The sequence below is a fragment of the Thermoanaerobaculia bacterium genome (assembly GCA_035593605.1).
Taxonomy (GTDB): domain Bacteria; phylum Acidobacteriota; class Thermoanaerobaculia; order UBA2201; family DAOSWS01; genus DAOSWS01.
The window spans coordinates 1-52,142 of record DAOSWS010000010.1 but is presented as its reverse complement, the minus strand read 5'-3'; the positions used below and the strand labels follow the sequence as shown (position 1 = coordinate 52,142).

Genomic DNA, 52,142 nt, shown 5'->3' with positions numbered 1-52,142 from the left:
AAGAGCCTTCGTATGAAGCCCCGGCCGAAGAAGCTGCGGAAGCTCCCTCCTGGGACGCCCCGGTTCCGGAAACACCTGTGGAAGAACCCCGGTACGACATGCCTGCGGAAGAGATCGAATCCACTCCGGAAGATGAAGTTCCTCCGGTCTCTGAACCCCGGGAAGAGCCGTTTTATGAGCAGGGTATTGAGGAAGAACATCCACCTGAAGAATCGGTGGAATCAGAGGAAGACATCCCCTACGGGAGCGATGCCGGCATTCAGCAGGAAGAAGAAGTAGAAGAAACGCCCATTGAAGAAGACGTGACGGAGGTCGAAGCACAGCCGGCCGTTCCGTCCGTTTCGGGACCCATGGATGATGCTGTCATGGAGACCATTGTTCAAAAAGTACTCGAGCGGATGACCCGGGAAGTTGTAGAAGAGATCGTATGGGAAGTTGTTCCTGACCTGGCCGAAACGCTCATTAAAAAACGCATACAAGAGATCGAGGAATCGACCGAGTCCTAGATCTTCTTTCCCGAGGAGTACCATGACAAACCCAGCTGAGCTTTCGACCAGGTTCGACCCTGGTCAGTTTGAAGAACGGTGGTATCGTTTCTGGCTTGAGAATAACTATTTCCATGCAGGAAATCATGATTCACGGTCTGTATTCTCGATCGTGATTCCACCTCCCAACGTGACCGGGAAACTCCATATGGGTCATGCTCTGGTGAACACCCTTCAGGATGTCATGATTCGCTATCGACGAATGCAGGGAAGAAATACCTTATGGCTGCCCGGAACCGATCATGCGGGGATTGCAACCCAGATGGTGGTGGAGCGTGAGTTGATCAAGGCAGGAAAGTCGCGTCACGATCTTGGCAGGGAAGACTTTCTGTCCGTCATGTGGGACTGGAAACAGAAATATAAGGATAATATCAAGAACCAGCTCATGATGCTGGGCTGTTCGTGCGATTGGGAGAGAGAACGGTTCACCCTGGATGAAGGTCTATCCAGAGCTGTACGTCACGTATTTGTCAAGCTCCATCAGGATGGGCTTCTCTACCGGGGCCGGAAAATCGTGAACTGGTGTCCACGGTGTCAGACTGCTCTCAGCGACCTGGAGGTGGAGCATCAGGAAGTAAAGGGAAAACTCTACCATATTGCCTATCCCCTTGAAGAGGGTGCCGCTTCTCTGATTCTGGCAACGACAAGACCGGAGACCTTACTGGGGGACACCGCTGTGGCCGTCCATCCGGATGACGAACGGTACGCCGGTCTCATCGGGCAAAGGGTGAAATTACCCCTGATGAATCGATCCATTCCGATTGTGGGAGATTCCATGGTGGATCGAGAGTTTGGAACCGGAGTGGTGAAGATTACTCCTTCCCACGACCCGAACGACTTTGAGGTTGCCCAGAGACACCATCTTCCAGAGTTGACCGTAATGGATGAGAGAGGTGTGATGAATGAGGAAGCGGGTCCCTATCGTGGACTGGATCGGTTTGAAGCCCGGCGTGCTGTATTGCGGGATCTTTCCTCCCAGGGACTTTTAAAGGGTGAGAAAGACCACCTTCATGCCGTAGGTCACTGTCAACGTTGCCAGACGATGGTGGAACCCTACCTGTCTCCTCAGTGGTACGTTCACATGAAACCGCTGGCTGAACCTGCCATCGATGCAGTGGAACGGGGTGATTTGAACTTTGTTCCGGAGACCTGGGTGAAGACCTATTATGAATGGATGAATAATATTCATGACTGGTGCATCTCCAGGCAGATCTGGTGGGGTCACAGAATCCCTGTTTTTACCTGCGGTCCGTGTGGACATGTCATGGTCAGCGAAACGACCCCGGACTCCTGTGAGGCCTGTGGTTCCCGGGTCCTTACCCAGGATGACGATGTCCTGGACACCTGGTTCTCCTCCGCCCTGTGGCCCTTTTCGACCATGGGCTGGCCGGAGGATACGGAGGACCTTCGGGTGTTTTACCCTACGACCTGTCTGATTACCGGTTTCGATATTCTCTTTTTCTGGGTTGCCCGGATGATCATGATGGGGCTCTACTGCACCGGAAAACTTCCCTTCCGTGAGGTTTATCTGAACGCCCTGGTTCGCGATGCCCGCGGACAGAAGATGAGCAAGACACGGGGGAACGCTCTGGAGCCTGAAACCATGTGCAGGGAGTTTGGTGCCGATGCCGTTCGGTTTACCTTGAATATCCTCGCCAGTCCCGGAAGAGATATCCCTCTGGCCCCGGAGCGGATGGAGGGATACAAAGCCTTTATTACCAAACTCTGGAATGCCGCACGGTTTGTCATGATGAAAGCTCCGGAGCGGAAACGTCTGGACGGAAAACCATCTCCTCTGCCTGCAAAATGGATTCTCTCCCGATTTCAGACTCTCACGAAGGAGGTTACGTCCGCCCTGGATTCCTATCGGTTTGACCAGGCCGCGCATGCGCTCTACCACTTTCTGTGGCACGAGTACTGCGACTGGTTTATCGAGCTGTCCAAGCCGTACCTTCAGGGAGAACTGGGCAGTGAAAAAGAACAATCGGATACGGTGGCCGTCCTCTATGACGTTCTGGATGGAACGCTTCGTCTCCTCCATCCCTTTATGCCCTTTGTTACCGAGGAAATCTGGCAGGCCATTAAAGTCAGCGGAGAGACGATCGTACTGGCACCCTTCCCCGAAGCAGATGAAACCTGCCATGACCCACAGGCTGAAGAGGCCATGAACTGGTTTATCGAGACCATTGCCAGAATTCGATCATTCCGTGCGGCGATGTCGCTTCCGACCGCCACTCCTCTGGATATGGAAGTGTCTTCTTCCGGGCAGGGTATGGTGGATGGCCTCGGGGGCCTTATCTCTCAAATGGCAGGACTGCACAGGCTCACGGTTGTTTCAGAGACTCCATCCGGCCTTACCGACCATGTGGGCGGTGTCGTAATTGGTTTGAAAATTCCGAGGGAGATCCTTACCCGAGAGCTGAAAACCAGACTTGAGAAGGATATCGTATCCATGAGAGGTCAGCTGGAGAGTCTGAATCGACGTCTTTCGGATGAATCCTTCCTTACCAGGGCACCGGCCGAAATTGTGGAAAAACAGCGTCAAAAGGTTCAGGAATTAACGGAGCGTCTGAATCTCATGGTTGAAAACCTTGGAGACGATGCCTGATTCCGTAGGCGTGGCCCTCTGGGACACTCTACCCTCCACGCAGGATGCCGCCATGTCTGTGGCGGAAAAATTGATCGACAGGGGAGCGCCCGTTTCGCCCTTGCTGATTGCCGCACACCGTCAGACCGGCGGAAGAGGACAGGATACCCGGACATGGTACTCACCGCAGGGCGGCTACTATGGCTCGGTTCTTCTCCCTGTGCAGCCGGAGAACCTGTCGGCTCTGCCTCTCAAGGTGGGACTGACCCTGACCCGGTTTCTTCAATCACTGCATCCCCTTGATTTATCACTGCGCTGGCCGAATGATCTCCTCCTTGCGGGAAAGAAAGTTGCCGGAATCCTTATCAATGTCAGAGGTGAAATTGCGGTTGTCGGATTGGGAGTGAATCTCTTTATTGCACAATCCGATCTGAATTCCGAAAAATTGCAGGACGCGGCTAATCTTTCTGACAGGGCATCACTCTTTGCCGATTTTTCATTCTTCCACAGCGCTGTGATTCACACCCTGATCCCACGGCTTCAAACGGCCATGGCCCAAACCTTTCCCAGGGAGGAGTGGGAATCCATGTCAGCCTTCCGCCCGGGGGCTCGACTTTCATGGCTTTCCCAGGGTGTGCGTCAGGAGGGCATCTACCGGGGCATCAGTGAGCAGGGGTATCTCTGTGTCACCCGGGAAGGCGTGGATCTTCAAATCGTCAGTGCCTCATTGGTGAGGGAGGAATCTTCATGACCCGATCAAATTGTTTGCTTGCCGTTGATGCAGGAAATACAAACGTTGTGTTTGGTCTCTTTCAGGGTGATGATCTCCTGAAAACGTGGAGGATGGCAACGCTGATTGCACGCACCTCGGATGAATATACTGCCTTTCTTCACGGCTGTATGGAACGCCTGGGCATTGATTCGAATCAGATTTTCAACATCATGGTGGCCAGTGTGGTTCCTCCCCTCGATCTACCCCTTACCCAGGCCTTCAAGGAATGGATCCAAGTTCACCCGGATTTTGTCCGACCGGGACTGAAAACCGGTCTCCCCATTCATTATGATCCTCCCCAGGATGTGGGAGCGGATCGGATTGTGAACGCGGTTGCCGCAAAGGAACTCTACGGATCTCCCGCTGTCGTTGTGGATTTTGGAACAGCCACAACCTTCGATGTGATTTCCTCAGCCGGGGCCTATGAAGGAGGGATGATCTGTCCCGGGGTTCAGCTTTCGGTAGAAATACTCCACTCCCGTGCCGCCAGGCTTCCCCGGGTTGATATTCGCAAACCGGAGAATCTGGTGGGGAAATCGACCCAGGAGAGCATCCGATCGGGAATCTTTTTTGGTTATCTTTCCATGGTGGACGGAATATTGAAACGACTGGTGGCTCAGCTGAGTTCGTCAACAAAGATTATTGCGACCGGAGGCTATGCTTCCCTGATCGGCTCCGAGTCTGAATATATTCAGCACGTTGACCCCGACCTGACTCTCTATGGGTTGAAAATTCTTCATGAGCGAAATCGATAAGGGATTTGGCCCCTACCTTCGGGCCATCGAACATACCTTTATCCGTCTGCGAGGCACTCCGTTTCTTCTCAGTCCTGCTGATGTTCACCTCGCCCTGGAGTGGTACGCTCAAAGGATCCCCGTGGAAGAGGTTCTCCACGCTCTGGAAGAGGTCATGGAATCTCACGGTCAGCGGAATTCTTCGGATAAGGTAGGATCCCTCTCGTACTGTCGATGGCACGTCGCCCGCCGACATATGGACTCCATGGACCGCATGAGAGGATCTTCACCGTCCGGATCCGATCCCGCCGGGTCCCTGTCACCCATTCAAAGAATCGGTCTTCAGTGGAGGGAGAGTGCGGAATCCATGGACACGGAAGATCCCATCCGACAGTGCGTGGAAACCTTTGCCCGGAAGGTAGATCGAGAACTGGAACGGGGCGCGGACCCTGAATCGATCGGAAAGAAGATTCCAGGCTGGCGAAGGCACCTCTTTTCCTGCATCTGTGAAAGGATGCCTGCTGAGGAGAGAAAAGAAGTCGAACGGCAGGTTCAACATAGGATGGATGAAGTATCCTCGACGCTTCTCCCCGGTACGGAAGCGACGATGCGCGATCTATTACTCCGAGAGGAACTGCAGAAACGATTTCACCTTCCCCGTCTCTTCGCCTGAACCGACAGACGTACGCAGGAGGACTCTGTGTTGGTCTACTTGTCTTCCGATATCTGGTGCATCATCCCTGGAATATTCCCTTTCTCTGTCTTCTTCTGATCACGCTTCTCCTCCTCTTATTAAAAAGGAAACCGTTTCTTCTTGTCTGTGTCACGCTCTGTCTCTGGAGTCAGGCATTCCTGAATCAGGGACACCTGTCCGATGGGATCTTTCGAGGGAATATTGTCTTAAAAGGCTTGTGGTGGAAGGGAGAATACGACTGGCGTATCCACGCACAAACCTCGACAGGACATCCGCTGATCCTGTCTCTACGTACTTCGGAGGACCCCTCGAGCCTGTGGGGGGCGGGGGCACGTCTGCGGGTGACGGGTGAGGTCGACACTCCACCGCCTCCATCCTTTGTCCGATGGCCCTCGACTCCCCCTCACTATCTGAGAGTGAAAAGCCGGCGTTTGATTCAGGACGAAGGCCATGTGTGGTGGCACCCGCTTGCCGCACCGCTGCGATGGAATGATTGGCTTTCCCGAAATCTTCGAAGATATGAATCCTTCTATCCGGAAGCGTGCGGACTGGTTCAGGCGCTTGCTCTGGGGCGGATCTGGGAGATGGAGGAAGCTTCGATCCGCATTTTTCGACGGTCCGGGCTGATGCATCTTCTTGCCATCTCCGGTTTCCATGTAGGCCTTCTCGCCGGGATTCTGATTCTGTTAGCCCTGCCCTTTCGGCCTCCTCCCCGAATTGCGGCAATGGGAACCATTGTGCTCTTTTTCGGGTACATCATCTTTACCGGGTTTCGACCCTCCGTAACCCGGGCGGGTTTGATGGTGATTCTCTATGCGGGATCCATTCTTTTTCGCAGGCCGTTGTCACTTCCCGGAGCCCTGGCAGGTTCCCTGATATTCTCCGCGGTGTTGTTTCCCGAAACCGTTCTTCTTCCAGGGTTTGTCTTTACCTATGTCGCAACGGGGTTCATCTTCCTTCTATGGCAGGGAGGGCCGGTCATCGTAGAGTCTCTCCGAACGGCCTTCTGCCTGCCCATCTGTCTCATGCCCCTTCAGGGTTATTACTTTACATCGATCACCCTTCTCTCCGGTCTCCTGACACCCTTCCTGGGCCTGGCTCTCTATCTCCTTCTGCCGCTGTCGCTTCTCGCCTCGCTGACCCCGGGTCTTATTCTTCCCATTCTTCAGGTTCCTGCTGTCTGGATGCATAAAATTCTGGATAACGCCGCCTCATCTTTTCTGGGAGGATATCGGATCCCCGCTCCTTCGATCCCGATTACCCTCCTTGCCATGGGAGGGATACTCCTTCTTCTTGTTCTCCGGAGAGACAGGCCTTTTCGACCCTTGGCCATAGCTGCGCTCTGGCTGATCCTTACGGGAATTCCCGTCAGTCCGAAACCCTTTGTTCTTGGTGTCGATGTTGGGGAAGGGCTTGCCATGGCTTTTTCAGACTGTGGAGAGGCCATGTTAATTGATACGGGACGTGGGCCGGTCAATCACTCCCTTCTCCCCGTTCTTCTCGAGCATGGAATTGCCGGATTGAACGTCCTGGTATTAACTCATCCCGATGTGGATCACACCGGTGCTGTTGAAGGACTCCTCCATGAAATTCCCGTGGGGTCCATCTTTCTCTCCGCAAGCCGGGATCCTGGCTGGTCTGATATCCGATCCCTTGCACTTCAGCATCAGATTCCTCTGCGGTATCTGTCCCGGGGCGACCGATTTTCATTGGGATCCTGGGAAGTGGAAGCCCTCTGGCCTCCAGGATTGGATCCAGCCCTAGTGGGAAATGAGGGAAGTCTCGTTCTTCGAGTCGCGGGATCCTTAAGCGTTCTGGTAGCCGCAGATCTTCCCGCAGATCTTGAACCCTGCATCCTTCCCGGCCTGCCCCGGACGGAACTGCTCCAGGTGGGTCACCATGGGAGCAAGACTTCCACATCCCTGGAGTGGTTAGAAGCCATCGATCCCGGAATCGCATACATTCCCGTCGGCCGGAGGAATCCATTTTCCCATCCGAATCAAAACGTTCTTTCGAGGCTCCGGCAGAGGGGAGCCCTGATCCTGCGGTCAGACTGGCATGGGACGGTTTACGTCAGCAGATCGTCGATTTTGACGATTTCTTCGAGCCGGGCCTTTCGCTCACTGACATCGTGGTAGAGAGCCTCTTTCCTTTCCGGGGTAAGATGTTGCGTCACTTCAAATAGCAGATAAGAGAGGAATGTGTTTAACGCGTCATCAAGAATGATCTTCCTCTCTTCGAAGGGAAGGTCCGCTATGTTGGAGAGAATCGTACCGACATCAAAAGATCCGCTATCATCAAAGGTGATGTCTTCAAAGACTTCAGAAGAGGAACGCTGGTTTTCCTGAACTTCCCGGAATATCGTCTGAGTCCGCTCGAGTCCAACCGTCTCTTTCAGATCCTGAAAGATACTTTCGTAAAGATCTGCATATCCGGAAATGATTTCCATCAGAACTTCGCGGTCCTCGGTTTCCGCTGCTTCTTCCTTGGCCGGCTCATGGAGAAGGATCGCCTGAGCTGTAATAAGGGTGAGCAGAACCCGGCATGCATCAAATTCACTCAATCCGCTGATGCGGATCACATCCTGGACGGATATATTGTCTTTAAGCTGGGTCAGAATTTTCTGCTCCACAGGGGAAAGCTCGAGTTCGTTCAGGATCTCCTGAGGAACTTCCATGCGTGAAATAAGAAGATTTTTATTAGGGATCTTTTCTTTTATTCGAGCCCATTCATCCAGCCGCCGGATTCCCTCCATGATAAGAGAGGTGGTCGATGTCCCGATTACGATGGACTGTTTGACCATGGAGTCGGGCATCTCATAGAAAAGGAAGGTACCGGAGTTCCAGGAAAAGGTCGAGTAAATGATATCCAGAACCTGATGCTTCACGCCCCACCAGAGATCCTTGGGGGTTAGATACCCCATTTTCACAAGAAGCTTGCCGTGTTTAAGGCCCGGTTTGAGTGCCCTGGCGGACTCATCATATTGATCCTGAGAGATCTTTCCATTCCGAAGAAGAAAGAGACCGAGAGAATCTTCACGATCAGTTGATTGCGCAAATACGACTTCTCCCCGTTTGAGATAAAACGTAATTTCCACGTCATCCCTGTGAAGCTCCAGACGGCCCGTCTTCTTTATCATGGAGACAAAGGTCAATACGTCGGGCAGAAGAATTGCGTCCAGACTGCCCTCAAGGATCAGATAGTCCTTCACACAGATATTATAAACGCATTCCGGTCTCTTCCCAAACGTTACTATGGATACCTCTGGTAGGATGGACAGCAGACTCAAATGCAGGAGGTCCTTCCATGAAAGTCAGGATTACGGAGAAACAGCCCAATTCCCGGATGTGTTATGTCTGTGGTTTACGCAATCCCCACGGACTGAAAGCAAGATTTTATGAAATGGAGACCGGAGAACTCCTGGCAATCTTTTCTCCCGGAGAAGAGCATCAGGGGTACCCGGGCAGGCTCCATGGCGGAATTGCCGCGGCACTTCTGGATGAGGCCATTGGACGGGCGATTATGGTGAAGCACGGGGAGGAGATATGGGGTGTGACTCTGGAATTTTCCATTAAATATCGACATCCTGTTCCTCTGGACAGAGAGATTCGTCTTGTAGCAAGAGTCACGGAAGAAGAACGCCGCATCTTCCGGGGGACGGGGGAAATTCTTCTTTCCGATGGAACCTCTGCCGTTGAGGGCCTGGGAACCTATCTCCGGGTCCCTCTGGAACGTCTCGGATCAATGGACAGGGAAACTCTTGAATGGAAGGTGGTATCGGAAGTCACCGATCCAGATGATTTTGAACGGTGATCCGGACGGCCGCGTGAAATAAATCAGCCCTTTAACTGTGACTTAATATAAGGAATAATTCCGCCTGCCTCAAGAATGACCTGAATCTCAGGAGGATAAGGCGGAAAGGTGAAGGTTTGATTCGCCGTCTCCACAACACCCCTTGCCAGATCCACGGACACCCGGTCTCCCGGCCGAATCGCATCGACGGCTTCCGGCAGAATCAGGGCGGGAAGACCCTGGTTGATACAGTTGCGATAATAGATCCGAGCGAAGGATCGCGCAATAATTGCTGAAATACCGGATGCCTTCAAACAAACGACAGCCTGTTCCCTTGATGATCCGCATCCAAAATTGGTGCCCGCTACAATTACATCACCGGGCTTTACCCGGGTGACAAATTCGGGGTCGAGATCTTCCAGGGCATGCTTGGCCATCTCTTCAGGACTGTTCACTGTATAGGTATATTTACCGGCAAAGATAACGTCGGTATTGACGTCGTTTCCGTAGCAGAACGCTGTTCCCTCAGATTTCATCGTCGATGACTCCCTTGATTGCTGTGATCGCGGCGGTTCTGGGGCTCGCAAGGTAGATATCTGCTGTGTTGCACCCCATCCGTCCCTTGAAATTTCTGTTGGCAGTGGAAAGGCAGACTTCCCCGGGTGCAAGGGCTCCCTCATGGGCTCCGAGGCACGGGCCGCATCCCGGGTTCATGATGACACCACCGGCTTCCAGAATGGTATCCAGGTAGCCGAGCTTCATGGCCTCCCGATAGACGCTGGAGCTTGCGGGAAAGACGAGGAGCCGGATTTGAGGATGGATTTTGCGATCTTTGAGGATGGAGCAGGCTTCAGCGATATCGTAGAGACGTCCATTGGTGCAGGTCCCGATCAGAACCTGGTGAACCTGTATACCTCGAACCTCTGAGACGGCGCAGACATTATCCACCGTGTGGGGTCGGGCAGTTCTCGGCGTCAGGGAGGAAAGATCAATTGTTAATTCTCCGGCTACGGGGGCATCCGGGTCCGAATAGACCGGGGTTGAGCCGTTGGAGGAACGGTCTTTCAACCATAAAAAGGTTTTTTCATCCGGAGGAACATAGCCGATTTTAGCGCCCATCTCCGCGGCCAGGTTTGTGAGGACCATGCGTTCATCCACAGACATGGCAGAGGCGCCTGGACCCGTAAATTCAACCGCCTGGTAGAGAGCCCCGTCGGCACCGATTCGCCCGATAATTTCCAGGGCCACATCCTTGGCGCTGACTGTCGGGGGTCGTTCTCCTTCGAGATTAATACGGAAGGTTTCGGGGCATCGCAGCCACATTTCCCCGGTCGCCCAGATGGCGGCGGCTTCGCTTCGCCCGATCCCGGCGGAAAAGCAGCCCACCGCTCCATATGTGGTCGTATGGGAGTCGGAACCCAGGATCAATCCGCCCGGCCGGGCAAAGCCTTCCTCCATGAGAACCTGATGGCATACTCCGCGCTGTATGTCATAGAAGTGTTGCAACCCCTGCCTGCGGACAAAATCGCGGATCGTTTTGTGGTTTTCCGCGTACGCTTCGGTGGCGGCTGGAACACAGTGGTCCAGAACGATGACGGGCTGGCCGGGATTAAAGACACGTTCCACGCCGATTTTCGCAAAGGTTTTGGAAATGGCGGACGAGTTGTCGTGGGAAAGTACATGGTCGGGCCGGACAGTGACAATCTCTCCGACCTCAACCGACTCCTTACCGCTGTATGCGGCAAGGATCTTCTGGGAAAAGGAACGTCCCATGAATCACCTCAATGGAAAGTTTCGAAATTGGTGAAATCTGCGTGGTGAAGGATGACAGCTTCAGGGGTCCGCTTAAACCCTTCTCCTTCTTTGGCGTGCACGGCAATGATGTGCTGGACTTCTTCCGGGAGACCATGGTGAAAAGCCAGGGCTGTCCCGGACATCGGGTGGCGTAAAAGCTTACCGTTTCGGCTCTTTACCACCTTTCCGTCCTTACGCGCGTACTCCAGGAGCTTGCCGACATCATGCAGCAGGGCCCCGGACACCAGAATGTCCCGGTTAAGAGGAATACGATCTCCGTAAATTTTTTTCATGGCGTCAAAGGCACCGAGACTGACAAGCACGTTGCCGCGCACATGCTCTGCCATCGAGGCAGGGCAGGGATCCAGGAGAAGGGTGAAGGGCATGGTCCTGAGATCGTCGGGTACCCAGCCTCCGCGTTGCAGGGCGTCTTCGAAACAGGCCAGGGTCCGTTCCCTCAGGTCGGGATCCTGAATCTCTAAAAACTCGGGAATCAGCTGAAGTAGTTGGTCACGCATATCGGCGAATGTTACACCGTTCACAAAGTTGCGTCAACAGGAAAACATACGCTGAGGCGCACATGAAGATACGTTAGAGCGGAGATTTGATCCCCCTCTTGACAATCGTTGACCTTTGTCGTAGGATTACGGCATGAAGGGGATTCCCTAATCCCGTGCCACTAAATCCGATGGAGGGTTCCATGCGTAAAAGGTGTAACATTTGGGCTGCACTCTTAGCCGTTGTTCTGTGCTTCAGCACTGCAACCTTCGCTCAGGTCGTGAAAGAGGGAACCGGTTCTCTCGATTCCAATGCGTTTCGGGATGACAGTCTCATGGTGAAGAGCTATCCGGTATCCTTCGCGCAGGTCAAGGACCAGCTTCCCAATCTTGCGGATTGGAAAGCCTTCACCCTGAACCATGGTCCGTCATGGGATGTCTACATCGATCTCTACTCCGGCCTTCCGGCCAACGTGATGGGGATCGGGATTGACTGGGTTCCCGATGGAATGGCCTTACCCATGGAAAAGCTGGATACGATTGGAAAAGAATTCATTTCGACCTATCGAAACATCTTCCAGGCCATCGATCCATCCTACCTCCAGATTAATCCGTCACGTTCAGGTTATTTTGGAGACGACAACTACCTAACCTTCATCGATTTTGATGTGGTCTACCAGGGGGTTCCCATTAAGGACGCCCACATCGTCTTTCGATGCAACCACGGACGCATGGTCCAGTTCGGCACCGAAGGAGTACTCCCTGAGAATTTCACTAAGCTCGACCCTTATCCCGCCCTCTCGGCGGAACAGGCACAATTCGTAGCCTTTGATTATGCCGGGGGTTTCGATCCCAAGACCGATACCCTTATCGAACCGGGCAACCTCTTCTTTATGCCCCGGATACTCGAACAGATCCCCAGCAAGCTGGGAGACCATATCGACTATCCCCTTGTCTGGGAAGTCAGCTTCAAGCGGGCCGGTGAGAAGGGAACATGGACGGCCCATGTGGACGCCCACTCCGGTCAGGTCCTTGAATTCTACGATTCGAACGCCTACGGATCCGTCAAGGGCGGCGTCTATGAGGTCAGCCAGTCGGAATCATCCGAGACCCTTCGTCCCATGCCCTTCGCGGATGTTCAGTCCGGTGTCTATGCCGATTCCTCCGGAAAGTATTCCATTGCGAGCGGAAGCATCCGGACTTATCTCCAGGGCAAGTACGTCAAGATCAGCGACAATTGCGGCTCCATCAACCTGACCGGGACGGCTCCCAACGATCTGAATCTGGGCACCTCCGGGGGAACGGACTGCACCACTCCGGGCGTCGGCGGATCCGGGAATACCCATGCCAGCCGTTCCTGCTACTACCATGTGAGCCGCGTTAATGAAAAGGCTCGCAGTTTTTTAAGCCGGACCTGGCTCAACGGTCAGGTTACGGCCAACATGAACATCAATGACCAATGCAACGCCTACTGGGATGGGTCGGCGATCAACTTCTTCCGTTCTGGCGGCGGATGCGGAAACACGGGAGAGATCGCGGCGATCTTCCTCCACGAATGGGGCCATGGCCTTGATTCCAATGACGGATCCGTTTCAGGTGATTATGGCACCGGAGAAACATACGGTGACACCATGGCATTCCTGCAGACTCACGACTCCTGCGTCGGACCTGGATTCCTCACGTCGAACTGTTCCGGGTACGGAGATTCCTGTACATCCTGCACGGGCGTCCGCGACGTGGACTACAATGCCCATTCGTCCCATTCTCCGCACACAATCGGTTCCTTTGTAAAGAACAGCTGTCCGACAGACTATTCCTATAAGGGGCCGTGCGGGAAGGAAGGCCATTGCGAATCCTATCCTCTTTCTGAAGCCATGTGGGACATTGCCAACCGTGACCTTGGTTTCGATATCGCCACGAACTGGTACATCCTCGACCGTCTCTACTTTCTTACCCGGCCAACATCGGGTTCAGGCTATACCTGCTCCAACTATGTGGCCTCAGGCTGCGGTTCCTCCAACTGGCACACCACCTTTCTGGTCGCCGATGATAATGATGGAAACCTGAGCAACGGTACCCCCCACTCCAAGGATATCTACGATGCCTTCAACCGGCATGGCGTGGCCTGTTCTTCCTATAATTACAATAATTCCCCCTGCTCCACCACACCGACAAAACCCTCCATTTCCGCCACGGCCGGGGACAATTCAGTATCGCTTTCCTTTTCCTCTTCCGGAGCTTCCTCCTATTACATCCTTCGGAACGACTTCGGCTGCGACAAGGGATACATCAAGGTTGGATCCACCACATCCACAACCTACACGGACACAACCGTAGCCAACGGGTTCACTTATTATTACCGGATCCTTGCCGTCGGTTCGAACGCTTCCTGCTTTTCGGAACTGTCCGACTGCAAGACTGTGACCCCCCAGAGCGGCGGCGGCGGAACAACCTACTCCATCTCCGGCACGATCAGTGCCAGCGGATCGGGCATCTCCGGTGTCGCCGTGGCCTACTCCGGCCCCTCCTCCGGCTCCGTCAGCACGGCCACCGATGGAACCTATACGATTTCCGGCCTTGCCAACGGTACCTACACCCTGACGCCCACCAAGTCCGGTTATACCTTCACGCCATCTTCCCTGCAGGTTGTGATCAGCGGGGCGAACAAGACCGGCCAGAACTTCACCGGTGCGACCCAGCAAACGGAAACAGAACTGCAGTCCGGCGTGGGTCTTGCCTCCAGCGTCGCCTACCAGTCCTGGATCTACTTCTACGTCACCGTTCCTTCCGGAGCCACCAACCTGGAAATCAAGACGACGAATGCTTCTGCGGACGTCGATCTCTACACACGCCAGGGCTCCAAGCCTACTTCTTCTACCTACACCTGCCGTCCCTATTCCTCTTCCGGGAATGAGACCTGCACGCAGGCCAACCCGACCGCGGGCACCTGGTGGGCCGGTGTGTACGGATACGCCGCGGGTTCCTTCACGATTACGGCAACCGTGACTACTCCTTCCGAAACCTATTCCATCTCCGGTACCGTTTCCGGTGCCATCACATCCGGTGTGACGATGACCCTGACCGGCGCGGCCTCGGCTACAACGACAACCGCTTCCGGCGGAACCTACACCTTCTCGTCCCTCTCTAACGGGACCTACACGGTGACACCTTCCGCTTCCGGGTACACCTTCACGCCCTCGTCCCTGTCGGTGACGATTAATGGCGCCAACCAGACAGGTAAGAACTTTACCTCGGTTTCTTCCGGTGGCGGCGGAGACCCCGTCCTGCAGAATGGAGTGGGTTACAACGATACGATGACCGCCAGTACGCGGCAGGCCGGATGGAACTACTACACCTTCACGACCGCATCCGGTGATTCCAGCCTGGGCGTCGTGCTCTCCAACCTCACCAAGGACCTTGATCTCTACGTCAAGCAGGGGGCCAAGCCGACATCATCGTCTTATGACTGTCGTCCCTATACCAGCGGAACGACGAGCGAGACCTGTAATTTTGCTTCCCCGACCGCGGGAACCTGGTACGTTGGCGTCAACAACTGGGATACCGGCACGTCGATGCCCTTCCGGGTCACGGCGACCTGGACGACTTCGGGTGGAGGAGATACAACCGCGCCCACCACATCCATAACCTCCTCCCAGTGTGGCACGACCATTACAACCTCAAGTACGACCTTCACCTGGACCGGTTCGGACAACGTGACACCTACGGGAAGCCTGGTTTACAGCTATCGAATCGATTCCGGATCTTGGTCCTCCTTCGGGAGCGCGACGTCCAAGAGCTACACCGGACTGAGCAACGCCTCCCATACCTTTGAAGTCAAGGCCAGAGATGCTGCCGGAAACGAGGACGCAACACCGGCAACCTGCACGGTGACCGTGAATGTTCCCCAGACGACCTACTCGATCTCCGGTACGGTGAGCGGGGCTGTGGCCAGCGGGGTCACGATCACCCTCAGCGGAGCCGCCTCCAATACCACCACGACGGACACCAGTGGAAATTACTCCTTCAGTGGTCTTTCCAACGGTTCCTATACCGTGACGCCGTCCCGCTCCGGTTATACCTTCTCCCCAACCTCACGAAGTGTAACCATCAGCGGTGCCAACCAGACGGGTCAGAACTTCACTTCCTCCGTTGTGTCCGGAGATACGCAACTGACCAGCGGTGTGGCAGTCGGCGGATCGGTTTCCCAGGGTGCGTACAAGTACTACTACATCACCGTCCCCAGCGGAGCCACGAGCCTCACCGTCGATCTGACCGGCCTCTCCGCCGATGTGGATCTCTACACGAAGTTCAACGCAAAACCCACAACGTCTTCTTATGATGGACGTTCCTGGAACGGCGGCACGACTTCGGAACAGATTGTCCAAACCTCTCCGACGGCGGGTACGTGGTGGATCGGTGTCTACGGCTACGCCGCAGGTTCTTACACCGTGAAGGCAACGGTCGTCGAGGGTGGAGGCGGAGGCGGATCGTGCAGCGATCTCACAGCCTCCTTCAATAGTTCCCTTGGTGCTCCGGCCTGCACGACGGCGGGTGCTTCCTGTAACGCTCCTGCGACTCTCCTGCAATGTGCCGGGAACGATGAACCGGGAGACCAGAACAACACCCTCGGTACCTGCACAGACGGTACGTCGGGATCCTGCCATAGCGACGAATCGGTCGAATCCATCAAGGTCGCCACGACGGGCGGTGGATGCCTCACGACCGGCCAGGAAGTAAGAGTCGACTTCTCCGTATACTGTTACTCCAATGCCGACTATGTGAAGCTTTATTACGCAACCAGCGCCTCCAGCCCCACCTGGACTCTCCTGGCTGGAACGCAGTGCGACGGTGCCGGCGCCAAGGATTATTACTACAACTTTAATCTTTCAGGCACGGCGGGATCCACCCAGGCCCTCCGCGTCCAGATCGTCTATAACGCCGATCCGGGTACCAATGCCTGCTATTCCGGAAATTACAACGACCGCGACGATCTTGTCTTCGCCACGAGCGGATCGACACTGACCGATCTTCCCCGAAAAGATCTGGGTGACAGGGCTTTTGACTTTAAGAAAAATTAACCGACCGTTTACGATTCTGGGCTGTCTTCTTCTCTTCCCCGCTCTTCTATGGGCGGGGAAGAGTTCTGTCATTCCCCGAAGGCCCTCCGACGAAGCAGTACAAAAGATGTTTCACAGGAATCTCCAGAATCGTGTCACCATCCTCTCCACACCGACACCCATGACGGCCTGTTCCGCGACCGTCACATTGACGCCGGGAGTTCCCTATCACGGAGACACTTCCTCCGCGTTGAATACCTTTCAGGAAAAGGACTACCCCGATCCGGTATGGATCGACCAGGGTTGGGGAGAATACGGACCAGACGTTGTCCACCAGGTTACGGTGGCCGGTGGATGCGATCTTCGGATCCACGTCGAACCGGATCCCGTTCTGAATCCGGACCTGGATGTCTTTCTTCTGGATACCGGAACCTGCGATACGGGTAACATGATCCTGGCGGGGGAAGATACGATTATCTATCCTGGATGCCCCGCGGGCACCTATTACATCATTGTGGACGGGAAGTATGCGGACAGCATGGGATCCTACACCCTGACCGCCGCCTGCTCAACAGGACTCCTTCTGGTCGATGATGATGGTTCCTCCGACACGACCCAGTGCTTTCCCAGCCTTCCCTGTGACGATGTGGGACCACTGTATGAAACGGCTCTCACCAATGCCGGCATTTCCTATACGACCTGGGACACAACCCTCTATGGTCCACCGGACTCTGCCACGCTGAACAACAGTGCGGACGTAGTGTGGGTTACGGGTGAATCCTATGGAGATTCCCCTACGAATACGAACGAGCGGATTCGAAATGCCGGGTTTGAAAACGGGTACGACGCCGCATCGGTATGGTTATGGCAGCAAAGCCTGGGTACTTCCGATGTCATCTACAGTAATGCAACGTATGCTCACACGGGAAGCTGGTATGCCTACTTTGGGGGATTGACGAACTATTCCGATAACCTGTACCAGGACGTCTATATCCCAGCCGATGCAACAACGGCCAATCTGACATTCTGGCTGTGGATTGCAACCACGGAAACCTCTCCGTGGCAGTATGACTCCCTGACCTTGAAAATCCAGGATACCCAGGGAAATGATCTTGAGACCCTGGCGACTTACTACGATGAAGATTACACGTCAGGATATGTGAGCCACCCAACGGCCGGGGAATCATTCTCCCTTCTGGGATATGCAGGGCAGACGATTCGAATCTACTTTGAGTCGGACAACGATGGGTCCTATAACACACGATTCAGAGTCGATGATATAAGTTTAAAAACGTATGGAAGAGTTCCTGAAGTTCTGAGCGTGGAAGAACAGTCACGGATCAGGACTTTCCTGGATCTGGGCGGACATATGCTCCTGACCGGCCAGGATATCCTCTGGGACGTGACACAGGCTGAAAGTGTTGGTGAGCACCTCCGTCTTCCCGACGGATCGCTCATGAATGACTATTTCCAGGTCTCGGAAGTCTATAACGACGTGTGGACTTCATCCCCGTCCCCCCTGCGCATATGGGGGATTCCGGGCAGTCCCATCAGTGACGAATTCGGTTGTGACGCTGCCGTCTATTATTTCGATATCGACAACACGCCATTTACATACAAAGCCGACGCCCTGATTACCCGGTACGGTGATCCTGTCTACTATACGGCGCAGGCGCCCTCCGATCCGGATGCCACCCGGAAAGCGGTGGGATTACGGTATGAGAGTCCCCTGATCATGATCGACTCCATCGGTCTTGTGGGCCTGGATGACTACAAAGCGCTCTTTCTGGCCTTTAACCCCGAATCGGATGCCACGGCCTCCAGACTCCAGACTCTGGTGGCGAATACAAAGGCCTGGTTTGACCGATCGGATGAGACCCTCTGTGACATTCCTTACGACTCTTCTGCGGTCTTTGATGATTCCGTAAGCGGTGACGGGAATGGGATTCCCGATCCCGGTGAGACCTTTGACGTGATTCTTACCGTATACAATGACGATACCGTCGCCCAGACCTTTTATGTCTATTATGGACTCAGGGATCCTTACCTTACGGTTAATTCCGATCGTTGGGTCTGTCTGGGGTCGATCGCTGCGAGTGGTTCTGCGGATGCCACTTTTTCTATGACGTTAAGCGGTTCCGCTCCAACCGGGTACCGTCTCTCCTTTGAATTTAACCTCGCCGTGGGATCCACGGCGGAGTTCTGCTGGTTGGATGCCTACGGATCCTTTGCCGGATTCGCGGATTTTATGCTTGTCAAGGACGAGGGTGAAGCGCCCAACACCACGGGCGTGGACGTCTATACGTCTCTCCTGGACAGCCTGGGCTTCACCTATGCGCTCTGGGATACCTCCATGTTTGCCGCACCCACCTACGCATCCTATGGCCTTCCCAATGACTGGATGGCCTTCTATCCTATGATCATCTGGTTTACCGGAAAGGACGATATCTACACGCTGACGCCCAATCCGTGGGATGCTTATCTGGGAATTAATCCTGAAGCAGAAATTGCGACCTATCTGGATTCAAGCATTATCGACTTCAATGATCCGGGAAGGCTGATCCTCTCCACTCAGGATTACTTTATGGACCGTTACGGACCCGGAAACATCTCTGTTCCTTCAGGTGATTTCGCATTCACCCATCTGGGCGTGGAACGGGTCTATCAGGACTTTCTGAAAGATGCCTCAGGCACTCTATACGGATTTGGCGGTACCTACAGCTCCGAAGAGCTCACGATGGGAATCACGAACTACGGTCCGGATGGAATTACCTTTCCGAATTATGCAGACCGACTCGAAATGCTGAATTCCAATCCCTATTTTCAGAGACTCTGGGCTTATGCCCTCGAGCCGATACAGATTCTGGCCGGAACTTCATTGACCCACTATTCTCAGCCCTATCGTGTCGCCTTCATGCCCTTCGCCTTTGAAAACGTGCAGGATGCATTTACGCCTTCGACCAAGTTGAGATTTCTGGATCGGCTGATCGGACAGATGTTCTGGAGCGATCCCAACCCCGTTGATAACAGTGCTCCTCCCTGGGGCCACGCTCCGATCACCGGTACGCAGCCCACATTATACGTGAACAAGCTGGGTGAGGACTTCCTGATGAACTGGACCGATGCGGGAGCCAGCCCCACGAACTGCAATGGTGAGACAGCCTATACCCATTACAAGGTGGTTGGTCAACTGAACAATCCCGATTTTACGGTCTTTCAGGTCCCCGCTCTCTATGAAACACCCCTTCTCGAGGCGCCGGCGGATCACAAGGTGGACCCGGGAGAAATCTTCTATTATCGAGTTTTTGCCGTTGACTCGGCTGAATCTCCTATTATTGAAACGGGGTGCCCCTGAAGAATCGTATTGCAACCTTGCGGCCCTTTACGGGATGACGATATAATAGAGACGTGAGTTCGACACACGAAGAAATCCTGAAGGAAATCACCCGGGCGATTTCGGAAAGCGTGACCGATTCTCCCAGGGTTCAGGCCATTCTTAACCGATTGGAAGGGGAAGGATTTAATATCTATATCCTTCTTGAATCTTCGGTGGGTCTGAAAAAGAACAATGTGAACCTGCCCCTTCACAGGGAAAAAATCCTGATCAAGCGTACAGGTGGTAAGGGGATTCAGTTCAAGATTACCGGTGAAGATATGGAATTTTTACGGCGAATCGGTGTCGATCCCATCAAAAAGGTTCCGCGCCGGGAAGGTCGTTGATCGCTCCTCTTCTCAGCCTGTCCCGGGCAGAACTTGAATCTTCCTTCCTTGAATCCGGGCTTCCGATATATAAATCTCGACAGGTCTACCACTGGGTTTCGGAACGGTACATCACCGATTATGAGGCGATGACGAACCTGTCGAAAGATCTCAGGCTCGATCTTTCCAGGCGTTACCCCATTATTCTCCCCGACGTGGATCAATCCTTTACCTCTTCCGATGGAACGGTGAAATACAGAATCCGTATGGAGGATGATTCCATCGTGGAATCGGTCCGCATGCCGGGGGAGGATCGGACCACGCTCTGTCTCTCATCCCAGGCTGGATGTCCACTGGGTTGCGCCTTCTGCCTGACAGGGAAGACGGCTGGACGGAACCTGAAACCGGAAGAAATCATCGGGCAGTTTCTTTTGACGGTGCGGGGGCTGGAAGCATCCAGAGTCAATATCGTCTTCATGGGGATGGGAGAGCCGCTTCTGAACCTGAAGGGAGTCAAAGCTGCCCTGGCGTTTATGTATTCCTCAATCTCCCCGAAGCGGATCACGGTTTCCACGGTAGGCCTCATAAGAGAAATACAAAGGCTGGGAGAGATGAAGCCCCATCCAAGACTGGCCCTCTCCCTTTCCGCACCCACGGATGATTTACGAAGGAATCTCGTACCCGCCTCCAGGCTCTATTCTCTGACCGAGCTCTTTCAGGTGCTGGATGAATATCCCCGTCGTAGAAATGAGCGGGTGACACTGGAATATGTCATGTTGAAGGACGTCAATGACCGTCCGGACCAGGCAGAGGAGATCAACCGGTTGTTAAAGGGGAGGGAACGCCTCTACAAGGTGAATCTGATACCTTTCAATCCGGTGGAAGGACTGCCCTACCAGGAACCTCCGGAGGATACGATCCAGCACTTTCTTCGGATTCTGCTGAAGGCCAACCTTACGGTGACTATCCGACGTTCCCATGGTCGGGACATTGGAGCGGCCTGCGGCCAGCTTGCTTCCCGTCAAGCCTGAATGAGGTACAAATAAACCCGGCTTTGCCGGGTTTATTAAATGTGATCATAGAGTGCGGACAATAATCAATAATTTACAAGGTAACGATCGATCTCCCAGGGGTGAACCGCGGAAATGTAGGAAGCCCACTCGGTTCGCTTGGTGTAAATATAATGGGAGAAGATATGGTTTCCAAGAGTCTCCCTCATCAGAGGATCTTTCTCCAGCAGATCGAGCGCATCGGATAATTTCGGGGGCAGCTGGCGGATTTTCAGACGCCGTTTCTCCCGTTCACTCATCGTGAAGATGTTGCGGTTAACCGGAGGTCCCGGATCCAGATTTCTTTCAATTCCGTCAAGCCCGGAAGCCAGCATGACCGCAAAAGCAAGGTAGGGATTACAGGAAGGATCGGGAACGCGAACTTCACATCGTGTGGACATTCCCCTTTTTGCGGGAACCCTGACCAGGGGGGACCGGTTCTTTTCGGACCACGCCACGTTGATAGGCGCTTCATATCCCGGAACAAGGCGTTTGAACGAATTGACCAGTGGATTGGTCACCGCCACGAAGGAACGTACGTGGGTCAGGATCCCCCCGATATAGCCCTTTGCGATGGCTGACAGCTGGTCGTCGGTTTTGGGGTCGTAAAACGTGTTATTTCCTTCTTGATCGAGGAGAGACTGATGGGTATGCATGCCGGAGCCGTTTACGCCAAAAATCGGCTTTGGCATGAACGAAGCGTGCAGATTGTAGTCGAGAGCTACCTTTTTCACGATGAATTTAAAGGTCATGACGTTATCGGCGGCTTCCACGGCGTCCATATACCGAAAGTCGATTTCATGCTGACCCGGAGCGACTTCGTGATGAGCGGCCTCCACTTCAAATCCCATGATTTCCAGATCCTCAACGATTTCGCGGCGAGCCTCTTCTCCCAGGTCAACCGGAGTCAAATCGAAGTACCCTCCCGCATCGTGGGTTTCAACGATGGGGTTCCCTTCATCATCCCGCTGGAAGAGGAAAAACTCCACTTCGGGACCCGCCACCAGCTTATATCCCATGGAAGAGGCTTTTTCCACCGCCCGTTTCAGGGTCAACCGGGGACACCCGTCAAAGGGCGTGTGGTCCGGATTGTAAATGTCACAAATAAGCCGGGCAACCTTACCTCCGCCCTTGTGATCCCAGGGAAAGGTGCGAAAAGTTCGAAGGTCGGGCTTAAGAAGCATGTCGGATTCTTCTATTCGGGTAAACCCTTCGATGGAGGAACCGTCAAACATGATTTCACCTGCAAGGGCTTTTTCAAACTGGGAGCGGGGAACTTCGACGTTCTTATTCATCCCCAGGATGTCGGTAAACATCAGTCGCAGGAACTTTACATTGTCCCGGTCACACTGCTTGAGAATGTCGGCAGCAGTTGTCATGTTGTCTCCTTAAATTTGCAAGATGATCACATATTATCATTCATTAATTTATTGTCAAGGGCAAATATGTAAAAATGATATTATAAAAATGCATATAGTGCGAATTACAACATGCATGTAGATTCTGTCTTCAGCTGAGCAGGGTGTGTGGGATAATAGTCTCATGGTATTAGCCTTTTGCCTGATGTTGCTTTCCGTTTCTCCTTCACCCCAGATACGTGTCCTGGTCCGGGAGGCACCTGCTGTGATGCTGGATTCGGATTCAGAAGTTCTCAATCTGGGAGATGTCGTCTTTCATCTGCCCGTGTCAGTTTCAACCGATCCGGGAGGATTGATCCTTTCAGATGCATGCGGGACAGGTATGTCCTTCTCTTCCCCCATGATCCTTCCTGAGAATTCTGAACATCCCTGGAAGGTGGAGGAGAAATCGTACCGTGGAAGTCTTACCCTGGTGGCCAGGGATGCCAATATCCTTGTCATCAATACATTACCCTTTGAGGACTATCTCCGCGGTGTTGTTCCGGCGGAAATGGGGCCAGAAGTCTATCCCGCTCTGGAGGCATTGAAGGCTCAGGCTGTCGCGGCACGCAGCTATGCTTTTGTTCAAATGTCCCATCCCCTGGATAAGGAATATGACATTTGTGGTACTCCATCCTGTCAGGTATATAAGGGATTTGAGGCTGAGCATCCCATGTCCACTGAAGCAGTGGAAGAGACGGAAGGTCTGATTTTGACCTACAGGGATGTTCCCATGGCGACCTATTACACGGCGGCATGTGGAGGACACACCATCCAGGGCGATTTAATCTTTTCCAGCCCGGTGGCTTCCTTTTTCACCGGTGTACCCTGTTATCCGTTACCCTCCTGGAAGGTTGCAGGTCAGGCGGTGTCCCTTTCCCCGGCAGGTGCTGCGGCTCTCCTGACCGCTGAGGGCGATCCCCGTGCCGCTTTGTCCCGGTTGCTGGGCAGGGATCCCGGCCAGCATTGTGAAAACCTCTCCGAAGATCCGAACCTTGTCCATTCCGGTTGTGAAGAATTTGCTGCATCCTCCTTCTTTGATGATCTGGAGACAGGAGGAGCACCCCACCATGGAGCAGGAATGGTGGAACTCCTGGGCCGTTTCATGCTGCGATCCGGAACCCTCTCCGTGGGCAAGGGGATTGTTCAGCGTGCAGATCCGGAAGGGCTTCTTCTCCTCGGAGAATCTGAACCAAGGTCATGGAATCGCCCCGCACTCTTCATCGAAACGATGGACAGTCTTCAAGCGGTGGACTCCCTCAATCTCTTTCCGGGAGACCGGGTCCGTCTTTACTCGGAAAACGATCGCCTGCGTGTCCTGATCCTCAGCCGACCCCGAGATCCTTCTTCCGCGGATGGGCGCGCCCGGTTGTCCCGATGGAGCCGATACCGTTCCTGGTCTGAAATTGCAGAGTGGACGGGCGTGGAGGGAGCCCGTGAACTTGCCATTCTCTCGAAAAGCCAGGAAGGACGTATTCTGTCTCTCCGAGTTAATGGTATTTCGAATTCAACCATCCTGGAACGATTACAGGTTCGATTTACATTAAAACTCCCAGAAACGTGGTTTTCCATGGTTCCCACACCGGAGGGTGTTTTCTTTTTTGGAAAAGGGTGGGGACATGGAGTGGGGATGTGTCAGGAGGGAGCCTTTGGAATGGCCGCCAGCGGCAAAAGCTTTGAGGAAATTCTCGACCATTATTACCCCGGATTCAGAATCGCCCACTGGTGATACAGGACGATTCGATTCAAGCGGCTTGTTCTAATCCGGATTAACGGATAAAGGACGAGAAAACGATCCAGACCTTCTCGGCAAAAGAAAGAGTTGTTTCCTGTTGAAGGGATCGTTCCGGGTGCTTCCCGATCTTTTCGAGAATGGATTCATAGACCCCAGCCATAAGACGGACGGTAAAACGGGCATCCGGCTCGACATGTTCCGGAAGGGATCGGGCTCTTCGAAAATAATTTCGTGCCCGCTCTACCTGAAATACCATCAGAGATCGATATTCCGGGCTGTTCCTGCAATTCAGAATATCTTCTTCCGTCACACCAAAACGGCGGAGCTCATCCAGCGGCAAATAGATCCTGTTCCTGGATACATCCTCCCCCACATCACGAAGGATATTGGTCAATTGGAGCCCATAGGCCAGGTCTTTTCCCAGTCTGTAAGCCTCTTGATCCAGAGGTCCAAAGATCGCGAGGGAAATATCGGAAATGGTTGCGGCCACCAGATCACAGTATATTGAAAGTTCCTCAAAGCTTTCATAGCGTTTGTGAGTGAAATCGCGACGGCAACCATCGATTAATCCCTGAAACGCCTCTCTGGGAATGGGGTATCGTGTCAGCGTTCGAGCAAGAGCACGTGTAATTGGATGGGTGGGCGATCCGTTGTAGGTACGGGATAGTTCCGTTTCACAGGCTTCCAGGAGGGCCTCGTCTACAGGGTTTCCCTCATCAGCGAGGTCGTCGGCGTAACGGCAGAAGGCGTAGGCGGAGAAGACGGCATATCGTTTGTCCGTGGGGAGGAATCGAAATCCCACGGAAAAATTCGGACCGTGCCGGTACGTAATGTCCCGGCATCGATGAAACTCCGCTTTCAGCGCCGGCGACACCAGTGGGGAATCAGTGTGTGTCCGCATGTGCCTCTATTCTTCCATAAAAGCGCGACGATTGGGTAGAGGCAATGATGAAATCCCGTTCCTCTGACCCATGAACGAAGAAAGGTCTGGAAGTCCTTCTCGGCTGCCAGTGCGATAAAACGATTCAACCCGAAGGCTCCACCCAGTTCATAGAGGAATCGATTTACCAGGCTGACCCGCGGTCTGGATCCCAGCAGGGTCTTCCATAGTGTGTCATAATCCTCACCCGTGAGAAGACTTTCCGCCGCCAGTACCCCGGTTGCCATGGCCTGGCGAAGCCCGAGACCGAAGAGAAAATCCTGGAATCCTCCTGCTTCTCCCGAATAGAGCGTACCGGCTTCGACTGCCGAATTTTTGATGAAAAAATTCATGTAGGAATGACCGACCTGGATATCCTCCATGGGGACAGGTTCCAGGTACCGGAAAAAATTCAGGCTTGCATCAAAACAGGATGGTAATTTCCGGAATTTGCGTGTGATGGCCGTTCCAAACGTACCCGATCCATTATGGGTGAAGAGATAGGCATATCCACCGGGTGCCAGTTCCGGATGAAAAAGAACCCAGATTCGCGTTTTCGAATCCGTGGAAAAATGCCTCTCCATGGAAACTCCATCCACCTGCTTTGGACCGGTGGCCGTGATATCGGCACTGCGGGCGATTGTCTGAAATTGAAAGGTTACACCAGACTCCTGTGCCGCATGGAAGAGGGCCCGGTCCAGTGAACCTTCTATCCGTCGACGGATCAGATATCCATAGGGTTTGGCCGAGTTGACAGTATGAGATTTCCCGTCCGGTGTGAAAAAGACGGCCTGCTGGAGAGGATAAAAGAGATCGGGACGGGGAAGGTGAGTGCGGTGGAAAAAATCGACAACTCCCTCGGAAAGAGAGTAGTCATCGATAACCTGGAATCCACCTGTGTAGCGGTGTCCGGGATGGGGTCCCCGTTCAATGACCTCCACGGTACGGCCCTCTCGGGCCAGAATGATCGAAGCGGCGAGACCTGACGGACCCGCTCCGGCGATTGTAATGCGCTTACCCTTCAAGGCTCTCATCTTATCATGACATTCTACCCGTAGGGCCATGTTATAATGCATCCATCATCAAGAGGGGGGGCAACCATGGCACTGGCCGCCATTGTGGGTCTGGTTATCGGCGCAATCATCGGAATGGTGATCGGAATCAAGATGGGTAACCGTTCCGGAAGACAGGCGTCAGAAATCCTGGAAACCCAGCTTTCAGACAAAGAACGAAGCCTGGCAGAGGAAAATACAGCACGGGAAGAAGAACGGGCTTCCATGATCAAAGAGCACGCACATGAAATCGAATCCTATAAAGCCTCCGAAGAGGAGCTGAAAAAGAAACTCCATCAGGCTCAAAAAGAAACCCAGCAATTGAAGCGGTGGGCGGACCGTCAATGCCGTCAGCTCTTTGATGAATTTCGCACCCTCTGGGTATCGAAAAAGCTTCCCGAATCCTATGAAGAAATGGTAGCGTATGGTGGTAAAAAAAACCACGACTCTTTGAGAAACCAGGCTGAAAAACTGCAAATCTGGATGGAGCAGCTTTCTGTCAGTACTCCGGAATCACTCTATCTACTTGGATTGTGGCACACGATGGAGGGTCATGAACGAGAGGCCAATGCAATGTTTTCCGAGGCAGCCAAGAAGGGACTCGGTCTTCAGGCATGGCTATCTCTTGGCGACAGTTACTGGGATATCCAGAAACAGGAGAAAGCTCGGGATGCGTATCTTCATTGCATGAAGTCTGACGATCTTCCCGACCGTGTCTTTATCCGAGTGGCCTCGATTGCCATCACCCATCGAGAGTATGATGAAGCGCTTCTAGCCCTTGAACGAATTTTGAGCCGAAAGAAGAATCCTCTGGAGGTCTTTACGCTGGCGGGTCATGCGTACGGCATGCTCCATCAGGATGAAAAGGCCATTGAGGTATGTGAAGCGGGTCTTAAGCTCTATCCTGATTCTCCGGAGCTCCTTACGAAGATGATCATACCTCTCACACGTCTGGGTCGGTGGGAAGATGCCGAGGCATCCTTTCAGCGAGCTCTCGATCTCGATGCCTCTTTTGCCGAGGCCCCCCTTTCGATGGGAGTGGCTCATATGCACCATGGCGAGGATAAGAAAGCGGTGACGTTCCTCAAGCAGGCCCTCTCCCTCGAAGAGCGCTATCCCGAGGCACTTTTTTGCCTGGGGATAATTCAGAATCGTCAGCAGAAATATAAGAAGGCCCTTGAATACTTCCAGAAAGCTGTGGAATATAAACCGGACTATGCAGAGGCCTACTACAACATGAAGGAAAGCTACGAAGGCCTTAAGGATTTTGACAAGGCTATTGCAGTCCTGAAAAAGGCCACCACTTTAAACCCGGCGTACAAGTGAAGCGCCACCCATCCCGGTAGATTTCTTTCATGGATCTGATCCTGCTGACAGGTGCCACCGGGTTTATTGGCGGCCATGTTGCACGGAAACTATTGAACCACGATTACAATCTAAGGCTCTATGTGCGGGATCGCCGGCGGTGTCCTCCGGATCTGGAGGGAGTTGACGTAATTGAAGGAGATCTTCTGGATCCTGCCGTCTGTGAACGTGCAGTCAAGGGTGTCCATACGATTATCCATGGGGCGGCATTGACCCGTGCTCGAACCATACGTGAGTTTTACAGAGTAAATCGGGATGGATCGATAGGACTCTATCATGCGGCATCCCGTGTTCCTTCCTGTCGCAGGTTTGTCTTTCTCTCGTCCCAGGCCGCAGCTGGGCCTGCCCGGGGAGACAGACCGAGGGAGGAAACCGATCCGCCGGAGCCGTTAAGCCATTACGGGAGAAGCAAGCTGGAGGCGGAACTGGAGCTCCTCTCAACACCGGGACCTTCTGTCGCATCCCTCCGTCTTTCGGCAGTATATGGACCGGGCGACCGTGAAATCTTTCCCTTCTTTCAGGCTGCGGAACGCGGGTGGGTTCCCCTGCCGGCACCGCCTTCGGCCCGGCTTCAGCTCATTCACGTGGAAGATGCTGTGGACGGGGTTGTCCTGGCAGCGGAAAATGATTGTGAAGGCGTTTTTTTCCTGGCACATCCGGAAGTTCACTCGTATCGGTCGCTCATTTCCTTACTGGGAAAGGTTTCAGGAAAGGAGCCCGTGGTTTTTCCGCTTCCCGCCTGGGTCGTACACAGTGCTGCGGCAATCAATGCTTTTCTGGCCAGGTCTTTTCACAGGACGGCGATCTTTAATCCGGGAAAAGCTCGAGAATTACGTGCCCGGCAGTGGACATGTTCCATAACAAAGGCTCAATCTATGTTAAAATTTTCCCCTCGAATTCAGTTCGAATCCGGAGCTCGAGATACATTGACCTGGTACCGTCAACAACACTGGCTGCACTGAGGAGGATTTGTGGATCTGTTTGAAAAATGTTATGCCTTCAAGGAGGATCAGAAGGTCAGAGAAATGGGCATTTATCCCTATTTCCGAATGATATCCTCCCAGCAGGACCCCGTGGTTATCATGGACGGTAAACCCCTGGTGATGCTCGGTTCCAATAACTACCTGGGCCTGACTTCTCATCCGAAGGTAAAAGAGGCGGCACGGGATGCAATCTCCCGGTACGGTGCAGGGTGTGCGGGCAGCCGGTTTTTGAATGGTACGCTGGATATACACGTGGAGCTGGAGGAAAAGCTCGCAGAATTTATGGGACGGGATGCCTGTATTGTCTTCTCCACCGGATTTCAAGCCAACCTCGGTACGATTGCTTCCATTGTAGGGCGCGAAGACACGATCTTTATTGACAAATTCAACCATGCTTCCATTATTGATGGATGCCGCCTTTCCTACGGCGCGGTTCGAAAATATAACCACAATGACATGAATCATCTGGAAGTCTTTCTCAAGCAGGAGGAAGAAAAGAGAGGAAGAGTCATCATTGTGGATGGTGTCTTTTCCATGGAGGGCGATCTTGCCCCGGTGCAGGAGCTGTACTCTCTTGCCCGCAAGTACGGAGCACGGCTTCTGGTGGATGACGCACACGGAGTTGGCGTCATGGGAAACCGGGGGAGAGGAACCTGCGAACATTTTGGGCTTCTCGGTGATGTCGATCTGATTGTGGGCACTTTTTCCAAGAGTCTGGCGACCGTAGGAGGATTTGTTGTGGGAGACCGGGAAGTGATCAACTGGATCAAGCATACGGCCAGGACTCTCATCTTTTCCGCCAGTCCGCCGCCCTCCACAATGGCTTCGGTGATCGCCGCGCTACAGATTATCGATGAGGAGCCGGAGCTTCTATCTCAACTCTGGGAAAATACCCATTTCATGATGAAGGAGTTCAAAAATCTGGGATTTGACATTGGCAGCAGTGAAACACCCATCATTCCCATTGTTGTGGGTGAAGATCAGGCCGCCTTCATCATGTCACGAAAACTTCAGGATAGTGGAGTCTTTGTGAACCCCGTCATTTCTCCCGCCACTCCTCCGGGCCGGGCTCTCATTCGAACGAGTTATATGGCGACCCATAGACGAGAACACCTTGAAAAGGCCCTTGAGGCCTTTCGGCAGGTTGGTAAGGAGCTTGGGCTGATCTCATGACATTGGAAGTCCGTCGGGTTGAAACCAGGCAAGACCTACGCGCATTCATAGATCTTCCTTACCGTCTCCATGCCGGTGACCCTCACTGGATTCCTCTCCTGCGTATGGAAGTCCGAAAGATTCTCGGATCGGGGAATCCATTCTGGAGCCATGCCGACCATGCCTGTTTCCTTGCCGTTCGTGACGGAAAAACCGTAGGCCGCATTGCGGCCATAGTCGATTACAATCACATCCGTTTTCACGATGAAACGGTCGGATTCTGGGGTTTCTTTGAATCCATCGAAGATCCCGAGGTCGCCGATTCCCTCTTTGCGGAGGCTGAAGATTTCCTGTGTGCCCGGGGTGTCCACGCTTCACGTGGCCCCATGAACCCTTCGACAAACGACGAATGTGGTCTCCTGATTGACGGGTTTGACACTCCGCCGCGGTTAATGATGCCCCATAATCCTCCGTATTACAGAGACCTTGTGGAACATTGCGGCTATGGAAAGATCAAGGACCTTTATGCTTACAGTTATGATATTACGTCGGAGCCTCTGAAGCGTCTGGAACGCCTTTCCAGACGGGTGAGGAACCATGAGTCATCTCTCATCGTTCGACCCATTAATCTCAAAGATTTTAACCGGGAGCTCCAGCATGTTCTGGATATCTACAACTCGGCATGGGAGAAAAACTGGGGCTTTGTTCCGATGGATGATGATGAAGTTCTATATATGGCCAAGCGTCTGAAACCTCTGGTCGAGCCGAGGCTTCTCCAACTGGCCTTCATCGAGGACGAACCTGCCGGGTTTATCATGTCGCTCCCTGATTATAACCAGGTTCTTCGAGGACTGGATGGGCGGCTCTTTCCTCTGAATCTCTTCAAAATTCTTATACGAAGCCGACATATCGATGCCCTGAGAGTCTTTACGATGGGAACCAAGCCGGAGTTTCGAACTCGTGGCCTCGATGCGGTTCTCTACGGTGAAAGTTTTCGGGCCGCGCTCGATCTGGGATATAAAAAGGCTGAATTTTCCTGGATTCTGGAAGACAATTATCTGATACAGAAAGTCGCCGACATGGTGGGAGCCGACCGGTACAAAACCTACCGGATTTACGAACGCATGTTAAAGGAAGCCGCATGATACGAGCGGAAAAAAGGGTTCGGTGAATGGGATCTCTTAAAAACTGGATGCTCTCTTTTCTTGCCGGACCCTATCCCGGGATCGCTCTCTTCTGCTTTGCTTTTGCGGAGAGTTCCTTTTTTCCCATCCCCCCGGACATCATGCTGATTCCACTCGTTCTGGCCCGACCGGAGCACTGGTTGCTCTATGCGGTGATCACAACGGTGGCCTCCGTTCTTGGCGGTATGGCGGGATATCTGATCGGTTCCTATGGCGGACGGCCCGTACTGCTGAAGTTTTTTGCTTCTCCGAAGGTAGATCTTGTGCAGCATTATTATGATAAGTACAATGCCTGGGCAACTGCCATTGCAGGATTGACACCGTTACCCTATAAGATTTTTACAATCGGTGCCGGAACCTTCAAAGTGAACTTTCATGTGTTCGTTCTTGCCTCCATCGGGTCCAGGGGATTAAGGTTCTTTGCCGTTGCCGGTCTGACCCGGCTGTTCGGGCATCAGGTCATGCCGATTATCAAGGATTATTTTAACGTGGCCACCATTATTTTCATCCTCCTCCTTGTGGGAGGATTCTGGGCTGTCGGCTACTTGGCAAAGCGTATACAAAGGAGTAAGTCATGAAACTGGAGAAGTATATTCGCGACGTCCCGGATTTTCCCAAAGAGGGTATTCTATTCAAAGATATTACCCCTCTTCTGAATGATCTCTATGCATTTACGACGGCCGTTGAGGCGATGGCCGATGTGGCCCGCAAGTGGAAAGCCGAAAAGATCGTTGGCATTGAATCAAGAGGGTTTATCTTTGGAAGCGCGGTGGCCTACAACCTGGGAATAGGGTTCGTTCCCGTGAGAAAACCTGGAAAACTTCCCTTTACCACAATCCAGGAAACCTACAGCCTGGAATATGGAACAGATGCCCTTGAAATGCATACCGACGCATTTCGAAAGGGAGAACGGGCCGTGATCATCGATGATCTTCTGGCAACGGGCGGAACGGCCAGGGCAGCCTTCCGTCTGGCTGAGTCCGGAGGTGCGGAAGTCATGGGAGCCATCTTCCTCGTAGAACTTGCCTTTCTCAATGGAAGGGATGCTCTGAAAGGGAAACGCGTCCATACCTTTATTTCGTATGAGAGAGAATAACAGAGGTAAGGAAAACCTTCCGGAAACGGGCAAAGCCGCTTTGGTTACGGGAGGGGGGAGAAGAATCGGTCAGGCCGTTGTTCTCGATCTGTCCCAACGGGGATGGGACATTGCCCTTCATTACCATAATTCAGAATCGGAGGCCCTGAAAACACGGGATCAGGTGGTAGCCATGGGAAATCGTTGCGAGATCTTTCATTGCAATCTGGCAGATGAAGAAGATGCTGGACAATTGATTCCGCAAGTCCTGAGCTCATTTCCACACCTTCAGCTACTGGTGAATAATGCATCGATTTTTGAACGAGCCACCCTTTCCATGACTGACCCGGCCCTCCTTCGCAGGCACCTGGATATCAACTTTGTTGCCCCCTTTATTTTGACACGGGATTTTGCTTTACACGTCGGGCGGGGTCTTATTATCAACATCGCGGACACAAAGGTGTCTGAGAACTTTACGCCCTACTTTGCCTATACGCTTTCAAAGAAGCTTCTTGCGGATTTTACAGCAATGGCCGCAAAGGAACTCGGTCCCGGGATACGTGTCAATGCAGTGTGCCCCGGTCTGATTCTCCCACCCTCCGGGGAAGACGAGAATTATCTTAAACGAAGGAGTGCCTCTCTCCCTTTGAAGCAATGGGGGCATGTATCCGATGTGACTGCTGCGATTCAGGCCTTGATCGATCAGACTTTTATTACAGGAGTGTGCTTATATGTTGATGGCGGCGAACACCTCTGAACCGATGACAATCCACATCAAGAACTTAAGGTTGCGGACCATTATCGGGATCCACGACTGGGAGCGGGATCAACTGCAGGATGTCATCATTAATATCAAGTTTGATTATGAGGGCCGATATGCCATCCAGAGTGATCGCATTGAGGATACGGTGGACTATAAAAAGATCACAAAGCGAATTATCGATATGGTTAACGAGTCTTCCTTCTTTCTACTGGATGCACTCGCCGGAAGAATTCTGGACCTTGTCCTGAAGGAAGAGGGTGTAATTCATGCAACCGTCGAAGTGGATAAACCCCACGCTTTGCGCTTTGCCGACTCTGTCTCCATAACCTGCTCCGGTTCCCGGGAGACATGAATCGAGTCATTGTGGGAATCGGTTCGAATATCTTACCGGAACACCATGTTCCAGCAGCACGACAGCGAATCGAGTCAAAGCACCATGTACTGGCAGTATCCTCCTTTCTTCGAACAGAGCCCATCGGATTTTCGGACCAGGATGATTTTGTCAACGGTGTGATTCTGCTGGAGACGGAAATGGACTGCGATGAGCTTGGACAGTGGTTGAAAGGCGTGGAAAAAGAGCTGGGAAGAGTTCGAGGCCGGAACCGATATGGACCTCGGACCATTGATCTCGATATCCTGGTTTTTAATGGCCGGATCGTTGATCCCGATGTACAGACCCGAGCCTTTCTCATGGCCTGCATCCGGGAAGTTGAACCTGATTTTTTCAACTGATCCGCAACGGTATTCTCTCCAGGACCCGCGCTGCATCTTGGCCCAATTTCATCCTTCGTGTACACTTAGGACCATGCGTCTTACCTTCATGGGGACCCCGGCGTTTGCTCTTCCGAGCCTCAAGGCACTGATTGCGTCTAACCATACCCTTGATGCGATCTATTGCCAACCGGATAAACCTGCCGGCCGTCACCTTCCCGTCCTGGCGCCTCCGATCGCATGCGAGGCGAAGGAATCGGGAATTCCTCTCTTTCAACCGAAGACGCTGCGAAAGCCTGAAGTCCAGGATGAATTGCGTGCCATCGGGTCTGAAGTCATCGTCGTTGTAGCATACGGAAAGATTCTTCCAGAAGAGGTTCTGGGGATTCCCCCTCAGGGTTGTGTCAACCTTCATCCCTCACTTCTTCCAAAGTATCGAGGTGCAAGCCCCATTCAATCGGCATTGGCCGCAGGTGAAACGATTACCGGGATTACGACGATGTTTATGGATAAAGGAATGGATACCGGTCCCTTACTTCTCCAGAGGAAGTGGGCGATCACCGAGGAAGATACTTCGGAGACTCTCCATACAAAGCTGTCTGAAGCTGGTGCGGATCTTCTCGTGGAGACTCTGAATGAACTGGAATCGGGAAGTCTGGTTCCGATTCCTCAGAATGAATCGGAAGCGAGCATCTGTTATCCTCTTTCCAGAGAGGACGGATTAATCCAGTGGGAACTTCCGGCCATGACCATCTATAATCGATTCCGTGCGTTTATTCCCTGGCCTGGATCCTATACCTTCTTCCGGGGAAAGAATTTTAAAGTCCATTGGCTTGTTCCTCTGCCCGATTCCTCGGATGCCCCTCCGGGCACGATTCTCTCCTCCGGACGCGAAGGCATTCGCGTCGCCGCCGGACGGGGATGTGTCGTGATTACCCACGTGCAGCTTGAAGGAAAACGCAGAGTTTCAGCGCGAGATTTTTCTTTAGGTATCCATATTGAATCCGGTGAACGTTTCACCTGCCGTCCGTGAAGCTCTGATACTCCTGCGACGTGTGGAAAACGGGGCGCATATTGCACCTCTCATTGACAGTCGGTCGGGCAGATTTCCTCCCGGTGAGATGGGGAGACTTACGGATCTCCTGTATGGTGTCCAGCGGTGGCGAGGATTCTGTGACTTTGTTGTCGAACGGTTTTCCTCCCGCTCTCTTTCAAGGATTGACGCGGAAGTTCTGGATATACTGCGTCTGGCCATCTATCAGCTGACCTTTTCATTACGTCCTCCTTACGCGATCGTGGATGAAGCCGTGGAAACGGCCAGGTGGCGGGCTCCATCATCGGGTGCGTTCATCAACGCGCTCCTCAGAAAAAGTGCAGCTTCCTGTCCCCTTCTGGAGCTCCTACCCGGGACGGGAGAGCCTGCAAAGCTTCTCTCTCTGCGTTACTCTCATCCGAGATGGATGGTAGATCGCTGGATTCGCACTTATGGAAGATTTATCACTGAGCAGATCCTTACAGCGGATCAGACCATCCCCGTCCTGACATTATCCGTCAATGTCCGTCAAACCACGGTGAATGCCTGCAGAGAAAAACTGGAAACATGTAATGTGGTAACGGAGCTTCATCCTATTGTTCCAGGATGCTTGACCGTAACCCATGGGAATCCCTTTCATTCATGGGATAAACTTAAGGGACTCTTCTATGTCCAGGATCCTGCTTCCCTGGCTCTGGGCCAGCTTGCGGCCTCTCTCGGAGGGGATCACGTTTTGGACGCATGTGGAGCACCAGGAGGGAAGAGCCTGGCTCTGGCACGGCTGAAACATCCCCGGCTGCATATTCTTAACGATGTGCATCTACAGCGGTTAATCCGGGCACGACAAAATGCAGCTGCTGCGCATGAATCCGGGATCCGCTTCCTTCTTTCTCGAATGCAGACCCCCGCATTTCGCAGGGATGCATTTGATGTCGTTCTGCTGGACGTACCCTGTTCCGCTACGGGAACACTCGGAAAAAATCCTGAAATAAAATGGCGTCTTTCCGAAAGCGATATCAAAGCGTCGGGCTTGCTTCAACGATCCCTTCTTGAGGGTGCGATTGAGCTTGTCCGGCCCGGCGGATGGCTGGTTTATTCAACATGCAGTCTCGAGCCGGAAGAAAACGACGATGTTGTGTTTACATTTCTAAACGGTAGAAATGACTGTAAATTAAGGACATCTTTGATGGATGTCCCTGATTATATCATTCCGACTGTTGACAGGAAGGGGGTTTTTCGCTTTTTTCCTGATAGAACGTCCGGGGGATTCACTGCTTTCATTATTTCCCGTTCCTGAAAATATCCATTGAGTACAGGGCTTGTTCAATATTTAGAATGATACTGAAAAAAAACCTTGCTGCTAATACAAATACTTGACAAAGACGTTTTTTTGCCTTATAGTAGGTGATGAAATTTAATTGAGGAGGTTTGCTAATGGCTGGCAAACTCGAATTTGTTGAACTGGTAGCTGACAAGGTCAAGCTCACCAAAAAAGAAGCCGCAGCGGCTATCGATGCCTTCCTTGAGGGCGTGAGAGCCTCTCTCGCAAAGGGTGACAGGGTTTCCCTGCCCAAGGTCGGGACCTTCCACGTTGTGTCTCGTGCCTCCCGCATGGGCCGTAACCCGGCCACCGGCGCCAAGATCAAGATTCCGGCGTCGAAAACCGTGCGCTTCAAAGTAAGCCAGACTCTGAAGTCTGACGTGAACAAGAAAAAGGGCAAAAAGTAATCAATTTTTACATCTGTCCATTTCGCCCCGGAGCTGATCTTTCAGTTCCGGGGTATTTTTTTGTGAGAGAAGTGCGGTAAGCATTGAAATTCCCCGATCCCGCTCTCCACACGCGCAGAGTGTGGATGCGTAGGACATTTCATACATCACGGAATGGGGGTTCAGAGACAGGGCTTTCCGAACCGCAGGAAGAGCCTCCTCACAATTCCCGGTTTTTTCCATGATGAGGTAGGCCAAGTTGTTCCAGCCCGCTGCAAGGGTCGGAACATCGCGGAGTAAGGAACGAAGAATCAACTCGGCTTCTTCAAGATTTCCATCGAGAATATAGAGCCGCGATAGATTATAGCGTGCCAGGGAATGGTCGGGACGCAGGGAAAGCGCAACTCGATAGGCATCTTCGGCCCTCTCCCGATCCCCGACCTGCTCCAGATAGACACCTTCCATGAAATGGTTCCTGGGATCCGATGGAACCGACCGGACGGCTCTTCTGGCAAATTCAAGCGCCTCCCGGGGTTTTCCACATCTGGATGCAATATCCGCAGCAAGAAGAAGAAATCGGGGGTTATCTCCTTCTTCGTGAAGGATGGCACGTGCTCCGGATTCAGCCTCCTTCCACCGGCCCTCTTCAATGTAATTCATCGTTTCCATATACCGGCGGAACACCCCCATCCGGGTCCATGGGTCCGGGCCGGAAACCGTCTCCCCGGTTGTTGCTCCTCCGGCGAGAAAATACCCGAGGGATCGAAGCCGGTCAATGGTTTCCTGATCCAGGGGAACCCGTGTCTCTCTCTCCGGATTTCTGGATCGATACCGCTCCGCGGCCCGTTTTAATTCGGAGGGAATTTCCCTGAGAGGACAGTTTTCGCCGGGATCATTGCTCAGGTCATAGGCCGCATCATGGGGTGTGGCCACATAAACGGAATTATCTTTTCGAACACGAAAGAGAGGCGACCAGAAAAATGCTTGTGGAATATAAGTTTCTGAATAGATCAACCGGTCTGACACCTTCATGAGATCAGCCCCGTCACAGGAGGAAGGCGGCAGACCGGTGAGTTGAAGAATGGTCGGGAAGATATCCACCAGGGAAACGGGACGGTGAACCACTGACCCCTTCGTCTGATGAGGCAGGTGGACCATAAGAGGAACATGGAGGGTTGCTTCGTGAAGAAGAAATCCGTGGGTGGGTTCCTGGTGAGAACCAAGGGATTCTCCATGATCGGCGGCCACTACGGTCACGGTGCGGTACCAGAGCCGGGTTTCCCTCATGAAATCGACCAGCCTTCCGATCTGATGATCCATATAGGCTACTTCTCCTATGTAAGGTTCGCTGGGTGCAAGGCTGTCGAATGGAGGAGGTGGCGAGTAGTCTGCGTGGGGATCGTACAGGTGAACCCAGAGAAAGAAGGGTTCCTGAAGATTCTGGCGCAGATGAGAAAGCGTCATATTGATGGTTTCTTCCGCTCTTCGTTCCACGGGGAGCCGGGAAGTTGAATTTCTGGGTTGGAGGAATCGATCGCTGTATCGAAGAAATCCCTGATTCAGTCCGAAGCGATGATCCAGGATAAAGCTGGAAACAAAGGCGGCAGTATGGTAGCCACGGCCTTGAAATATTTCCGGTAGAGTCACGGCATCTTCGGAAAGACGAAAGATCGTATTGTCCCGGACACCATGGCGGTTCGGGTAGGTGCCCGTCAGGATGGAGGAGTGGGCAGGAAGTGTGATCGGGGATGGTGAGGTACAGGCATCGAACCACAGGCTCTCTTCCCGGATGGACTGAATGTGGGGGGTTATCGAAGGGGTGATGACATCATATCGTGTTGTATCCATCGTCAGAAGAAGAACGTTAGGCTGGGAGTGTTCGGAGGCACTGCAGGCCACGATCCAGCAAGCCGTGAAGAGCAGAACAATCTTCCGTAATCGAGAGGCGTTACCCGAATCCATGGAGACCATTATCCCAAATATTCCTGGATAGAGATAGAAAGATTAAAGCGTCTGAATCTGGCGGAGTTTCATCATGAAAATTCTTTGCAGAGAAACGTGGGAACGGCTGCGCCGGCTCGCCGTTTTGACTGCTCATTTATTGATTCGGCTGGTCGGTTCCCTTCAGGCGGTTATACAGGGTATTTCTGTGGACACCCAGAGCTTTGGCTGCCCGGGAGAGATTTCCATCATTCAGTTTGAGAGCTTCCTGGATGTACTTGATCTCGAACTCCTGACATGCCTGCTTGAGCGGAATGCCATCGTGAACCAGTTGCCGGATCAGTGTTCGTAATTTCCCATCGAGCTGCATGGTTCTTTTATATCATAGTCCGGTTCGGATAACAATGAAATCGTCCCCAACATTATCAATAGCCAGTTTGTTATTCGAAAGCCGGATCCATTGTTTTGCTAGCCGCTTCATGGAGGGTGGAGATCCATGGGTAAAAAAAACCACGCGCGAATGCGCGTGGTTCAAGAATCCTTATAAAATGCTTTTATTGTTCCAGTTCGACCAGGTCTCCCGGATGCAGCTCTCGTACACTCTCAAGGATCTTGCAGTTGGAAGTGTGATCAAAGGTTTCGAGAACACCCAGCCGTCCCTGAACAACATAGTTATGACCTTCTTCTGAAAGGTCTCTGTATACGCGGATATACTGGCCGGCCTCGATCCCGTCTGCTATGCCGAGGGAAATGAGGACATTGGATCCCTGAGCGAAACTGAAGGAGTCGTCGGCCGCCATAAGAATTTTCCCCTGTACCTTTCCGGTTGGCGTCATGCAGGCCGGCTGAAAGGGTTGAGGAATGTTGGTGGGAATCGGGATCAGTTCATAGGGAAGGATGTGGAATCCCCGCAGAATGGAGTCACAGGCCATTGTGATACGGGCTGTCGAAGTCTTTTCCTGCGTGCAGAGAACCGTGATCTTCCCATGGAGAAGCCAGGCGTGTCCCAGTTCTGTTCCGGAGTCGTCTTTAATGACCCCGCGATCCTGGGCGATCGAATAGATATCTCCCGCCTGAATTCCATCTTCGGAACCGGCGCTGATATAAACGATCTGTCCTTCCGTCATGGTGTACTTCATCGAACCGTCGTCCGTGCCCAGAATGGTAATAGGGTAGGTAACGTCCGTCGGTGTCACTTTAAAAAAGCACTCCATATCCGATACAAATCCAAGGGGTATGGGGGTTGTATCGGGTCCGGCCTCCCGAGACTCTGCCGGCTCCGGAGGAGCTTCCTCGACGGGAGCCTGTTCCTCATAACTTTCCTGGGGCACCTCTTCCACGGAAACGGGTGTGAGAACCAGCGGATCGCCGGGATAAATCCAGTGGGAGTCCGTGATGTAGGTGTTTCCCTCCCAGATCTGAGGCCAGAGGAAGGGGTCGCCCAGCTTTTGCTCAGCGAGTCCCCACAGCGTTTCCCCGGGTTGGATGATGTAAACGTCAACGCCTTCGGGGAATTCTGTCGGAGGATCGTAGGGAGTCCAGTGATCGCCGACTTTGTGGAGTGGCTGGGGGGGATTGGACGGGTAGGCAAACACAAGGCCCGCCATAATCAAAAGCCCTGCGATCACGCAATGGATTTTAATTTTCATACCTAACCTCCAGGCCTAAGTGCGAAGCCATAGGCTTACCTTATGATATTTTCACCGAGTTGTCAAGGTTTTATGCAAATGGTTCAAGTGTCACTTGAAGGATTTGATGGCTTCCGGCTTTCCCGAAGGGCTTGTTCCGTCTCTCCAAGGGTCCGGCGAACCATCTCGTAGAGGACTGCGGCTGTCGCGTTTGCCACGTTGAGAGATCCGATTCGTCCCAGAACGGGAAGTGCCACAAGCTCATCACATGCTTCCCTCGTAATCCTTCGCAACCCCTTTTCCTCGGATCCAACAACGATACAAAAGGGCGGAGGAATTTCGGTAGAATAGAGGTTTCCTCCCTCGACCGCTGTTCCCACGACCCAGTATCCCAGTTCCTTCAGATGGTTGATAAAGTTGGTTGTATTTCGAACTCTACCCAGCGTCAGGTGGGCGGCAGCTCCCGCTGATGCGGTCATGACCGTGTCGTTTACAGGGGCGGTACGGTGAAGAGTCAGGGCCACATGGCTGAATCCTGAACATTCTGCGACTCGAAAGATGCTGCCAAGATTTTGAGGATCCGATACTTCCTCAATAAGGAGGACGGGTTGACCTTCCAGTCCCGAAAGGAATGTATTGTCATCGTACTGGGGGAGGGCGTCAACCTGTATCGCAAATGCAGAACCGGCCGCTCCCTGTCGCAGGAAGAAAGAAGAAGGGGATCGCTTGATGGGGACGCCTGCGGATCGGGCCAGGGTTTCAAGCTCCCTGGCGCGATGATCATTACGGTTTTCCTCGAGGTATAGAATGCGTGCCAGATTTGCTCGATGGAGGAGAACTTCCTTTGAAGCATGGTACCCGGTCAGAATCACAGGGTCACCGTCACGGAGGCGAAAGCTGCAATTCCTTCACCCCGTCCTGGAAACCCCAGAGAATTACCCGAACCGAATTTCACACTGACCCGATCCGGGGAGAGGGTCAGGATCTGGCATAACGATCTCTGCAAAGCTTCCCTGAAGGGTTGAAGACGTGGAGTTCTGCAGATGATTGTCATATCCAGGAAGGTAAGGCGGAGAGTCGGCCGCTGTTCCCGAATATGGACGAGAACACGCTGAAGTAACTCCGTAGAGCGCTGATCCCTGCAGGCGGGATCATCGGGAGGAAAGAGTACGCCGATATCTCCGAGCGAAGCAGCCCCCAGAAGAGCATCCATCAGGGCATGAAGGGCTGCGTCAGCATCCGAGTTTCCATCCAGACCCGTCGCCGAGTCGATTCGGACGCCACAGAGATAGAGAGTTCTCCCTTCTCTGAACGGGTGAGCATCATAGCCCAGTGCGTGTCGATATTCAGGGTTCGATGTCAACGACCTCTGCAACCTCCATCATGGGTTCCTGATAAATCAGGACGGTCTGGCTCACGGGAAGCAGGACCGTATGCTGTCGATCACGAAATTTCACCTGGATCTCATAGAGGCCGGCATCATGGATAGACTGGAGCACTCCCGGTTGACCGTTCAGATTGTCGTACACCCTATTAAAAATCATGACTTTTGCGGGAATTTCCATCATATACCTCCTTCTGCCTTCAGGATAAGCTCACGCAGGGTGAGCCGGGGAATGTTCATTTCTTCCGCTTTGGACAGCTTACTGCCGGGGTTGGCTCCCACCACAAGAAAATCGGTCTTCGCACTCACGGAGGATACCACGGTACCGCCGTTACTTTCGATGTGGGATTTCAAACTGTCCCGGGTGAAGGTTTCAAAGGATCCCGTAATCACGAAGGTTAAACCTTCAAGGGACAGGGGTCCAACTTCCTTTTCACTTCGAGGTTCTTCCATGGTCAGACCAAGATATTTCAGAGCATTCAGAAGGTCCTCACCTCCCCAGCTGTGCATAAAGGCATGGACACTCTGGGCTATTTGAGGACCTACATCAGGTACGCGCTGAAGGGATTCATGAGTCGCCATCCGAATCGCATCCATCGATCCGAAGTGGGATGCCAGGGATGCGGCAACCCTCTCCCCCACATGACGGATTCCAAGGGCAAAAAGGAGCCTTCTCAGGGGAACCTTCCGGCTGTTATCCAGCTGCTTCAGCAGATTTGCTTCCGACTTTTTTCCCCATCCGGGAAGATCAGACAGATCGCCGGTTTGGAGCTCATACAGCGAGGAAATGTCCCGAATCTTGCCAAGTTCATAGAGCTGTTGAACCAGTTTGGGTCCCAGACCTTCGATGTTCATGGCCTTCCTGGAACAGAAGTGGGAAATCCTTTCCATGGCCACGGCAGGACAGGAAGGATTGATACAGCGGAGGGCCACTTCACCCTCCAGACGGGATACGGGTTGGGAGCATTCTGGACAGAGTGAGGGGAGTTCAAATGCCACAGCGTCCTTCGGACGGTGTTCAGGAAGGACCCGTGTGACCTTGGGAATGACGTCGCCCCCCTTTTCCACCAGAACGGTATCGCCGATACGGATGTCCTTCCGGGCCAGATCCTCAAAGTTATGGAGGGTGGCACGCTGAACGACCGAACCCCGAATCTCGACAGGATCCAGTTCTGCGACCGGCGTGAGTACGCCGGTTCTCCCGACCTGCACCGTAATGTTTCTCACTATCGACGGTTTTCCGTCCGCAGGGTACTTGAAGGCTACGGCCCAGCGAGGGGACTTGGCGGTAACGCCAAGATCTTCCTGACGATTCAGTTCATTCACCTTGACAACGATGCCGTCGATCTCACAGTCCAGATCATCCCGTCTGTCCCTCCAGAATTCGATAAAGGATTCCACATCTCTGAGGGTCCTGCACAACTTCCAGGAAGGATTGACGCGAAAGCCTGTCTGATCCAGAAAAGTTAACGTCTCTGCGTGAGATTTCAGGGGATGGTCATGCACGCGGGCTACGGCATAGGCGTAGCATTGGAGCTGCCGGTGAGCCGTAATCTTCGGATCCAGCAACCGCAGACTGCCCGAAGCGGCATTTCGCGGGTTGGCAAAGAGGGGTTCTCCTTTTGTTTCCCTGCGTTCGTTCAGTACCCTGAACGCCTCTTTCGGCATGTAGATTTCTCCACGGACCTCCAGGAGAGGGATCGATGTGCGAAGGATCAGAGGTACCGATCGAACGGTTCGCACATTCTGGGTGACATCCTCTCCCTCCATTCCATTTCCACGTGTGGCAGCCCGGACCAGACGACCATTTTCATAGGTGAGACTGATCGAAACGCCGTCAATTTTCAATTCAGAAACATAGGAATATATGTCCGGGGATGATAGAAGACGTCGATTTCGATCTTCCCAGTCCTTTAATTCTGAAAAGTTGTACACATTGTCCAGTGAGAGCATGGGAATGGCATGAGCTATGGTGGCAAAGGCTTCGAGAGGTTGACCTCCCACCCGCTGAGTGGGGGAATCCGCAGAGATGATTTTCGGGTATCTTCGCTCCCAGTCCTTCAGTTCCGCAAGAAGGCTGTCAAATTCCGCATCGGTAATTTCCGGGCGGTTTTTAACATAGTAGAGGGTTTCGTGTCGTACAATTTCCCGACGTAACTCCTCCACTCTCTTCCGGACGTAGGAGGGGATGTCCATCCGGGCTAGTATACCCCACCAAATGAATAGCCCGCAAGGTAAATCGGGGATGGAAGCACTTTCTATTTCATGTGAAGCTCTACGATGTCTCCATCCAGAAGTATGTGATCCCGATGAACCATCTGACCTTCGTGAATGGCTGAGGGACCCCAGATTCTGGCGTAGGTAAGGTTCCGGACAAAATCCTGATGAACCTGCCGGGCCAATTCCTCCAGGGTGCCACCTTTGTCGAGGATGAAGGGTTTTTCCATTTCCGGCGGCTTTCCGGGAGGTTTTGCATAGATGCGGATCTTGTTCAACGATGTAAATAAGAGCCTGCCGACTTCTTCCAGGTTGCTCCTGTTCTGAAGCGAAAACGGGACAATGGGAAATTCAGCTTCGGCTTCCTGCCGCAGAAATTCGAGATTCAGTTCAGCATCTTCTCCCTCCAGCTTATTGGCGAGAATTACAGAGCGGCGGAAAAACTTTCCGTCGACAAAGGGACCCCTGTAAGAATGGTATTCCAGATGAATGTTCTGATCTTTCAGAATCCGTAGAATGGTGCCCAATTGTATGGGCGCAATCTCTCCTCTCAGGTCAAGGACCAAACCCACGATATCGGCATTTCGAATTACCCGGAACACCCAGGGCTCCTGAAAATCCTTGTTCATGGATGCCGTATCGACAAGCTGAATTTGAATGTCCTCGAAGGGAAGCATTCCAACTGTGGGATTATGAGTCGTAAAGGGAAAGGGAGCCACATCGGGTCGCGCATGGGTCAGCTCGACAAGCATGGAGGATTTCCCTGAATTGGGCGGCCCGATAAGGACAACCTGCCCTGCTCCTTCACTTCGGATCAGGTAGGGGTCGGTATGAATCTTCTTCCCCTTTGAAGACATCTTTTCCTTTTTTAGCTGTGCGATGCGTCTTTTAATGTCGGCCTGCATCTTTTCGGTTCCTTTGTGCTTGGGAATCGAAGAGAGCATCGCCTCGAGGGCTTCCATTTTTTCCTCAGAAGATTGTGCGTGTCGGAACCGTTCCTCGGCGGCGTGATATTCCGGGGTCAGGTTGGCAGGCATTAGACTTTAATATTCAATCGTTTCAACATGACATTCAGCGTGTTGGCTTTCACCTTCAACATGTGGGCTGCCTTCCGTTGTACGCCATTTGAGGCATGGAGGGCTTGAAGAATGAGTTGGCGCTGAAATTCTTCGGTGGCTTCCTGGAGAGACATATCCTTGGGCAGGGATCCCTGGGAGAGAATGATTCGATTGGGCATTCGGATCTGCTGAGGAAGGACGTCGACATTGATGGTTTGTATGGTCGTCAACACCACGGCGCGCTCAATCGCGTTTTCCAGCTCCCGAACATTTCCGGGCCATGGATATTCCATGAAGATCTTAAGGACCTCGTCATCCAGCTTCAAATTCTGTTTCTGGTTTTGTTCACCATACTTCAGAAGGAAATGGTCCACAAGCAATGGAATATCTTCTTTCCGGTGACGGAGAGGAGGCAGGTCGATTGAGATTACGTTCAGCCGATAGTAAAAATCTTCACGAAACCTTCCGTCCCGTACCAGTTCGTCAAGATCGGCGTTGGTTGCTGCAATGATACGTACATCCACCGTGTAAGTGTCTGTGCCGCCCAGCCTCATGAATTCACGACTCTGCATGACACGAAGGAGCTTACTCTGGGTTTCGGAATGGATGTTGCCGATTTCGTCAAAGAAAATGGAACCGTTGTCCGCCATCTCGAAGAGGCCCTTTTTGCGGGATACAGCTCCCGTAAAGGAACCTCTTTCATGGCCGAAGAGGTGGGATTCAAGAAGTTCCGGGGCGATGTTTCCACTGTTGACAACGACAAAGGGTCCCTGTGCTCGCCTGGAATGATGGTGCACGGCCTTTGCGACGAGTTCCTTCCCCGTTCCGGACTCGCCACGAATCAGGATGGTCGAAGAGGAAGGGGCTGCAAGGCTGATCAATTCGAAGACCTTTTTCATGGGCTCCGATTTTCCTATGATGTTGCCAAAGGCATACCGGCTTTCCAGTTCCCTCCGGAGAAAGAGATTTTCCTCTTTGAGCCTGCGCTCTTTAATCGCCTTGGAAATCGTGAGAACAACTTCCTGATTCTTGAAAGGTTTGGGAATGTAGTGATAGGCGCCGCGCCTCATGGCCTCGATGGCATTTTCCACGGAAGAATAGGCCGTAATGATGATAACAGGGGTGATCGAGGTCGATTCTCTCATGCGGTCCAGAAGATCGAGCCCACTCATATCAGGAAGCATGACGTCCAGGAGAACGACGTCTGGATTTTCCGATTCGAAGAGGGACCAACCTTTGCTCCCCGTATCAGCCAGGATGGTCTCATAGCCTTCAGACTGCAGGATGTCTGAAAGAACTTCAAGAACAACAGGCTGGTCATCTACGATCAGAATCGTCTTTTGCACACGATAGCTCCAGGATAAAGATTGTGCCCCCTTTTTCCGGGCATTCAACGGTAATGGTTCCGCCGTATGAATCAATAATAGCATGGGAAAGAGCAAGTCCCAACCCGGTGCCGCTTCCCTTTTTTCCGGAGCTTACAAAGGGCCTCCCCAGTGACTCGCGAATAGCCGGCGGCACCCCGGGGCCATCATCCTCCACCTCAACAAAGACCCTGTCCCGATCGCTTCGTGCCCGGACGGTAACGTGACCCTTCCACTGAACGGCCTGGCATGCGTTTACAATCAGATTCACGAGAGCCTGTGTGAACAGGGTCTCATTAATGGTCACCTCACAGTTATCTTCGGGAAGTTCGACATCGATGGAAAATTCATGCGTCTCCAGCATGGGTTGAACGAGATCGATCGCCTCTTTGATCCGTTCCCCGATAGCACAGCGTGCGGTTTCCTGTTCTCCGGATCGGGCGAACTTCAAGAGAGTTCCCACCAGATTGCTCAGGTAAAAGGTCTCCCTCGTGATATGGCTCGCATAGCGGTAGAGTCGATCTGAAGAATCCAGCCCGCCCTGGAGAATCTGCGCAAAGGAAGAGATTCCCGTCAGCGGAGTGTTGATTTCATGGGCGACCGACGCGGATACCTGACCTAAAATGGCAAGATGTTCCTGGCGGGCCAGTTCCTGGCGGAGTGAGATGTTTTCGCTGATATCGTTAAAGATCGTTAATTGAAATGTCGCATCCCCCACTTCCATCGGTGCTGTAAAGATAAGAAGCGTCTTTCCTTCATACTCTAGGATTCTTGTCTCAAGATCCGATTCCAGGAAACTCTCAGGGAGTGTGGGAAAAGACTTCATTGCACCCAGGACAGCGCGGCCTGAATCATTCAGGGTCAGCAGGGTGCCGGCGGCATCCGTGACGGCAATCCCTACCGGACTGCGCTGAAGAATCGTCTCGTTAAACCGATGCAGATATGCCAGCTGATCCATCTTTTCCTTCATATCCTCAATAAGGATCAGGTTGTGAATCATAAGGCCCAGCTGTGAGCAGAGGTTAAGAAGAATCGTGCGTTCTTCCGTGGACAGGGGGTCGCCGTTTTCGCGGTTGCCCACCACCAGGAGGGCAAGAAGCTGGTTTTGAAATCGAACAGGAAAAACGATCGAGTAGTGTCGATCGGGCGTCCAGTCTTTAACTTCTTCCGGAGTTAATATGGGGGGAAGGATTTGATCGTCCTCCAGACGGTGGAACTGATTTTTTCGCCGAATATAGTAATTACAGGAAGAAACCTGAAGGGTCGATTTGAGTTGATTTCCGAAGGCGTCCAGAAGATCTGCAAGACTTGTAAATTGAGGAATCTTTTGGGAAAAATCAAGAAGTTCCTGACGTTTCTGGAACTGAGCTCCATATTGAATACGGGTCAGCAATTCTTCAATGGAACGATGGATGGGGAAGAAATAGATCGCAATCACAAACCCTGCGGCAAACAGGACAAAGTATCGGGAAGTCACGGACGCTTCTGGAAAGATTGATAAGAGGTGGTAGATGAAGAAATAGACGATGAACCCGAGAGCGATGGTGATGGCATAGGAAAGGACTTCCCGGATCACCAGGCTCACATCCCAGATCTTGTACTCCCAGATGGCATAGGTGGTTGATAGAGGGATGAACGTCAGAAGGGGGATGAAGATGAGAGGAGACACCCCGAGATGAAGGCCGGTCTCCATGGGAACAACATAGAAGAGAAGAAAGGGAAGGAACCCCAGAGCGAGACCAAGAAAGATCCATTGCAGCTGTCTTCGTTGAACACTGGTCCGGACCGTGAACCACTGAACCGAAAAGGTAACCAGGCTCGAGAGAATCATGAGAATGATCCACAGGGTGCGCAGTCCGTTAAGCGTATAGATCGCTTCTTCGCCGAGGGAGAAGAATCGGTTCAAGAAGAGAAGGTCCATCGTTACGACGAAATGAGCCAGGGAAGGAAGGTAGAGTACAGGGATGAGCCGCTGAATTCCCTTGACGAGGTTCCGGGGAAAGATGAGGGTAAAGTGGAAAAGGGTTGTGGGCAGGAGCAGGGTAGCCAGAAACTGAAACCCCATAATGCTTCGCCACAGGTCGTTTAATTTTCCTGCGGGCTGAAGGACAAGAATCTGAAAAGCCATCAGAGTGATCCAGAAAAAAATCAGGCTCGCCCGCATCCTCTTTCGAACGAAGCAGAACGTTCCAATAATCAGGAAAACAAATCCCGTAAATGAAAACAGGAGGTAGGCCAAATCGACTTCTCCAGGTGGGAGCTGAAGAAAAATGGAGAGCTTTTCACCGTCCCGCCGAAGATTCAGGGTACTTCCCTGGGCATGGTCCTGGAGAATTTCCCGAAGCGTGGATTCGGTTACCGGTTCATCATTGACAGCGAGGATGACGTCACCAGGTTTTAATCCCGCCAGCTCCGAGTTGCTGCCCGCTTCAATCTGTGTGACGGTTGGAGGTGTACCGCGAAAATAGAATCCCAGGGGTTTAAAGGTGGAAATTTTTCGCTCAAAGGCTAAAAAGCCGATAAGGACTGAAAGGGTGAAATAAAGGTAAACCAGCAGGATGGGCCATCGACGAATAAGGTTCATCCCTGTGGTGTCCTGGAAAAGGTTATCACGGCCACCCTGTGGACTCCTCCGCGTTTCAGTGCCGAAACACAGGCCTGGATTGTGCTTCCCGTCGTAAATACATCATCAATTAGGATAGCACGTCCCGGTGCATTGCCGGTCTTGAAACGATAGGTGCCGGAAGGTATGGCCCGACGTTCCCGGGCGCGAAGTCGAGACTGGGCGGGCCGATGACGTGTCGTTCGTAAGAGAATTCGAACTGGATGACCGGCGAGAGCGCTCAGTTGCTTTGTCAGCTCTCCCACCGGATTGAATCGGTAGCGTAACCAGCGAAGTGCATGTTGCGGAACGGGAACGAGGGGAGCATCGTTAAATTCCGGTCCCAGAGCATATAAACGGGGAACCATGCCGATGGCCATGGCTCTGGACAGAAAAAACCAGGTTTTGAATTTGTAAGAATGGAGGATGTCCCGGGCTGTTCCTTCGTAGGTGAAAAGGTGGCGGGTCTCTTCTCTCTCCGGCGGATTTGTCTGGCAGGTTCCACAAAGTCCCGGTTCCGTCTGATCCTGACCGCAGACGGGGCAGGCAGAAAGGGGCCATGGTTTCAGGCTTTCCAGACATGCCATACACCAGGGCTGCCAGAGTCCGGCTTCCCTGTGGACGGTCCCGCATGTTGGGCAGGTAAAGGGAAAAGAACGCACCATCTCGGCGGAATCATAACACAGGGTGTTCAAGGCAATGCTACAATATATCCAATACCTGTTTGAAGGGGGGCTTCAATGGGAAAACCGGATAGAATATTTTTCATTCTTGTTTGTTTTGGACTCTTTCTGGCGCATGTCTCCGTGGCATCCGGCATCGAGGGTACCCATCCCTATGATGCCTTTGAACGTCCTCAGGCCTGTGCATCCTGTCACATCGACATTGCGCGCCAGCATGAACAGGCCATGATGTCCCAATCCTATACACATATCTGGGATGAAATTGAGTATTTTGAACTGGCCGTTCCCCATGCGAGGAAGGATCCGAAGGTGGCGGAAGTCGAGGCGGGATGCAACGGCTGTCATGCGCCCCTGGCCCTGATGGCCGGGGATGTCCCTCCTCCCCGTCCGAGCGAAAACTCCCGTGCCAATGAAGGGGTGTCCTGCGATCTTTGCCATACCATGACGGGATTCGAGGGGGACACACCCTTCAACTTCAATTGGATCGTCGATCCGGGAAAGACAAAACGGGGACCGCGCGAAGGTTTGGAAAGTCCTCACCATGTCACGGTAATGAGTGAATATCACAAAACGGCCGAGTTCTGCGGAGCCTGCCATAATGAAAAGAACCCTTGGAACCTGTTTGTGAAATCCACACATCTGGAATGGAAGGAGGGGCCCCACGGAAAAGCCGGAATTGTGTGCCAGTCCTGCCATATGCCTCCGGCCGCGGGAAGAAGTGCACGCATGGGATCCTCCCTTCCTGATGTCCGTCAGCACCTGTTTCACGGAGCCCATGATCCCGGGAAACTCGCCGGCGTCATTGAAGTCAGGATCCATCCGGAGACCCGGGAGGCCGAACCGGGAGATACGATCAAGTTGACGGCGGTCTGTGTCAATGCTAAAGCGGGCCATAAGGTACCCACAGGTTCCGTGGAAGATCGTGCCCTGTGGCTCCATGTTACGGCGACCGATGCGGAAGGAACGGTTTACCACCTTCCCGTAGATCGGAAGGGTTTTGAAGGAGAGGAATATACTGTCGCTTCATCTTCGGCTTTAGGGTATCAGGATATTGGTGAAATAAAAGAAATTCCTGATTTTAAAGGTCTCAAGAGGGACGGAGAAATTCCCGACGGGGACAGGATTTTTCGCATGGCGTATCTGGATCCGAAGGGGCGGATCACCATTTCCCAATGGTACACAGCCTCGTTTGGATACGATTACAGACTGGCGCCGCTTGAGGCAAGAGCGGAAACCTTTACCTGGAACCTTCCTGATGAAATGCCAGCCGGACCTGTCGTCGTGACGGCTGAAATCTGGTACACACGTCTCGTTTCTTCGGTAGCTCAGTTTTTGAAGGTACCCGAGGAAGAATGGGAGCCAATCCGCATCAATAGCCATGCCACAACGTTTACGATCCTGGATTAGGGGGGAAACCATGAACACGAGAAAGCTGGCTGTCTTACTTTTCATTCTCATGATTTTCGGAGCAGTCGCTGAACAGCTGTTTGCCATCCCGGCCTTCGCAAGAAAATATAAGTTTTCCTGCTCCACATGCCATGCACCCTTTCCACGCCTGAAACCATTCGGGGAAGAATTTGCAGGACGGGGATTCCGGATGGAAGACCCTTCACAGGAGCCTGCCCGGGCGACCTATGATGTCGGAGATCCCATGCTTACACTGTTGCGGGAGGTCCCCCTAGCCATCCGCATGGATGGGTATCTGTCCTACAAGGAAAATGCCCATGCTGAATCGGACACTGAATTCCCATGGGCCTTCAAAATACTATCAGGAGGACCAGTCTCACCGAGGATTTCCTATTATTTTTACTATATTCTTGAAAAGGGTGAAACGGGAAAGCTGGAGGATGCCTATCTTCAGTTTAATACGCTTCTGGGACTTCCTGTCAATCTCATGGCCGGACAGTTCCAGGTGTCCGATCCCCTGTTCAAGAGAGAGCTGAGGCTGGAACGGTCTGATTATCTGATCTATAAATCACATGTGGGCTATTCGCAGGTGGATCTGACCTATGACCGGGGCCTCATGTTTTTATGGACCCTTCCGGGGGAGATCGATAGTGTCTTTCAGGTTGTGAATGGCAGTGGGATCGAAGAGGCGGAGGATGATAATTTTGATACGGACAGTGAGAAGAACATGGGACTTCGATTTTCAAAGGGATGGGGGCCGATCCGCCTGGGAGTCTACGGGTACCGGGGAGTGGAGGAAAGTCCCGATGGGTATGAGAACACAACAACCTATATCGGTCCGGACCTGACGGTTGACGCCGGAGATAATCTCCAGATCAACGTCCAGTACCTCAAGAGAACGGATGATGATCCGTTTTTTCAGGGGTATGAGGGGGATGATTACGAAACAAAGGGGGGATTTGTTGAAGTCTTATTTTTCCCCGGTGGACCAGATGGGAAAGTCGCGGTCGCGGGTCTCTATAACAATATTGAATCGGATGATCTCAACGCGGAGCGGGAATCCGTTTCGCTTACGCTGAACTATCTCCTTGCCCGGAACGGGAAGGTGCTTCTGGAGGTTGCACGGGATCTGGATCTTGAATCCAGCCGCTTTTCCCTGGGATTTGTGACAGCATTCTGATCGATCCAGGAAATAGCCCTTGCAATTTTGAGAATCACGTATTATAGTAATGGGATAAATCGGGGTTTGGGGTGTTAACGTTTTCATCTAAACGCAGCGGGAACATTCCAGAACCTGAAGTTGTTCTAAGAATAGAAGCCTTTGCTCTTTGCCAACAAAATTACCGTCAAGGGGGTAAGTCTCTCATCCCATCGCCTGCCTTAAAAGCCATCATCCCTAAAACCCATCATCCCATCCAACCCATCTACCCACTCGCCAACCATCAATAAAACCGCCATTTTTATCCTCCATCCACCATCCAGCCATCTCCGCCTCCCTTGAACGGTAACTATGCCGACCCCTAACGGGGTCGGTTTTTCTTTTGTAGAAATGCGATAAATTA

45 protein-coding genes are annotated in these 52,142 nt (G+C 52.8%); 26 read left to right on the top strand and 19 right to left on the bottom strand.

Annotated features, from left to right (window positions below; translation table 11 throughout):
• The 6 genes from PLD04_06645 to PLD04_06620 form a co-directional block, all read left to right on the top strand.
• Nucleotides 1-506 (top strand): hypothetical protein (locus PLD04_06645; GenBank protein HXK68006.1); only part of this gene is annotated, 506 nt, incomplete at its 5' end.
• A gap of 22 nt (nucleotides 507-528) precedes the next feature.
• Nucleotides 529-3,153 (top strand): valine--tRNA ligase, encoded by a 2,625-nt coding sequence (locus PLD04_06640; GenBank protein ID HXK68005.1) that lies wholly within the window; start codon nucleotides 529-531, stop codon nucleotides 3,151-3,153.
• Entirely contained in the window at nucleotides 3,146-3,883 is a 738-nt protein-coding gene (locus PLD04_06635) for a biotin--[acetyl-CoA-carboxylase] ligase (GenBank protein HXK68004.1), read from the top strand. The genes PLD04_06640 and PLD04_06635 overlap by 8 nt, the downstream gene beginning before the upstream one ends.
• Complete coding sequence (locus PLD04_06630; GenBank protein ID HXK68003.1) at nucleotides 3,880-4,659, top strand: type III pantothenate kinase; 780 nt, start codon at nucleotides 3,880-3,882, stop codon at nucleotides 4,657-4,659. Before PLD04_06635 ends, PLD04_06630 begins: the two co-directional genes overlap by 4 nt.
• Complete coding sequence (locus PLD04_06625; GenBank protein ID HXK68002.1) at nucleotides 4,643-5,311, top strand: hypothetical protein; 669 nt, start codon at nucleotides 4,643-4,645, stop codon at nucleotides 5,309-5,311. Before PLD04_06630 ends, PLD04_06625 begins: the two co-directional genes overlap by 17 nt.
• A 56-nt stretch (nucleotides 5,312-5,367) precedes the next feature.
• Nucleotides 5,368-7,470, top strand: a complete 2,103-nt coding sequence (locus PLD04_06620) for a ComEC/Rec2 family competence protein (GenBank protein ID HXK68001.1) — start codon at nucleotides 5,368-5,370, stop codon at nucleotides 7,468-7,470.
• Here the strand turns inward: PLD04_06620 and PLD04_06615 are convergent.
• Nucleotides 7,401-8,543 carry a DUF4388 domain-containing protein gene (locus PLD04_06615; protein ID HXK68000.1) on the bottom strand — a complete coding sequence of 381 codons (1,143 nt, stop codon included), beginning with the start codon at nucleotides 8,541-8,543 and terminating at the stop codon, nucleotides 7,401-7,403. The genes PLD04_06620 and PLD04_06615 overlap by 70 nt on opposite strands.
• A gap of 95 nt (nucleotides 8,544-8,638) precedes the next feature.
• Between PLD04_06615 and PLD04_06610 the strand changes: the two genes are divergently transcribed.
• Nucleotides 8,639-9,145, top strand: a complete 507-nt coding sequence (locus tag PLD04_06610) for a PaaI family thioesterase (GenBank protein HXK67999.1) — start codon at nucleotides 8,639-8,641, stop codon at nucleotides 9,143-9,145.
• Nucleotides 9,146-9,168: 23 nt separating this feature from the next.
• Here the strand turns inward: PLD04_06610 and PLD04_06605 are convergent, their stop codons facing one another.
• From PLD04_06605 to PLD04_06595, 3 genes are read right to left on the bottom strand one after another with little or no spacing between them, the layout of a single operon-like run.
• Nucleotides 9,169-9,660: a 3-isopropylmalate dehydratase small subunit gene (locus tag PLD04_06605; GenBank protein ID HXK67998.1), complete on the bottom strand. Its 492-nt coding sequence runs from the start codon at nucleotides 9,658-9,660 to the stop codon at nucleotides 9,169-9,171.
• A complete protein-coding gene (locus PLD04_06600) occupies nucleotides 9,650-10,897 on the bottom strand; it encodes a 3-isopropylmalate dehydratase large subunit (protein ID HXK67997.1) in 1,248 nt (415 codons plus the stop codon). The genes PLD04_06605 and PLD04_06600 overlap by 11 nt, the downstream gene beginning before the upstream one ends.
• 8 nt (nucleotides 10,898-10,905) lie before the next feature.
• Nucleotides 10,906-11,436, bottom strand: coding sequence for an HD domain-containing protein (locus PLD04_06595; GenBank protein ID HXK67996.1), 531 nt, complete (start codon nucleotides 11,434-11,436; stop codon nucleotides 10,906-10,908).
• 182 nt (nucleotides 11,437-11,618) lie between these two features.
• On the opposite strand from PLD04_06595, the gene PLD04_06590 reads away from it, so the two are divergent.
• From PLD04_06590 to rlmN, 4 genes are read left to right on the top strand one after another with little or no spacing between them, the layout of a single operon-like run.
• Nucleotides 11,619-16,493, top strand: a complete 4,875-nt coding sequence (locus tag PLD04_06590; GenBank protein ID HXK67995.1) for a pre-peptidase C-terminal domain-containing protein — start codon at nucleotides 11,619-11,621, stop codon at nucleotides 16,491-16,493.
• The gene (locus PLD04_06585; GenBank protein HXK67994.1) at nucleotides 16,474-19,827 is read left to right on the top strand and encodes a hypothetical protein; all 3,354 of its coding nucleotides are present in this window, start codon (nucleotides 16,474-16,476) and stop codon (nucleotides 19,825-19,827) included. Before PLD04_06590 ends, PLD04_06585 begins: the two co-directional genes overlap by 20 nt.
• 53 nt (nucleotides 19,828-19,880) lie before the next feature.
• Nucleotides 19,881-20,192, top strand: a complete 312-nt coding sequence (locus PLD04_06580; GenBank protein ID HXK67993.1) for a hypothetical protein — start codon at nucleotides 19,881-19,883, stop codon at nucleotides 20,190-20,192.
• Nucleotides 20,189-21,202, top strand: a complete 1,014-nt coding sequence (gene rlmN, locus PLD04_06575; GenBank protein HXK67992.1) for a 23S rRNA (adenine(2503)-C(2))-methyltransferase RlmN — start codon at nucleotides 20,189-20,191, stop codon at nucleotides 21,200-21,202. Before PLD04_06580 ends, rlmN begins: the two co-directional genes overlap by 4 nt.
• 65 nt (nucleotides 21,203-21,267) lie before the next feature.
• Here rlmN and PLD04_06570 read toward each other — a convergent pair whose 3' ends face one another.
• Entirely contained in the window at nucleotides 21,268-22,599 is a 1,332-nt protein-coding gene (locus PLD04_06570; GenBank protein HXK67991.1) for a glutamine synthetase family protein, read from the bottom strand.
• A 163-nt stretch (nucleotides 22,600-22,762) separates the two neighbouring features.
• Between PLD04_06570 and PLD04_06565 the strand changes: the two genes are divergently transcribed.
• Complete coding sequence (locus PLD04_06565; protein ID HXK67990.1) at nucleotides 22,763-24,346, top strand: SpoIID/LytB domain-containing protein; 1,584 nt, start codon at nucleotides 22,763-22,765, stop codon at nucleotides 24,344-24,346.
• 40 nt (nucleotides 24,347-24,386) lie between these two features.
• Here the strand turns inward: PLD04_06565 and PLD04_06560 are convergent, their stop codons facing one another.
• Together PLD04_06560 and PLD04_06555 are read right to left on the bottom strand one after the other, a co-directional pair.
• A complete protein-coding gene (locus PLD04_06560; protein HXK67989.1) occupies nucleotides 24,387-25,253 on the bottom strand; it encodes a squalene/phytoene synthase family protein in 867 nt (288 codons plus the stop codon).
• Nucleotides 25,211-26,305 carry an NAD(P)/FAD-dependent oxidoreductase gene (locus tag PLD04_06555; protein HXK67988.1) on the bottom strand — a complete coding sequence of 365 codons (1,095 nt, stop codon included), beginning with the start codon at nucleotides 26,303-26,305 and terminating at the stop codon, nucleotides 25,211-25,213. Before PLD04_06555 ends, PLD04_06560 begins: the two co-directional genes overlap by 43 nt.
• A gap of 66 nt (nucleotides 26,306-26,371) precedes the next feature.
• On the opposite strand from PLD04_06555, the gene PLD04_06550 reads away from it, so the two are divergent.
• The 12 genes from PLD04_06550 (at nucleotide 26,372) to PLD04_06495 (ending at nucleotide 36,317) form a co-directional block, all read left to right on the top strand.
• On the top strand, nucleotides 26,372-27,649 hold the full coding sequence (locus PLD04_06550; GenBank protein ID HXK67987.1) for a tetratricopeptide repeat protein: 1,278 nt from the start codon (nucleotides 26,372-26,374) through the stop codon (nucleotides 27,647-27,649).
• A 29-nt stretch (nucleotides 27,650-27,678) separates the two neighbouring features.
• Nucleotides 27,679-28,650 (top strand): NAD(P)-dependent oxidoreductase, encoded by a 972-nt coding sequence (locus tag PLD04_06545; GenBank protein HXK67986.1) that lies wholly within the window; start codon nucleotides 27,679-27,681, stop codon nucleotides 28,648-28,650.
• Nucleotides 28,651-28,659: 9 nt separating this feature from the next.
• Nucleotides 28,660-29,844, top strand: coding sequence for a pyridoxal phosphate-dependent aminotransferase family protein (locus PLD04_06540; GenBank protein HXK67985.1), 1,185 nt, complete (start codon nucleotides 28,660-28,662; stop codon nucleotides 29,842-29,844).
• Nucleotides 29,841-30,968, top strand: coding sequence for an N-acetyltransferase (locus PLD04_06535; protein ID HXK67984.1), 1,128 nt, complete (start codon nucleotides 29,841-29,843; stop codon nucleotides 30,966-30,968). The genes PLD04_06540 and PLD04_06535 overlap by 4 nt, the downstream gene beginning before the upstream one ends.
• A gap of 26 nt (nucleotides 30,969-30,994) precedes the next feature.
• On the top strand, nucleotides 30,995-31,585 hold the full coding sequence (locus PLD04_06530) for a YqaA family protein (protein HXK67983.1): 591 nt from the start codon (nucleotides 30,995-30,997) through the stop codon (nucleotides 31,583-31,585).
• Nucleotides 31,582-32,103: an adenine phosphoribosyltransferase gene (locus tag PLD04_06525; GenBank protein ID HXK67982.1), complete on the top strand. Its 522-nt coding sequence runs from the start codon at nucleotides 31,582-31,584 to the stop codon at nucleotides 32,101-32,103. The genes PLD04_06530 and PLD04_06525 overlap by 4 nt, the downstream gene beginning before the upstream one ends.
• Entirely contained in the window at nucleotides 32,090-32,839 is a 750-nt protein-coding gene (locus PLD04_06520) for an SDR family oxidoreductase (protein HXK67981.1), read from the top strand. Before PLD04_06525 ends, PLD04_06520 begins: the two co-directional genes overlap by 14 nt.
• Nucleotides 32,820-33,197: a dihydroneopterin aldolase gene (locus tag PLD04_06515; GenBank protein HXK67980.1), complete on the top strand. Its 378-nt coding sequence runs from the start codon at nucleotides 32,820-32,822 to the stop codon at nucleotides 33,195-33,197. Before PLD04_06520 ends, PLD04_06515 begins: the two co-directional genes overlap by 20 nt.
• Nucleotides 33,194-33,577, top strand: a complete 384-nt coding sequence (gene folK / locus PLD04_06510; GenBank protein ID HXK67979.1) for a 2-amino-4-hydroxy-6-hydroxymethyldihydropteridine diphosphokinase — start codon at nucleotides 33,194-33,196, stop codon at nucleotides 33,575-33,577. Before PLD04_06515 ends, folK begins: the two co-directional genes overlap by 4 nt.
• 73 nt (nucleotides 33,578-33,650) lie before the next feature.
• Nucleotides 33,651-34,589 carry a methionyl-tRNA formyltransferase gene (gene fmt, locus PLD04_06505; GenBank protein ID HXK67978.1) on the top strand — a complete coding sequence of 313 codons (939 nt, stop codon included), beginning with the start codon at nucleotides 33,651-33,653 and terminating at the stop codon, nucleotides 34,587-34,589.
• A complete protein-coding gene (locus PLD04_06500; protein HXK67977.1) occupies nucleotides 34,564-35,886 on the top strand; it encodes a transcription antitermination factor NusB in 1,323 nt (440 codons plus the stop codon). The genes fmt and PLD04_06500 overlap by 26 nt, the downstream gene beginning before the upstream one ends.
• Before the next feature lie 137 nt (nucleotides 35,887-36,023).
• Nucleotides 36,024-36,317 carry an HU family DNA-binding protein gene (locus PLD04_06495; GenBank protein ID HXK67976.1) on the top strand — a complete coding sequence of 98 codons (294 nt, stop codon included), beginning with the start codon at nucleotides 36,024-36,026 and terminating at the stop codon, nucleotides 36,315-36,317.
• Here the strand turns inward: PLD04_06495 and PLD04_06490 are convergent, their stop codons facing one another.
• The 11 genes from PLD04_06490 to PLD04_06440 all read right to left on the bottom strand — a co-directional run bounded on the left by PLD04_06490 (nucleotide 36,318) and on the right by PLD04_06440 (nucleotide 49,155).
• Nucleotides 36,318-38,258 carry a sulfatase-like hydrolase/transferase gene (locus PLD04_06490; GenBank protein HXK67975.1) on the bottom strand — a complete coding sequence of 647 codons (1,941 nt, stop codon included), beginning with the start codon at nucleotides 38,256-38,258 and terminating at the stop codon, nucleotides 36,318-36,320.
• Between the two features lie 136 nt (nucleotides 38,259-38,394).
• On the bottom strand, nucleotides 38,395-38,607 hold the full coding sequence (locus tag PLD04_06485) for a helix-turn-helix domain-containing protein (protein ID HXK67974.1): 213 nt from the start codon (nucleotides 38,605-38,607) through the stop codon (nucleotides 38,395-38,397).
• A 184-nt stretch (nucleotides 38,608-38,791) separates the two neighbouring features.
• Nucleotides 38,792-39,886, bottom strand: a complete 1,095-nt coding sequence (locus PLD04_06480) for a LysM peptidoglycan-binding domain-containing protein (GenBank protein HXK67973.1) — start codon at nucleotides 39,884-39,886, stop codon at nucleotides 38,792-38,794.
• 83 nt (nucleotides 39,887-39,969) lie between these two features.
• Nucleotides 39,970-40,737, bottom strand: a complete 768-nt coding sequence (locus PLD04_06475) for an RNA methyltransferase (protein ID HXK67972.1) — start codon at nucleotides 40,735-40,737, stop codon at nucleotides 39,970-39,972.
• Nucleotides 40,734-41,228, bottom strand: a complete 495-nt coding sequence (gene ispF, locus PLD04_06470) for a 2-C-methyl-D-erythritol 2,4-cyclodiphosphate synthase (GenBank protein HXK67971.1) — start codon at nucleotides 41,226-41,228, stop codon at nucleotides 40,734-40,736. The genes PLD04_06475 and ispF overlap by 4 nt, the downstream gene beginning before the upstream one ends.
• Nucleotides 41,212-41,430 carry a hypothetical protein gene (locus tag PLD04_06465; GenBank protein ID HXK67970.1) on the bottom strand — a complete coding sequence of 73 codons (219 nt, stop codon included), beginning with the start codon at nucleotides 41,428-41,430 and terminating at the stop codon, nucleotides 41,212-41,214. Before PLD04_06465 ends, ispF begins: the two co-directional genes overlap by 17 nt.
• Entirely contained in the window at nucleotides 41,430-43,445 is a 2,016-nt protein-coding gene (gene ligA / locus PLD04_06460) for an NAD-dependent DNA ligase LigA (protein ID HXK67969.1), read from the bottom strand. The genes PLD04_06465 and ligA overlap by 1 nt, the downstream gene beginning before the upstream one ends.
• A 62-nt stretch (nucleotides 43,446-43,507) precedes the next feature.
• On the bottom strand, nucleotides 43,508-44,503 hold the full coding sequence (locus tag PLD04_06455; GenBank protein ID HXK67968.1) for a TGS domain-containing protein: 996 nt from the start codon (nucleotides 44,501-44,503) through the stop codon (nucleotides 43,508-43,510).
• Entirely contained in the window at nucleotides 44,503-45,870 is a 1,368-nt protein-coding gene (locus tag PLD04_06450; protein HXK67967.1) for a sigma-54 dependent transcriptional regulator, read from the bottom strand. The genes PLD04_06455 and PLD04_06450 overlap by 1 nt, the downstream gene beginning before the upstream one ends.
• Entirely contained in the window at nucleotides 45,842-48,472 is a 2,631-nt protein-coding gene (locus tag PLD04_06445) for an ATP-binding protein (protein ID HXK67966.1), read from the bottom strand. Before PLD04_06445 ends, PLD04_06450 begins: the two co-directional genes overlap by 29 nt.
• Nucleotides 48,469-49,155 carry a ComF family protein gene (locus tag PLD04_06440; protein HXK67965.1) on the bottom strand — a complete coding sequence of 229 codons (687 nt, stop codon included), beginning with the start codon at nucleotides 49,153-49,155 and terminating at the stop codon, nucleotides 48,469-48,471. Before PLD04_06440 ends, PLD04_06445 begins: the two co-directional genes overlap by 4 nt.
• 75 nt (nucleotides 49,156-49,230) lie before the next feature.
• Here PLD04_06440 and PLD04_06435 point away from each other — a divergent pair, with 75 nt between their 5' ends.
• Both PLD04_06435 and PLD04_06430 read left to right on the top strand, forming a co-directional pair.
• A complete protein-coding gene (locus tag PLD04_06435) occupies nucleotides 49,231-50,580 on the top strand; it encodes a multiheme c-type cytochrome (protein HXK67964.1) in 1,350 nt (449 codons plus the stop codon).
• A gap of 10 nt (nucleotides 50,581-50,590) precedes the next feature.
• Nucleotides 50,591-51,760 carry a hypothetical protein gene (locus PLD04_06430; GenBank protein HXK67963.1) on the top strand — a complete coding sequence of 390 codons (1,170 nt, stop codon included), beginning with the start codon at nucleotides 50,591-50,593 and terminating at the stop codon, nucleotides 51,758-51,760.
• A 200-nt stretch (nucleotides 51,761-51,960) separates the two neighbouring features.
• Here the strand turns inward: PLD04_06430 and PLD04_06425 are convergent.
• The coding region (locus PLD04_06425) for a hypothetical protein (GenBank protein HXK67962.1) at nucleotides 51,961-52,142 on the bottom strand (182 nt) is incomplete at its 5' end.

Coding starts and splice junctions, on each gene's coding strand:
- PLD04_06625 (HXK68002.1), top strand. CDS start 4,643: ATGAGCGAAATCGATAAGGGATTTGGCCCCTACCTTCGGGCCATCGAA.
- PLD04_06535 (HXK67984.1), top strand. CDS start 29,841: ATGACATTGGAAGTCCGTCGGGTTGAAACCAGGCAAGACCTACGCGCA.
- PLD04_06495 (HXK67976.1), top strand. CDS start 36,024: ATGGCTGGCAAACTCGAATTTGTTGAACTGGTAGCTGACAAGGTCAAG.
- PLD04_06610 (HXK67999.1), top strand. CDS start 8,639: ATGAAAGTCAGGATTACGGAGAAACAGCCCAATTCCCGGATGTGTTAT.
- PLD04_06635 (HXK68004.1), top strand. CDS start 3,146: ATGCCTGATTCCGTAGGCGTGGCCCTCTGGGACACTCTACCCTCCACG.
- PLD04_06480 (HXK67973.1), bottom strand. CDS start 39,886: ATGAAAATTAAAATCCATTGCGTGATCGCAGGGCTTTTGATTATGGCG.
- PLD04_06485 (HXK67974.1), bottom strand. CDS start 38,607: ATGCAGCTCGATGGGAAATTACGAACACTGATCCGGCAACTGGTTCAC.
- PLD04_06550 (HXK67987.1), top strand. CDS start 26,372: ATGGCACTGGCCGCCATTGTGGGTCTGGTTATCGGCGCAATCATCGGA.
- PLD04_06630 (HXK68003.1), top strand. CDS start 3,880: ATGACCCGATCAAATTGTTTGCTTGCCGTTGATGCAGGAAATACAAAC.
- PLD04_06445 (HXK67966.1), bottom strand. CDS start 48,472: ATGAACCTTATTCGTCGATGGCCCATCCTGCTGGTTTACCTTTATTTC.
- PLD04_06545 (HXK67986.1), top strand. CDS start 27,679: ATGGATCTGATCCTGCTGACAGGTGCCACCGGGTTTATTGGCGGCCAT.
- PLD04_06570 (HXK67991.1), bottom strand. CDS start 22,599: ATGACAACTGCTGCCGACATTCTCAAGCAGTGTGACCGGGACAATGTA.
- PLD04_06525 (HXK67982.1), top strand. CDS start 31,582: ATGAAACTGGAGAAGTATATTCGCGACGTCCCGGATTTTCCCAAAGAG.
- PLD04_06435 (HXK67964.1), top strand. CDS start 49,231: ATGGGAAAACCGGATAGAATATTTTTCATTCTTGTTTGTTTTGGACTC.
- PLD04_06430 (HXK67963.1), top strand. CDS start 50,591: ATGAACACGAGAAAGCTGGCTGTCTTACTTTTCATTCTCATGATTTTC.
- PLD04_06565 (HXK67990.1), top strand. CDS start 22,763: ATGGTATTAGCCTTTTGCCTGATGTTGCTTTCCGTTTCTCCTTCACCC.
- PLD04_06465 (HXK67970.1), bottom strand. CDS start 41,430: ATGGAAATTCCCGCAAAAGTCATGATTTTTAATAGGGTGTACGACAAT.
- PLD04_06520 (HXK67981.1), top strand. CDS start 32,090: ATGAGAGAGAATAACAGAGGTAAGGAAAACCTTCCGGAAACGGGCAAA.
- PLD04_06555 (HXK67988.1), bottom strand. CDS start 26,305: ATGAGAGCCTTGAAGGGTAAGCGCATTACAATCGCCGGAGCGGGTCCG.
- PLD04_06605 (HXK67998.1), bottom strand. CDS start 9,660: ATGAAATCTGAGGGAACAGCGTTCTGCTACGGAAACGACGTCAATACC.
- ligA (HXK67969.1), bottom strand. CDS start 43,445: ATGGACATCCCCTCCTACGTCCGGAAGAGAGTGGAGGAGTTACGTCGG.
- PLD04_06590 (HXK67995.1), top strand. CDS start 11,619: ATGCGTAAAAGGTGTAACATTTGGGCTGCACTCTTAGCCGTTGTTCTG.
- PLD04_06640 (HXK68005.1), top strand. CDS start 529: ATGACAAACCCAGCTGAGCTTTCGACCAGGTTCGACCCTGGTCAGTTT.
- PLD04_06490 (HXK67975.1), bottom strand. CDS start 38,258: ATGGATTCGGGTAACGCCTCTCGATTACGGAAGATTGTTCTGCTCTTC.
- PLD04_06560 (HXK67989.1), bottom strand. CDS start 25,253: ATGCGGACACACACTGATTCCCCACTGGTGTCGCCGGCGCTGAAAGCG.
- folK (HXK67979.1), top strand. CDS start 33,194: ATGAATCGAGTCATTGTGGGAATCGGTTCGAATATCTTACCGGAACAC.
- PLD04_06600 (HXK67997.1), bottom strand. CDS start 10,897: ATGGGACGTTCCTTTTCCCAGAAGATCCTTGCCGCATACAGCGGTAAG.
- fmt (HXK67978.1), top strand. CDS start 33,651: ATGCGTCTTACCTTCATGGGGACCCCGGCGTTTGCTCTTCCGAGCCTC.
- PLD04_06515 (HXK67980.1), top strand. CDS start 32,820: ATGGCGGCGAACACCTCTGAACCGATGACAATCCACATCAAGAACTTA.
- PLD04_06530 (HXK67983.1), top strand. CDS start 30,995: ATGGGATCTCTTAAAAACTGGATGCTCTCTTTTCTTGCCGGACCCTAT.
- PLD04_06455 (HXK67968.1), bottom strand. CDS start 44,503: ATGCCTGCCAACCTGACCCCGGAATATCACGCCGCCGAGGAACGGTTC.
- PLD04_06440 (HXK67965.1), bottom strand. CDS start 49,155: ATGGTGCGTTCTTTTCCCTTTACCTGCCCAACATGCGGGACCGTCCAC.
- PLD04_06595 (HXK67996.1), bottom strand. CDS start 11,436: ATGCGTGACCAACTACTTCAGCTGATTCCCGAGTTTTTAGAGATTCAG.